This is a genomic window from Curtobacterium sp. NPDC090223 (assembly GCF_044746585.1).
Lineage (GTDB): Bacteria > Actinomycetota > Actinomycetes > Actinomycetales > Microbacteriaceae > Curtobacterium.
Genome location: NZ_JBIVCN010000008.1, coordinates 1 through 55,416, shown reverse-complemented (window position 1 = coordinate 55,416; position 55,416 = coordinate 1). Strand labels below are relative to the sequence as shown.

Genomic DNA, 55,416 nt, shown 5'->3' with positions numbered 1-55,416 from the left:
CGCGTCGTGACGGGGACCGCCCGTTCCGCGGTGGGAACGACCGGCCGCGTCGTGATGGGGATCGTCCGTCGTACAACTCGGACCGTCCGCGTCGTGATGGGGATCGTCCGTCGTACAACTCGGACCGTCCGCGTCGTGACGGGGATCGTCCGTCGTACAACTCGGATCGGCCGCGTCGTGACGGGGACCGCCCGTTCCGCGGTGGGAACGACCGTCCGCGTCGCGACGGTGACCGTCCGTCCTACAACTCAGACCGTCCGCGTCGTGATGGGGATCGTCCGTCGTACAACTCCGATCGGCCGCGTCGTGACGGGGATCGTCCGTCGTACAACTCGGACCGTCCGCGTCGTGATGGGGATCGTCCGTCGTACAACTCGGACCGGCCGCGTCGCGACGGGGACCGCCCGTTCCGCGGTGGCAACGACCGACCGCGTCGTGATGGTGATCGTCCCGAGCGCGGGTCGTTCAGCACCCGCGGCGGTGACGAGCGTCGACGCTTCGGTGACGGCAACCGGGGCCCCGGCGCCCGCTTTGGCGAGGCAGCCCGGGACGACTTCGAGGACCGCGACCCCTACGGCATCAAGTCGATCCGCCCGCGCCACGAGGACCCGGAGATCCCCGAGGAGGTGCAGGCTCGCGACCTCCACCCGCAGGCCCGCGCTGAGCTCAAGACGCTCAGCAAGGACAACGCCGACTGGGTCGCGAAGCACCTGGTCACGGCGGCGCTCCTGGTGGACGACGACCCCGAGCTCGCGAACCAGCACGCCCTGAGCGCGGCTCGTCGCGCCGGCCGCGTGGCAGTCGTCCGGGAGACCGCGGCGATCACGGCCTACCGCCTCGGTGACTTCAGCACCGCGCTGCGCGAACTCCGTACCTACCGTCGGATCTCGGGCCGCAATGACCAGCTCCCGATGATGGTGGACTGCGAGCGCGGCCTCGGCCGTCCGGAGCGTGCACTGGAGCTCGGCCGCTCGGTCGACCGAGCGGCGCTCGAGCCCGGCGTGCAGGTGGAGCTCGCGATCGCGATGTCCGGCGCACGTCTGGACCTCGGGAACCCCACAGCCGCCCTCGGTGAGCTGGAGATTCCACAGCTCGACCCGTCGACGGCCTACAGCTGGTCCCCGGCGCTCTACAGTGCTTACGCGGCCACGCTCGAGGAGCTCGGCCGCCAGGACGAGGCCGACGAGTGGTGGGCCCGTGTCGACCGTGCTGCCGAGGCCCTCGCCGAAGCAGCTGACGAAGACTCTTGGGAGACGATTGATGTGGTCGAGGAAGCGTTCGAAGTCGAAGGAGTCGACGACGAACCCGCAGACGACGAGTTCGACGAGCCCGCAGCCGACGAGCCCGGCGAGCCCGACCAGCTCGAGCCGCTCGGGGACGTCGACGAGCCCGTCGACGACGACCTCGGCGAGATCGACGACGACAACCCCCGGGACGTCGACGGCTCCGCAGCCGGCTGACACCCCGCGTTCCCCGACGGACGGCGTCGACGTGGTCCTCACCGACCTCGACGGCGTCGTCTACCGTGGTCGCAACGCCATCCCGCACGCGGTCGAGGCACTGACCCGTGCCTCGCTGACGGCGCGCGTCGGCTACATCACGAACAACGCCTCGCGTCGTCCGTCCGACGTGGCGGAGCACCTGGAGCGCTACGGCCTCGAGGTCGGCCCGGACGACGTCGTGACGAGTTCCCAGGCGGGCGTGCGGCTCCTCGCCACGCTCGTCCCCGAGGGCTCGACGATCCTGGTCATCGGCGGCATCGGCCTGACGAGCATCGTGGAGCAGGCCGGCTTCACCGTCACGTCGAGCGCCGACGACGCGCCAGCAGCGGTGATCCAGGGCTTCTCCCCGGACCTCGGCTGGCAGCAGCTCGCCGAGGCGTCCTTCGCCCTCGCGGACCCGGAGGTCCCGTGGGTCGCGACGAACATGGACTGGTCGATCCCGGTCGAGCGCGGAATCGCGCCGGGCAACGGCACGCTGGTCGCTGCCGTGCACCAGGCCGTCGGGCGGATGCCCGTCGTCGCCGGGAAGCCCGAGCGCCCGATCTTCGACGCGGCCCTGGCACGGTTCGGTGGTGAGCGTCCGCTCTTCATCGGTGACCGCCTCGACACGGACATCAAGGGCGCCAACGACGCCGGCATCCCGAGCGTCCTGGTGCTCACCGGCATCGACCAGGCCAAGCAGGTACTGGCGGCCGACGAGCGCTCGCGTCCGACCTACGTGCTGCAGGACCTCCGCGGGCTGTCCGAGCCGTACCCGGTGACGCACCGGCACGACGGCGAGGACGGTACCCGGTTCGTCAGCGTCGGGGACGCCACGGTCCGCATGCGCGCGCACGTGATCCGTGTGGAGCGTGCCGGCGACGACCCGATGAACCTGCTCCGCGCGGGTGCGACGGCGATCTGGGACTCCGGCCTGGCCATCTACGGACTCGATGTCGACCCCCAGCTCTACGGCGGCGAGTAGCGTGACGGACGTGCCGACCGACCCCCAGCAACAGCCCGACCAGGGCAGTGCCGTACAGGGCAGTGACGTCGCCCGGCGCGCCCGCGACGCCGAGGCGCTCCCGTTGGCCGACCGTGCCGACGCCTTCGCCGGCCTGCACGACGAACTCCGCACCCGTCTCGAGAGCGGCGGCACGACGAGTGCCTGACGACCCCCGGACCGAGACGAGTCCGGCCGAGGTGGCTCCGGCGCGCCTGGACGCGGTGGTCGCGTCGCGCGGACTCGCGAAGTCCCGGACCGCTGCCGCGAAGCTCATCCTGGCGGGACGGGTCAGTGTGGACGGTGCCCCGGTGGTCAAGTCCTCGACGCCGGTCGGCCCCGACAGCGAGATCGTCGTGGACGCCGGCGACGAGTGGGTCTCCCGCGCGGCGCTGAAGCTCGTCGGCGCCCTGGACTCCTTCGACATCGACCCGAGCGGCCTCGTCGCGCTGGACGTCGGCGCCAGCACGGGTGGGTTCACGCAGGTGCTCCTCGCCCGTGGCGCCCGACGGGTGATCGCGCTCGACGTCGGACACGGCCAGCTCGACCCGGTGGTGGCACTCGACGACCGCGTCGCCGTCGTCGAGGGCGTGAACGCGCGCGGGCTGACCGCCGAGGACTACCTCGCGCTCGACCCCGCCGCCGCGGACACCGCGCTCGTGGTCGGGGACCTGTCCTTCATCAGCCTCCGGATCGTCCTGCCCGCCCTGGTCGAGGCCGTCCCCGCCGACGACTTCGTGCTGCTGGTCAAGCCGCAGTTCGAGGTCGGTCGTGGCGGGGTGCGTGAGGGCATCGTGCGGGACGCCGGGCTCCGGAACGACGCCCTGATGAACGTGCTCTGGGCGGCGTGGGACCTCGGCCTCGGGACGGCCGGTCTGGTCGCCTCGCCGATCATCGGAACCCACGGCAACCACGAGTACCTCGCGCGTCTCCAGCGGGGCGCAGGGTCCAATCCGACAGAATGGATCGGACGCGCGACCGAACTGGCGGAAGGGGCTCCATGAGCGACGAACGGCACATCCTGCTCGTCTCGCACACGGGCCGGCGTGACTCGATCGACGCCGCGGTCGAGGTCTGCGACCTGCTGCACGCGGCCGGGCTGACGCCCGTGATGCCCTTCGACGAGTACGCCGACATCCGTCGTGCCGAAGCGACCGTCGGCCAGGTCGACATCCTCGGTGTCGACGTGCAGCGCGACGACCTCGAGATCGTCATCGTCCTCGGCGGCGACGGCACCATCCTGCGTGCGGCGGAGCTCGTCCGCGGTACCCGTGCCCCGATCGTCGGTGTGAACCTCGGGCACGTGGGGTTCCTGGCCGAGAGCGAGCGCGACGGTCTCGCCGAGACCGTCCAGCGTGCCCTCTCGGGCGACTACCACGTCGAGGAACGCGTGGCCCTGCAGGTCGACGTCGTCGTCGGGCAGGAGATCGTCTACTCGTCCTGGGCGCTGAACGAGGCCACCATCGAGAAAGCCTCGCGGGAACGCATGCTCGAGGTCGTCACCGAGGTGGACGGACGCCCGCTGTCGTCGTTCGGCTGCGACGGCGTCGTGATCTCGACGCCGACCGGTTCGACGGCGTACTCGTTCTCCGGCGGCGGCCCGATCGTCTGGCCGGACGTCGACGCGCTCATCATGGTGCCCCTCAGCGCCCACGCCCTCTTCTCGAAGCCGATCGTGGTCGGACCGGACTGCGTGCTCGCGGTCGAGGTGCTCCGGCGCACCAGCGGTGTCGGTGTCCTCTGGTGTGACGGCCGTCGCACGCACGACCTGCCCCCCGGCGCTCGCATCGAAGTCAGCCGGTCCCCGGAGCCCGTCCGCGTCGCGCGACTCAAGGACGCCCCCTTCACCGACCGGCTCGTGGCGAAGTTCCAGCTGCCCGTCGCGGGGTGGCGCGGCCCACAGCACGACGACGATCACGGGAGCAGCCTGTGATCGAGGAGATCTCGATCTCGGACCTCGGGGTGATCGGCGACGCGACCCTCGAGCTCGGGCCGGGCTTCACCGTCGTCACCGGAGAGACGGGCGCGGGCAAGACGATGATCGTCACCGCGCTCGGGCTCCTGCTCGGTGCGCGCGCCGATGCGGGTTCGGTGCGCCGCGGTGCCTCGAGCGCCGTGGTGGAGGGCCGCTGGGTCGTCCCGGACCACGATGCCGTCGCCGAGCGCGTCGAGGACGCCGGCGGCACGGTGGAGGACGGCGAACTCATCCTCACCCGCACCGTCTCGGCCGAGGGTCGCAGCCGCGCCACGGTCGGCGGTCGGAGTGCCCCGGTTGCCGTGCTCGGCGAACTCGCGGATCAACTCGTCACCGTGCACGGGCAGTCCGACCAGATCCGGCTGACCTCGTCCACCGCGCAACGCGCCGCACTCGACGGCTTCGGAGCCGGCGCGGTCGAGAAGGCACTGCGCCGCTACACCGCCGCGTACGACACGTGGCAGGAGCACACGGCGGAGCTCGAGACGCTCACCCGCGACCGGGACGACCGGCTCGCCGAGGCCGCTCGACTCCGAGCGGCCTCCGACGAGATCGAGGCGGCGGCGCCGCAACCCGGTGAGGACGAGGAACTCCAGGAACGTGCCGATCGACTCGGCAACCTCGAGGAACTCCGCCTCTCCGCGAGCCTCGCGCACGAGGCGATCTCCTCCGAGTCCCTCGACGGCACGGACGTCATCGGCCTCGTCGAAGCGGCTCGACGGGCGGTCGAGCGCGTCGCGGGAACGGACAGCACCCTGCAGCCCGTGCTGGAGCAGCTGACCGAGCTCGGGATCCAGGCGAGCGAGGCGTCGGCCAGCCTGTCGAGCTACCTCGGGTCCCTCGAGCCCGAGGCCGGACACGACCTCGAACTCATCAACGAGCGACGCGCGGTGCTCTCCGGCCTGGCCCGGAAGTACGGCGAGACCGTCGACGACGTCATCGCCTTCGGGCAGCGCGCCAGCGACCGACTCCTCGAACTCGACGGTGACGACGACCGCATCGTCGCGCTGCAGGACGCCGTCACCCACGACCAGGACGCACTCGAACAGGCAGCCGCCGCCCTGACCGCGGCACGCACGAAGGCCGCCGGTGACCTCGCGAAGCGCGTCACGACCGAGCTCAAGACCCTGGCGATGGCCGGCGCGACCCTCGTGGTCGAGGTCACCGACGCCGGGGAGTTCCGCCGGCACGGCCGTGACCAGGTCGCGATCCTCCTGCAGCCGCACTCCGGCACGGACCCCCGGCCGATCGGGAAGGGCGCGTCCGGTGGCGAGCTCTCCCGCGTGATGCTCGCGATCGAGGTCGTGATGGCGGGCTCGACGACGGTCCCCACGTTCGTGTTCGACGAGGTCGACGCCGGTGTCGGTGGCGCAGCGGCGATCGAGATCGGTCGACGGCTGGCCAAGCTCGCGGAGCGCACGCAGGTCATCGTCGTGACACACCTGGCGCAGGTCGCCGCGTTCGCGACGAACCACCTCAACGTCGTGAAGGACGCCAGCGGCGCGGTCACCTCGTCGAGCGTCCGTCGCCTCGAAGGGGACGACCGCCTGCAGGAGATGGCGCGCCTGCTCTCCGGCCTCGGCGACAGCGCCAGCGGCATGGAGCACGCCCGCGAGCTGCTCGAGGTCGCAGGCCAGCCCACCTGACCCAGCAGGGGCCATGGAACCGGCCATCCGCCGGGCGGACACGCGCACGGCGAACGCGGGTCGCGCCTCCCGGCAGTTCTGACGTACGATGGAATCCCGTGGCGGACACTCTCAGCGGCGGAACCAATTCTTCGAACTCGACCCCGAAGGTGACGAAGCAGATCTTCGTGACCGGCGGGGTCGTCTCGTCTCTCGGCAAGGGCCTGACGGCGGCCAGCCTCGGCAACCTGCTCACGGCGCGCGGCCTCAAGGTCGTCATGCAGAAGCTCGACCCGTACCTCAACGTGGACCCGGGCACCATGAACCCGTTCCAGCACGGCGAGGTCTTCGTGACCGACGACGGCGCCGAGACGGACCTGGACATCGGGCACTACGAGCGCTTCCTCGACATCAACCTGTCGCAGGCGGCGAACGTGACGACCGGGCAGGTGTACTCGACGGTCATCGCCAAGGAGCGTCGCGGCGAGTACCTCGGCGACACGGTGCAGGTCATCCCGCACATCACCGACGAGATCAAGCGCCGGATGCGCGAGCAGGCGTCGAACGACCCGCAGCCCGACGTCATCATCACCGAGGTCGGCGGCACGGTCGGCGACATCGAGTCCCAGCCGTTCATCGAGTCGGCCCGCCAGGTCCGGCACGAGCTCGGCCGCAACAACGTGTTCTTCGTGCACGTGTCGCTCGTGCCGTTCATGAACGCCTCGGGTGAGCAGAAGACGAAGCCGACGCAGCACTCCGTCGCCGCGCTCCGTTCGATCGGCATCCAGCCGGACGCACTCGTGCTCCGCAGCGACCGCCCGGTGTCGGACTCGAACAAGCGCAAGATCGCCCTGATGTGCGACGTCGACGAGGACGCCGTGGTGAACGCCGTGGACGTCCCCTCGATCTACGACCTGCCGACGCTCCTCAACACGCAGGGGCTCGACCGCGTGATCGTCGACGCGCTGCACCTCGAGGCGAACGAGGTCGACTGGACCTCGTGGAACCCGGTGCTCCGCGCCGTGCACGAGCCGAAGAAGGACGTCACGATCGCCCTGGTCGGCAAGTACATCGACCTGCCGGACGCGTACCTCTCGGTCACCGAGGCCCTCCGCGCCGGTGGCTTCGCCCACAACGCGAAGGTCACGCTGAAGTGGGTCGTCTCGGACGACTGCACCACTCCGGAGGGCGCTGCGAAGCAGCTCGGCGACGTGGACGGCATCTGCGTCCCGGGTGGGTTCGGCGTGCGCGGCATCGAGGGCAAGCTCGGTGCGCTCAAGTTCGCCCGCGAGAACCACATCCCGACGCTCGGCCTGTGCCTCGGCCTGCAGTGCATGGTCATCGAGTACGCCCGCCACGAGGCCGGTCTGGTCGACGCGTCGAGCTCCGAGTTCGACCCGGAGACCCCGACCCCGGTCATCGCGACGATGGCGGAGCAGGTCGACATCATCGCCGGTGGCGACCTGGGCGGCACGATGCGCCTCGGGCTGTACCCGGCGACGTTCACGGCCGGGTCGCTGGCCGAGTCGCTGTACGGCGCGCCGGAGGCATCCGAGCGCCACCGTCACCGCTACGAGGTGAACAACAAGTACCGCCAGCAGATCGCGGACGCCGGCCTGGTGTTCTCGGGCACCTCGCCCGACGGCAACCTGGTGGAGTACGTCGAGCTGGACCGTGCGCAGCACCCGTTCTACATCGGAACGCAGGCACACCCGGAGCTGCGCTCGCGCCCGAACAACGCGCACCCGCTGTTCGCGGGTCTCGTCGAGGCCGCGATCGTGCGCAACGAGGCGACTCGCCTGTTCGACCCGGAGTCGGAGTCGGAGTCGGACTCGGCCACGGTCGCGTAGCCGCGGAGTCGCGTCGTCGCGCGGAGGACGTTGAATCGCGCGGAGGAGGTCCGAACCATCGGCCCCCTCCGCGCGGTTCGACTTTCCAGCGCGGGTGGTGTGGGTATCCACGCGCTGGTTGGATGGACCGGTGACTGACGAACCCATCGCTGACGTGTCCGCCTCCTACGACGTGACGTCGTCCGACCTGGTCTACGAGGGCGCGGTCTGGAACATCCGCCGCGACACCGTTGCCTACGGCGGCGGCAGCATGGTGCGCGAGTACGTCGACCACACCGGTGCCGTCGCCGTGTACGCCGAGGACGACGAAGGCCGGGTGCTCGTCATCCAGCAGTACCGGCACCCGGTGCACCTGCGTGACTGGGAGCTGCCGGCCGGACTGCTCGACATCGACGGCGAGGACGAGTTGGTGGCCGCGCAGCGAGAGCTCGCGGAAGAGGCGGACGTCGAAGCCGAGCAGTGGGAACCGCTCGTGCGGTACAACACCTCCTCGGGCGGCAGCGACGAGTTCATCCAGATCTACCGCGCCCGGGGTGTGCGGGCGACCGCGTCGGCGTTCGAGCGGTCCGACGAAGAGGCCGACATCGTGAAGCGCTGGGTCCCGCGCGCGGAGATCGTCGCGGCGATCCTCGACGGACGGCTGCAGAACTCGGCGCTCCTCGTCGCGGCACTCGCCGTGGACGCGATCGAACGCGGCTGATCGCAGCCGTGCGGTCGAGCGCCGGTCGTCGCGCTAGCCTCGTCGGGTGATCCCGATCGCGCAGGCCACCGAGACGTACCTGCGGCACATCGCGATCGAGCGGGGACTGTCCGACCACACGCTCGCCGCGTACCGGCGGGACCTCACGACGTTCACGGACTGGATCGCATCGCAGCCGACGGTCGATTCCGCGGGTGCCGACCGGGCCGGGGGTGCCGCGGTGGTGGCCGACGTCGGGCGCCTGGCCCGCGCCGACCTCGCCGGGTTCGTGTCCCACCTGGCGACCCGGGACGCACCGCTCGCCCCACGGTCGATCGCGCGGATGCTCAGTTCCGTGCGGTCCTTCGCCGCGTTCGCCGCCGGGGAGGGCTGGCTGCCGCTCGACCCGGGCGCGTCCGTCCGACCGCCGAAGGCCCCGATGCGGCTGCCGAAGGCGATCTCGGTCGAGGACATGGAGCGGCTGCTGCAGGCCGTGGACGGCGACGACCCCGTGCAGTTGCGGGACCGGGCGCTCCTCGAACTCCTGTACGCCACCGGCGCGCGCATCTCCGAGGCCGTCGGTCTGTCGGTGGACGACGTGACGACCCTCGCGGCCGTGGACGAGGACTCCGACGAGGACACCGACGTCTCCGTGGTGCGCGTCACCGGCAAGGGCAACAAGCAGCGGATCGTGCCGCTCGGCAGCTACGCGCGGGCCGCCGTGGACGCGTACCTGGTGCGAGCGCGGCCGCTGTTCGCAGCTCGGGGGCACGCGACGCCGGCGCTGTTCCTCGGGGCCAGGGGAGCGCGGCTGTCCCGGCAGAGTGCGTGGCTCGTGATCCAGGCCGCCGCAGCTGCCGCGGACCTGACCGAGCACGTGTCACCGCACACGTTCCGGCACTCGTTCGCGACGCACCTGCTCGAGGGCGGGGCGGACGTGCGGGTCGTGCAGGAGCTGCTCGGGCACGCGAGCGTCGCGACGACGCAGATCTACACGCTGGTGACGGCGGACATGCTGCGGGACGTGTACCAGACGTCGCACCCGCGGGCGCGGCGGTAGGCGCGGCGGCCTCGCACCGTGCGGCGCCGTGCGGCCTCGCACGATGCGGCGGGGCGGGGCGGCGGTGCGGTGCGCGGCGCGGTGCGGACTGGCGCCGCGTAACGGAATCCGATCGGAACCACGGGAAGACGTGGTTCGGGGTGGATTCGGTTGTGCGGGTCCGATCGGCACCAGGGGCCGCCGGCGTCGGGGGCCGCCGGCACCAGGGGCCGCCGGCGCCGGGCCCGCGGCGGCCTCGCACGGTGCGGCGCCCTGCGGCGCCCTGCGCCGGCGCAGCCGCGTCAGAACAGGCGGGACACCGCGACGATGCCCGTCGCCAGGGCGACGACGAACGCCGACGCGGCCAGACTCCGAGCGAGCACCCGCCAGCGGCCGGTCGCACCCGGGCGCACCACGCCGATCGCGCCCGCCACGAGCGCGAGCACGCTGAACGCGCCGAACGGGTTCAGCACGAGGGACGCCCCCGCGAGCAGCACGGCGGACACCGCGAACGCGCAGAGCCGCCGGGAGGTGGCCGCCCCGTACGCCCACGTCCGGCTCTCGACCGACGGGGTCCTGACGGAGAACGAGGGCCCGGTCGGCGTCACCACGATCGGTACCACCGGCTCGGTCGGGCGAACGGGGAGCACCCGCGTCGCGTCGCTCCAGGCGTGCCCGTCCCACCAGCGGAGACGGCCGGCGTCCCGGGGATCCGGGAACCAACCGGCGGCCGGCAGCGTCACGGGAACTCCTGAGAACGGGGGATGGTGCCCTCCGACGCTACGGGGAGCGCGCTGTCCACCCCAGTCCCAGGCCGGGTGTCAGCAGGAAGGGGGACCGCTACGCGTGTGCGGGAGCGGCGTCCACCTCGTGCATCACGTCCGCGACCGCAGCGAGGAGCCGGGCGTTGAAGTCGACGCCGAGCTGGTTCGGCACCGTGACGAGCACGGTGTCGGCAGCGCGCACGGCGGCGTCCGCGGCGAGCTCCGCGACCAGGTCTTCGGGCGAGCCGATGTACGAGCGGCCGAACCGCGCGAGCCCGCCGTCGAGGTACCCGACCTGGTCCGAGCCCTCGACCTGGGCGCGGACGCCGAAGTAGTGCCGGGACTCGTCGTCGATGATCGGGATGATGCTCCGCGACACCGAGACCCGGGGCGTGCGTTCCCAGCCCGACTCCGCCCAGACCCGACGGAAGCGCTCGATCTGCTCCGCCTGGAGCTCGTCGAACGGCACGCCGGTGTCCTCGGTGAGGAGCGTCGACGACATCAGGTTCATGCCCTGCTCGGCGGTCCACTCCGCGGTGGCCCGGGTGCCGGCACCCCACCAGATGCGGTCGGAGAGGCCGTCGGACAGCGGGAAGACCGGCAGCGATCCGGCCGCACCGGTCATCTGCGGGTTCGCGTTCGCCATCGGCTCGCCGGCGATCGCACGACGGAAGACGCTGGTGTGCGCACGCGCCAGGTCGGCCCCGTTCGGGTCGGAGGCGTCCGGGACGTACCCGAACTGCTGGTAACCGGCCTGGGCGGTCTCAGGTGACCCACGCGAGACGCCGAGCTGCAGCCGGCCGCCGGAGATGAGGTCCGTTGCAGCGGCCTCCTCGGCCATGTACAGCGGGTTCTCGTAGCGCATGTCGATCACGCCGGTGCCGATCTCGATCCGGCTGGTCCTGGCCGCGATCGCCGACAGGAGCGGGAACGGCGCCGCCTGCTGCGGCGCGAAGTGGTGCACGCGGAAGTAGGCGCCGTCGACGCCGGCCTCCTCGGCCGCGACGGCGAGGTCGATCGCCTGGACGAGGGCCTCGCGGCCGCTGCGCACCTTCGATCCCGGGACGTCACGCCAGTGCCCGAAGGACAGGAACCCGATCTTGGTCATGTCCATGCGAACGCATCCGAGCGGGTGTCCATTCCGTCGGACTACGGTCGGCGTCATGGAGGACCCCCGCGCCGCGCTGACGACCGAGCGCACGCGCGCGGAGAAGCTCCTGGCGGACGTCGAGCGGAGCATGCGGGACGTCAGCGATGCCCGGGACGGTGCGAACACGGACGACGAGCACGACCCCGAGGGCGCGACCCTCGCCTGGGAACGGGGCTCGCTCGGTGCGGTGCGCGACGACGCGCGGCGACGGATCGACCAGGTCGACGCCGCGCTCGCGCGGCTCGATGCCGGCACCTACGGGACCTGCGCGGTCGGCGGCGAGCCGATCCCGGAGGCACGACTGGCCGTGGTCCCGTGGGCCGCGACGTGCGTCGCCCACGCGTGACGAGCCTCCCGTCCGTCCCGTGGTGACCCGCTGCGGACGGGAGGCCCGGTGCCGGCCTGCAGGAACGCGACAGCGGGCGGGTGGTCGCGTCGCGACGTCCACCGCGTCAGCGGCTCCTGCGCCGCTGATTCCCAGCCGCGGGCCCTAGCGTTCCGGGCATGGAGCCAGAGCCGAACGAGCGCCCCGCGATCACCGCGGACGGCGAGCGACGCGTGCGGTTCCGGTGGTTCCACGACATGCGCGCCTGGATCCACGCCCGGCCGCACGTGCACCTGTTCTGGAAGGTGCTGGTCGGCATCGTCGGTGGGCTCGTCGTCATCATCGGGCTGATCCTGGTGCCGCTGCCCGGGCCCGGGTGGCTCGTGGTGTTCATCGGGCTGACGATCCTGGCGAGCGAGTTCCACTTCTTCCACAAGATCATCACGTGGCTCAAGGCCCAGCTGCACCGCTTCTGGGACTGGGCGAAGGCGCACGGGCCGCAGTGGCTCCGGAACGCTGCCGACCGCGGCAAGGCCGACGTCGACGCGGCCCACGCGGACGCACACCGCAGCATGCGCCGCTCGGCGCGGCCGGGCCACTAGCCCCGCGCGCCCCCGCGCTCGCGCTCGGGCCCGCAGTGTGCGAGGTTCCGTACGGTGTGCGACGCGCGGAGGGTCGCACGGTGTAGGGAACCTCGCACAGTGCGGAGCCGCCGCGCGCGCCTACTCGGCGGCGGCGGGGCTCGTGCGGATCGAGCCGGTGGCCGTGCGCTCGAGGACCTCGGACGCCTGCTCCTCCACCGCGGCGGCGTCGCGCGACACGAGCTGCAGCACGAGGGCGACGACCGCGGCGATCACGATGAAGGCGCCGTACCCGGCGAGCACCGGCACCAGGCCGACGGTCGGCTCGAGCAGCCCTCCGACGACGGCCGGCACGCCGAACGCCAGGTACGAGACGACGTAGATCGTGGAGAGCAGCCCCGCACGGTGCGTCGGGGCAGCGGTGGCGAGGAGCATCCGGAGCGGCGCCTGGAAGCCCGCGCCGAACCCGACGCCCGCGATCGCACTGCCGACGACGAGCCCCGGCAGCGAGTGCGCGAAGACGAACGACACGGTGACGATGGGCCCGAGGACGAGCGCGACGAGCCCGATGAGCACGCCGACCCGGGCGGAGAGCCGCTGGATCGCCAGACCCGTCAGCGCGCCGACGCCGGTGACCACGGCGATGAGCGCCCCGGCCGCGAAGTGGTTCGTGATGCCGAAGACGGCGCCGAGGGCCGAGGGGACCAGTGACAGGAACAGGCCGCCGAGGGCCCAGCTCGCGATGAGGGACCCGGCGACGCCGCGGAACAGCCGACGCGACGAGCGCGGGACGGAGATGGTCGGGCGCAGGGAGCGCAGGGCTCCCGGCCGGCGGGTGACCTGCTCGGGGACCACGACGAGGGCGATCACCATGAGGACGAGCAGCGACCCGAACAGGACGTACACGAGCCGCTCCGGTGCCGGGCCCCACTCGACGAGGGCACCGCTCGACAGGGCGCCGGTGGCGAGGGCGATCGGCGGGATGACACCGTTCAGGACCCCGGCGAGCGACGGGTGCCGCACGAGCGAGTTGTCGATGAGGGCCGCACCGAGCGCGCCGATGAGCAGGCCGACGGACACGCCCTGCACGATGCGGTCGAGGATGAGCGCTCCGAGGCCGTCCGCGATCGAGAACAGCCCGAGCGACAGGGCCACGCCGAGGCCGCCGACCACGAGCACGGGCTTCCGGCCGACGTGGTCGGACAGCCGCCCGGCGACGAGCAGGCTGACCAGCAGCCCGGCGACGTAGATCGCGAACACCCCGGTGAGCATGAGCGGGGTGAGGTGCCACTCCGCGGCGTAGACGGGGTAGATCGGCGACGGGACGGCCGACGAGGCGACCGACACGAGCAGCATCGCCGCGAGGATCCAGAACCCGGCGACCGAGCGTGCTGACTGCATGAGCGTCCCTTCCGTTGCGGCCGAGGCCGACGCGGCCGACGCGGGCCGCTGTACGAGTGAAGTCGTACGGCATTGGTACCGCACCTCGCTGTACGACGCAAGTCGTACTGTGAGGCGAACGGTGGTAGCGTCCCGTCCATGCCCGAGCGCGTGGATGCCCCCGAACGGCTGCCCCAGCCGACGGTGGCCGAGATGGACCTCCCCGTCGTCATGGACGCCCTGTCGGACCCGATCCGCCTGGCGATCCTGCACCGGTACCTCGTCGACGCCGCCGGCGGTGTCCGCTCCTGCGGCTGGGTCGGCATCGACCGGCCGAAGTCGACGCTGACGCACCACTTCCGGGTCCTCCGCGAAGCCGGGCTCCTCGAGCAGCACCAGGAGGGCCTGACGCGGAGCAGTCGCGCCCGGATCGACGACGTGCAGGAGCGCTTCCCCGGGCTCCTCGACCTGGTCTTCGCGTGGCAGGTCCCCGCCGCCCTGATGCGGTCGGACATCGGCCTGTGAGCGCGGACACCCACGTGCTGCCGACGATCACCACCGACCCCGCGGTCACCGACGCGCTCGCCGCGGACCTGACCGCCGCCGGGTTCACCGTCGAGGGCGTCGACGCGCTCTGGGGCGCGGACGCGGCCGCGGCGCTGCACCGCGGCAACCGGACGGCAGCGATCCGAGCGGCGCGCGGCCGCCTGACCGAGGCGCTGCTCCCGCGGTACACGCTGGCCGGGATGTTCGTCCTGGGGTTCGGCATGCCCCTGAGCGACGCCGAGCGGGCGCTGCCGACCGTCGGCGTCGACGCGCTCGTCCGTGCCGGGCTCGTCCGGCTCGAGGACGCGCTCGTCGATCCCCGGGCGCTCGTGGACCAGAGCGACCCGGAGCGCATCGCCCACCTGACCGAGCCGAACGTCGTCCCGATGGTGGACCTGCGTCCGTACGCCTTCGTCGACGACGCCGGCGCCGGCAGCTGGTGGATCGTCTCGGACCTCGGTGAGCTCGCACTCGGCGCCGCGCTCGACGAGGAGCACGTCCTCGGCATCGGCGGCGCCACCACGACGCTGAGCGGCCTGCAGGTCCCCGTGCCCGTCCACCGGGTGCTCGACCTCGGCACCGGATGCGGTATCCAGGCCATGCACGCCCGCCGCTTCGCCGACGAGGTCGTCGCCACCGACATCTCCCGCCGAGCGCTCGACATCGCCCGGTTCAACGCGCAGCTCAACGGCATCGACGGCATCGACTTCCGCCTCGGCTCGCTGTTCGAGCCCGTCGCGGGGGAGCGGTTCGACCGCATCGTCTCGAACCCGCCGTTCGTCATCACGCCCCGCACCGAGGGCGTGCCGTCCTACGAGTACCGGGACGGCGGCATGGTCGGCGACGCCCTCGTCGAGACCGTCCTGCGTGGCCTGGCGGAGCACCTCGAGCCCGGCGGGACCGCGCAGCTCCTCGGCAACTGGGAGTACCACTGGGGCGTCGACGGGCTCGACCGCGTCCGCGCCTGGTTCGAGGGCACCGACCTCGACGCGTGGGTGATCGAGCGCGAGCGGCAGGACCCGAACGCCTACGCCGAGACCTGGATCCGCGACGGCGGGACGAAGCCCGGGACGGCCGCGTTCGACCAGCTGGTCGGAGCGTGGCTCGACGACTTCCTGGCACGCAGGGTCACCGGGGTCGGCTTCGGCTACGTCGTGGTCCGCAGGGCACGGACAGGAGGCCGGGCGCGGCTCCGGCGGTTCGAGCGCGTCCCCGAGACGCTCGGCTCCAACCCCGCCGGGCTCGGTGCCACGGTGGCCCGCGTGCTCGACGCCGCGGAGTGGCTCGCCGCGCACGACGACGAGGCGCTCGTCACCGCGCACCTGCGGACCGCGGGTGACGTCACCGAGGAGCGTTCCTACTGGCCGGGCAACGACGATCCCACTGTGATCACGCTCGTGCAGGGCGGTGGCTTCGGTCGCCGGGTGGACGCGGACACGGCGCTCGCCGCGTTCGTGGGCGCCTGCGACGGGGACCTGTCCGTCGCGGCGATCATCGGCGCGCTGGCGCAGATCACGGGCGTCGACGAGCGGGCCCTCGCGGCGGACCTGCTGCCGGCTGCCCGTGACCTGGTGCTCGACGGGCTGCTCACCCCCGCGTGAGCAGCCCCGTGCCCGCGTCGCTCAGGAGCGGTGGTCGCGCCAGGAGTGCTGCGGGTCGTACCCGAGGAGCTCGCGGGCCTTCTCGCTCGACAGCAGCGAGCTGACGCCGTCGATGTCGCTGCGGCGCTCGATGTCCGGCACGTACCGCTCGACGAGTTCGATCGTCGGGGTTTCCATCACGGTGTCCGGGCTCGCGATGACGAACGCCTCGAAGCCGGTGAGGTCGGCCTCGAGGGCCTTCCGGACCGCCTGCGCGCCGTCGCGCGAGTCGATGTAGGACCACAGGTTGAAGGTCTTCGCCTCAGGGGTGGCGTCCCACGGGTACGACGGGTAGTCGGTCTCGTCCATCACGTTCGAGAACCGCAGCCCGATCATCTTCAGCGTCGGGTCCCAGCGGGTGAAGTGGCGGGCCATCTCCTCCTCCACGGCCTTGCCGAGGGAGTACGAGGACTGCGGGCGGACCGGGAAGTCCTCGTCGACGGGCAGGTAGGGCGGGTGGTGCTCGCCCATGGGGATGCCCAGCAGGGTCTCGCTCGACGCCCAGACCACGTTCGTGATCTTCGCCGCGCGTGCGGCGTGGAAGACGTTGATCGACGCCGTCACGTTGTTCGTGATCAGCGCGACGTCGGGCACCTGCCCCGGAGCCGGGACCGCGGCGAGGTGCACCACCGCGTCGACGTGGTCGTACCGGTCGTCGATGCCGATGAAGGCGTTCAGCACCTGCCCGTAGTCGGCGAGGTCGATGCGCACGAACGGCACGCGTTCGGGCTTGTCGGGGGAGGGGACGCGATCCAGGAGCACCACGTCGTACCCGTGCTCGTCGAGGTCGCGCACCACCGCCCGTCCGAGTTTGCCGCTGCCGCCGGTCACCACTACGCGCGTCATCGCGCCTCCGCTCGTCGTCGAGTCTGTCGGACCGTCGGGTGATGGTCCTACGCGTTCATCCTGCCCGATGCGACCTGGGCGAGCGCGAGCCTGGCGACGAGTTCGACGTGCGCCACCATGTCGCGCGAGGGGTCGAACAGCCACTGGATCTGCATGCCGTCGGAGACCGCGAGGAGCACGCTCGTGAGCTCCTCGGCGTCGACGTCGGTGCGGAGCCGGCCGTCCTCCTGCATGGCGCGGAAGTCGGCGGCCATGTCGCGGCGGGAGTTCTCGTAGCGCTGCCGGAAGTACTCGTGCGCCGGGTGCTCCGGGTCGGTGGCGGCCGCGGCGGACAGGTTGACGAACATCTGCACGAGGCCGGGGACCTCGGTGTTGTGGCGGACGATCGCGGCGAGGAGCTCTGCCGGGTCCGCGGCGTTCCACTCGGTCGCGTTGTCGAGCTCGTCGCGTCGCCGCAGGATCTCCACCCAGAGCTCGTCCTTCGAGTCGAAGTAGTGCAGCAGCCCGGCCTGCGTCAGCCCCACCGCGTCCGCGATGTCCTTGATGCTGGTGCGGCGGAAGCCCTGTCCAGCGACGAGTTCGAGCGCGACCGTCAGGATCTCGTCGCGTTTCGCGATGCCCTTCGCGTATGAACCCCGTCGTGCCATGGCAGGACTGTACCGCCTGGCTGGATCCGACAAAACCTAGCAGTGCTTGGTTTTGGTGATACGTTTGCATGAGCCGCCGACGAAGGCGAGCGAGTCGCCGACGCCGGCGGCGCACCCGATGGAGGTTGCAGTGGCCAACGACGCCCTGACCGTTTCCGACACCCCGACCGCAGTCGCACCCACGCGCGGCCGAGGCAGTTCGCTCATGTACACGCTCGGCATGCCGATCGCGATGCTCGGCCTGTACATCGCCCTGCTCCCACCCGTGCTCGTCGCGATGGCGCTCAAGGTCGCCGAGATCGCACCCGACAACCAGGCGGGCGTGCTCGGCCTGGCACTCGGGGTCGGCGCGTTCGCCGCGATGGTCGCCAACCCGTTGGCCGGTCGCTTCAGCGACCGGACGGCCGGGAGGCTCGGCATGCGTCGTCCGTGGATCATCGGTGGCACCGTGGTCGGCTTCGCGGGCCTCGTGGTCGTCGCGACGACGTCCTCCACGCTGGTGCTGGTGCTCGCGTGGGGCGTCACGCAGATCGCGTACAACGCCACGATCGCGGCGCTCACCGCCGTCATGCCGGACCACGTCACGCGGTCCCAGCGCGGACGGGTCGCCGCGCTGCTCGGGCTCTCGCAGAACCTGGCACTCGTCGGTGGCACGTTCCTGGTGCAGCTCTTCACGACGTCGGCGACGCAGATGATCATCCCGGGGGCGATCGGGTCCGCCGTGGTCGTCCTCTACGCGCTGCTGTTCCGCGACCGGGTGCTCGAGCAGCGCCCGACCTCGCGCCTCGGCATCGGGCAGCTGTTCGGATCGTTCGTGTTCAACCCCGTGAAGCACCCCGACCTCGGTTGGGCCTGGCTCACGCGCTTCATGATGGTCGCCGCGCAGTACACCGCAGTCAGCTACCTGACCTACTTCCTCCGCGACGACATCGGGATCGCGGACGCGCACGTCGCGAACGCCGTGTTCCAGGGCACGCTCTGGAACGTCGTCGGCATCGTCCTGACCTCGCTGATCGCCGGGTGGCTGTCCGACAAGCTCGGCCGCCGCAAGCTCTTCGTCGCGATCGCCGGGATCGTCGGTGTCATCGGCCTGGTGCTCATCGCCATGGCGCCGTCGCTCGGCATGGTCCTGGTCGGCGAGTTCGTGATGGGTGCCGGCATGGGCGTCTTCTACGCCGTCGACCTCGCGCTGATCACGGACGTGCTGCCCTCGGACGAGGACAATGCGAAGGACCTCGGCGTCGTCAACATCGCGCAGGCGCTGCCCCAGTCGATCGTGCCGGCCGCAGCGCCCGGCGTGATCGCGCTGACCGGCGGCTACAGCGGCTTCTTCATCACCGGCGCCGTCGTCGGACTGCTCGGGATCGTCTCGGTCTCGCGCATCCGCGGCGTGCGCTGACCGCCCCTCCCGGCTCCGAACGAAAGGAACGACCATCGTGACCACCGTGAACGACGTGAGCACAGCCTCCAGTCCGTCCCCGGTCGACGACCGCATCGGCGCGCTCGTCGACCAGCTGACCACCGCGGAGAAGGTGCAGCTGCTCACCGGGCGTGACTTCTGGACCACCTGGCCGATCGAGAAGATCGGCCTGCGCCGGATGCTGATGTCGGACGGGCCCTCCGGGGTCCGTGGCGAGGTCTGGGACGAGCGTGACCCGTCGCTCAACCTGCCGTCCGCGACCGCGCTGAGCGCATCGTGGGACCGCGCGATCGCGAAGCGCTACGGCGCGGCCGCAGCCGTCGAGGCCCGTCGCAAGGGCGTCGACGTCGTCCTCGGCCCGACCATCAACCTGCACCGGTCGCCGCTCGGCGGCCGGCACTTCGAGGCGTTCAGCGAGGACCCGGTGCTCACCGGTGACCTGGCGGCGTCGTACGTCGAGGGTGTGCAGGAGAACGGTGTCGCCGCGACGCCGAAGCACTACATCGCGAACGACTACGAGACCGACCGCTTCACTGCGTCGACCGAGGTCTCCGACCGTGCCCTGCGGGAGCTGTACCTGCTCGCGTTCGAGAAGGCCGTCACCGAGGCGCACGCCTGGGCGGTCATGTCCTCCTACAACTCGGTCAACGGCGTCACCGCGTCCGAGAACGAGCTGCTCGAGACGCCGCTGAACTCCGAGTGGGGCTTCGATGGCATCGTCGTGTCCGACTGGACGGGCGTCCGCTCGGTCGACTCCGCGAAGGCGTCGCAGGACGTCGCGATGCCCGGGCCGAACCCGTGGTGGAGCGAGGGGCCGCTGCTCGCCGCGGTCGAGTCCGGCGCGGTCCCGATCGAAGCCGTCGACCGGAAGGTCCGCCGCATCCTGACCCTCGCCGCTCGGGTCGGCGCCCTCTCCGGGTTCAACCCCGTCGCTGCCGAGCCCGTGCTCGTCGAGGACGGCATCGCGTTCGTCCGCGAGGCCGAGGCCGAGGGCACCGTGCTCGTCCGCAACACCGGCGTGCTGCCGCTGGCGCCGACCGCGCCGCGGACGATCGCGGTGATCGGCCACAACGCCGACCAGGCGCGCACGCAGGGCGGTGGCTCGGCGACGGTCGTCCCGTCGCAGGTCGTCTCGCCGCTCGACGGCATCCGCGCCGCGTTCCCCGATGCCACCGTGGACTACGCCATCGGTGCCGTCGTGCAGGAGGGCATCGCGGAGTTCCCGCTGTCCACCATCACGAACCCGGGGACCGGTGAGCCGGGTGCCCGTGTCGCGTTCGTCCAGGACGGGGCCGAGGTCTTCGTAGAGGACCGTCGGGCCACCGCGCTGTTCTGGTTCGGCGGCGACGCCCCGACGCGCACGGCGGACCGGCTCGACATCACCACGACGTACACCGCCCCCACCTCGGGCACGATCCGGATCGGCGTCGGCGCGTCCGGCCGGTCGCGGATGTGGATCGACGGCTCGCTCGTGCTCGACGAGGACGTGGCGGTCGAGGGCGACCAGCTCGGCGCGGCGTTCCTCAACCCGCCGGCGCGTTCGGTGCCGGTCACGGTGACCGAGGGCCAGCAGCTCGCGATCCGGATCGAGCACGACATCGTGCAGGACGAGACGCTCGGCGGGGTGCTCGCGTACCAGTTCGGCACCGAGCCCTCGGACGAGGACCCGTCCGTCCTGATCGAGGCGGCCGTCGCCGCTGCTCGGGACGCCGACGTCGCCGTCGTCGTGGTCGGGACGAACTCGAAGGTGGAGTCCGAGGGCTACGACCGCTCGTCGCTGGCGCTCCCCGGGCACCAGGACGAGCTCGTCGCGGCCGTCGCCGCCGCGAACAAGGACACGATCGTCGTCGTGAACGCCGGGTCGCCGGTGGAGATGCCGTGGCGGGACGACGTCGCCGCGGTGCTCCTCACCTGGTTCGGCGGGCAGGAGTACGGCAACGCGCTCGCCGACGTGCTCACCGGTGCCCGCGAGCCCGGCGGCCGGCTCCCCACGACCTGGCCGGTCGCGATGGCGGACGTGCCCGTGCTCGACGTCACCCCGGTCGACGGCAAGGTGTCGTACGACGAGGGCGTGCACATCGGCTACCGCGCCTGGCTCCGTGCCGGGGTCACGCCGGCGTACCCGTTCGGACACGGCCTCGGCTACACGACCTGGACGATCGACGGGGTCGCGGGCTCGCTCGTGGTCCGCGAGGGCGACGCGGTGATCGTGACCGCGACCGTCGCCAACACCGGTGCGCGTGCCGGCAAGCAGGTCGTGCAGGTCTACGCGTCGCGTGCGACCTCCGCCGTGGACCGCCCGGTGCGCTGGCTCGTGGGCTTCGCGCCCGTGCGGCTCGGCGCCGGGGAGTCCACCGAGGTGTCGATCGAGGTGCCGGCGCGGGCGTTCGCGCACTGGGACGGTGCCTGGGCGTACGAGCCCGGGACGTTCACGCTGCACGTCGGCGCCTCGGTCGTCGATGCGGCCGGGACGGTCGACGTCGAACTCAGCTGAGGCGGATTGATCCGGTTTCCGCGCGCCTGACGCATCCATTCAGTAACATTGATCATGCGTCAGGCGGCTGGTTACCGTCGACGCACGCACCGACGAAGGATCACCGTGAGCGCGACACGGCCTCCTGATCCGGCCGATGGAGCCCCGGTGGTCCTGGTGCGTGACGATGCGCCCCCGCGTTCGCGCGGGGGCGCATCCCTATTTCGACCTCGGAATATCTGCTGACGATAAGTCACGATTTCCTGGAAGCGCGGACATCGCGTTGTGACAAACAACGCGCGAGGTGGAACGATGGGTGCACCATCCCGTACGGATCAGGGACGAGATGGTCATCCGGCGAGGTGCCCCGGGACTCACCACACCGCGGGCCCCGCCGGATGCCCTGGTCGGCGGGCTACTCGCCGAGGTGCGGGGCGACCTGCTCGGCGATCACCGTCAGGATCCGCTCGTGCGACGCCGCGTCGCCGTTCGCCGGCAGGGTGATCACGAGCTCGTCCGTGGCCGCGACGGCCGGGTCCGCGCGGAGCGCGTCCACGATGGCGGCCGGTTCACCGGAGACGACCTTGCTGAAGCGGAACGGCGGGGTGCCGGAGCGCGGGCGGCCCTCGTCGTCCATGCCCGAGGCGTAGCCGGTGAGGAACTCCTCGTGCACGGCCCGGTCGTGGTCGTCGAGGAGCGGGACGACGATGCGGCCGACGGCGACCTTCGGTGTGCGATCCGGGTGGCGTTCCGCGAACCGCTCCCGGTACGCGGCGATCTGTGCTGCCTGGGCCACCGCGAAGGGCTCGCCGGTGTCCTCGGTGTTCAGCGTCGAGCAGTGCAGCAGCAGCCCCTTCTCCGCGGTGCGCACCGCGGTTCCCATGCTGCCGCCGCCCCACCAGACGCGGTCCCGGAGTGCCGGGCTGAGCGGCTGCAGGGTCAGGTCGGCGCCGGCGGGGATGCTCTCGTACCCCTTGCCCGCCGTCCCGAGGGGCTCGCCGTCGAGGACCTCGAGCAGTCGGGCCGCGCGGGCCTCGGCCTCGTCGCGGAAGCTGCGCTCCACGCTGCCGAACACCGGGTCCAGGATCGGCCCGTAGCCGGCGATGCCCGTGCTGATGCCGAGCTGCACCCGGCCGCCGCTGAGGAGGTCGACCGTGCTGGCGTCCTCGGCGAGCCGCACCGGGTCCTCGTAGCGCATCCCGAGGACCGCGGTGCCGAACTCGATCGTGCTGGTGCGCTGGGCCGCGGCGGCGAAGAACGTCATCGGGCTGGTGAGGAACGGTTCGAAGTGCCGGCCGCGCACCCACCCGGTGCCGTAGCCGAGTCGCTCGGCGGTCTCGAAGAGGCGGAGGCCGTCCTCGAGCGCGGCGGCAGCGCCGGCGGGACCGCCGTGGTTCGGGACGAAGGAGAGGAAGCCGAGTTCGCGCACGCGCCGAGTCTATGCGCCCGCATGCAAAGACGTGGTGGTTCCCGCCTGTGGACGGTGGCGGTCTGTCCACGGATGCCCGGCCTCCCGACCGTTGCTCGTCACCATGCTGGGAGGATGGGTCCATGACCGACGTCACCACCCAGCCACCACTCGTCGCCGCGCTGCCGGCGGCCCCCGGCGGTGTCGTCGACCCCGATGCCGTCTACCAGGCCTTCGCCGACTGGGCCGAAGCCGGCGGCCGGCCGCTCTACCCGGCGCAGGACGAAGCGGTCATCGAACTCGTCTCCGGCGCGAACGTGGTCCTCAGCACCCCGACGGGGACGGGCAAGTCCCTGGTCGCTGCCGGTGCCCACTTCGCGGCGCTCGCCGAGGGCAAGCGGAGCTGGTACACGGCACCGATCAAGGCGCTCGTCTCCGAGAAGTTCTTCCAGCTCGTGGACCTCTTCGGCGCGCAGAACGTCGGCATGGTGACAGGGGACTCCAGCGTCAACGCCGACGCTCCGATCGTGTGCTGCACGGCGGAGATCCTCGCGAACCTGGCCCTGCGGCAGGGGGCGGACGCCGACGTCGACGTGGTCGTGATGGACGAGTTCCACTTCTACGGCGACGCCGACCGCGGGTGGGCCTGGCAGGTGCCGCTGCTCGTGCTCGAGCGCGCGCAGTTCCTGCTGATGTCGGCCACCCTCGGGGACGTCACGACCATCGCCGACGACCTCTCCCGGCGCACCGGCCGGCCGACCGCCCGGGTCACGGGGGTCTCACGACCCGTGCCGCTCGAGTACGAGTACGTGATGACCCCCGTGCAGGAGACCGTCGAGCGGCTGCTGGACGAGGGCAAGGCGCCGATCTACATCGTGCACTTCGCCCAGGCCGCCGCACTCGAACGGGCCCAGGCGCTCATGTCCGCGAAGGTCGCCTCCCGCGAGCGCCGTGACCAGATCGCCGAGGCCATCGCCGGGTTCCGCTTCAGCGCGGGGTTCGGCCAGACGCTGTCGCGGCTCATCCGGGCGGGCATCGGTGTGCACCACGCGGGCATGCTGCCGAAGTACCGGCGCCTGGTCGAACAGCTCGCGCAGCGCGGGCTGCTGCCGGTGATCTGCGGGACGGACACGCTCGGCGTCGGCATCAACGTGCCGATCCGGTCGGTGCTGCTCACCGGCCTGACGAAGTTCGACGGCACCAGGATGCGGCAGCTCTCGGCGCGCGAGTTCCACCAGATCGCGGGCCGCGCGGGCCGGGCCGGGTACGACACCGAGGGCGACGTCGTCGCGGAAGCCCCCGAGCACGACATCGAGAACGCGCGGGCCGTGGCCAAGGCCGGCGACGACCCGAAGAAGAAGAACAAGATCAAGCGCAAGAAGGCGCCGGACGGCTTCGTGTCGTGGGGACAGGCGTCGTTCGACCGCCTGATCCAGGCCGAACCCGAGCCGATGGTGTCGCGGATGCGGATCACGCACGCCATGGTGCTGGCCGTCGTCGGGCGCGGCGGGGACGCCTTCGCGGACGTCCGCTCGCTGGTGTTCGACAACCACGAGCCCCGTGCCCGCCAGCTCGCGATGGCCCGACGGGCGCTGACGATCGCCAGGACGCTGATCAACGCCGGTGTCATCGAGAAGGTCGGCGGCACCTACCGGCTGACGGTGGACCTGCAGGCGAACTTCGCCCTCAACCAGCCGCTGTCGCCGTTCGCGCTCGCCGCCTTCGAGCTGCTCGACCCCTCGTCGCCCACGTATGCCCTCGACATGGTGTCCATCGTCGAGGCGACGCTCGACGACCCGCGCGCCATCCTGTCGCAGCAGCAGTTCAAGGAGCGCGGCGAAGCGGTCGCGCGGATGAAGCAAGAGGGCATCGAGTACGAGGAACGCATGGAGCTCCTCGAAGAGGTCACCTGGCCGAAGCCCCTGGACGAACTGCTGACCGCCGCCTACGAGACGTACGCGGCCGAGCAGCCGTGGGTGCTCGACTTCACGCTGTCGCCGAAGGCCGTCGTCCGGGACATGTACGAGCGAGCGATGACGTTCGGCGACTTCGTGCGGTTCTACCAGCTCACCCGCTCCGAGGGGCTCGTGCTGCGGTACCTGTCCGACGCCTACCGGACGATGCGGCAGACCATCACCGAGGACCAGCGCACGCCCGAGCTCGACGACCTGATCGAGTGGCTCGGCGAGCTCGTCCGGCAGGTCGACTCGTCCCTGGTCGACGAATGGGAGGCACTGGTCAACGGCTCGGTGGAAGCGGCCGCTGCCGAGCACGACGAGATCGCTCCGCCGCAGCCCGCGCGACTCACCGGCAACGTGCGAGCGTTCCGGGTGCTCGTGCGGAACGCCCTGTTCCAGCGGGTGCTGCTCGCCGCGCGCGACGACGTCGACGGGCTGGCGGCACTCGACAGCGCCGCCGGGTTCGACGCGGAAGCGTGGGACGCCGTGCTCGAGGAGTACTACGAGTCACACGACGACCTCGGGACGGATGCTGAAGCGCGGTCGATGCAGTACCTGGTGCTGTCCGAGCAGGGCCGGACGTGGCGTGCTCGACAGATCTTCGCCGACCCGTCCGGGGACAAGGACTTCGGGTTCTCGGCGACGATCGACCTCGACGCCTCGGACGAAGCCGGAGAGGCCGTCGTGCGGGTCACCGAGATCGGGCGGTTCGACGGGTGGGCCGAGGTCGACGTCGACTGAACGCGGGAACACGCGGGCATGTGTCCGGGTACGTTCGGTGTGACCCCACGGAAGGAACCACCATGCGCATCGGATCGAGCATCGCCCTGATCGTCATCGGCGCCATCGTCGCCTTCGCCCTGAACATCCAGCTCGCCGGCGTTGATCTCCGGCTGATCGGGTACATCCTGATGGCCGCCGGCGTCGTGCTGCTCATCATCAGCCTCGCCGTCGCGTTCGGCGGACGTCGGACGACCACGACCACCCGTTCCGGCGTGGATCCCGCCTCGGGCGAACAGATCACCCGGCAGGACCGGCGCGACGGCTCGTACTGAACCGTCCGCCCCGGCCCGCCGGCGGTGCTCGGCATCAGCCGATGAGCCTCCGCGCGACCAGACTCTCCGCGGCGGCCGTGATCGCCTCCTTCGGGTCGCGCGGCGTCCAGCCCAGGACCATCCGGGCGCGCTCGTTCGAGGTGCGCTTGGCGTAGCCGAGGTCTGGGACGAACGCCCGGAACTCCGGACGGAACGCCGCAGCCGCGCGGACGGCGGCGTTCGGCATCGAGCGCTTGGGGGCCTTCGCCGCGTCCTCGCCGAGGTGGTCGCGGAGGGTCGTGGCGATCTCGGACATCTCGAGCGCGGGACCGTTCGACAGCAGGAACCGATTGCCCGCAGCGTCCGGGACGTCGATCGCGCTGACGTGCGCGGCAGCGACGTCGCGCACGTCGACGATCGGGATGAACAGGTGCGGGGTCGCCGGCATCGAGCCGTTCAGCATCGACTGCAGGATGTGGTTCGCACCCGAGACGACGCTGCCCATCGCGGGGCCCATCACCGCGACGGGCAACATCGTGACGAGTTCCAGACCGGTGCCGTCGACGAAGTCCCACGCCGCCCGCTCGGCGAGCGTCTTGCTCTTGCCGTAGGCATCGACGCCCGGGCCGTCGAGCACCGTCCAGTCCGCCTCGGTGAACACGTGGTCGGTGTGCGGGTGGCCCCAGCTGACCGCGTGGAACGCCGACGTGAGAACCACACGGCGCACACCGGCGTCCCGCGCGGCGCGGAGCACGCGGGTCGTTCCATCGACCGCGGGGCGGATCACCGTCGCCTCGTCCTCGACGTGTCCGGGCATCACCGGGGACGCCACGTGCAGGACGGTGTCGACGCCGGCCGTGGCCGCGGCCCAGCCGTCGTCGGCGGTGAGGTCGGCCGCGACGAACTCGAGGCGGTCGCCGGCCGTCATGCCGGCGTCGGTCAGGACGGCGCGGACCGCAACTTCCTTGTCGAGGGAACGGATCGTCGTGCGGACGTCGTACCCGGCGTCGAGGAGCTGCAGGATGCAGTGGCCGGCGATGAAGCCGGATCCACCGGTGACGAGGACGCGAGTGCCGGTGCTGGGGTTCGTGGACATGTGTCCCACCCTCGCGCGGCGCGGACGGTCGATCCAGACCGCTCCGCTCCTGGTAGCGGGGCGACCAGGCAGCGACGACGGCATCCGGCCTAGCGTGGGAGCCATGACCGACGCGACCAACCCCCTCGGCGAGTTCCTGCGCGCCAGGCGCGAGCTCGTGACCCCGGAGCAGGCCGGCATCCCGGTGGTCGGGGTTCGCCGGGTCGCCGGGCTCCGTCGCGAGGAGGTCGCGATGCTGTCGGGGATCAGCAGCGAGTACTACCTGCGGCTCGAGCAGGGGCGCTACCGGAACCCGTCGGTGCAGGTGCTCGAGGCGATCGCCCGGGTGCTGCAGCTCGACGACGAGACCACCGCGTACCTGCTGGGGCTCGTCGTGGAGCAGCCCCGTGTCGCACGCCGCCGCCGTCCCGCGCGGGAGACGGTCCCCCCGAGCCTCCGCGCGTTCGTCGACGGCCTCGGCATGCCCGCGTTCATCGAGGGGCGCTACCTCGACGTGCTCGCCGCCAACCGTTTGGCCGCCGCCCTCTCACCCCGGCTGGTCGTCGGGGCGAACCGGCTCCGCGACGTGTTCCTCGACGCGGAGGAGCGGGCGCTGTTCGTCGACTGGGAGGTCGCGACCGAGGGGCTCGTCGCGTCGTTCCGGCAGTCCGTCGGGTCGTCGATCGACGACCCGCGGTGCGTGGAGCTCGTCGGGCAGCTCTCGATCGCGAGTCCGCGGTTCCAGCGGCTCTGGGGTCGGCACGACATCGGTGGGCGGCGTGGGGCGGTGATGCGGTTCGACCACCCCGTGGTGGGTGCGCTGCGGCTGTACCGTGAGAAGCTCGTCGTCGCGGAGGCGCAGCACCTCACCGTGGCGATCTACCACGCCGAGGCGGGCACGAGCAATGCCGAGAAGCTCGCGCTGCTCGCGTCGACGGCTGCTCCGGCCGCTCCCGTCGTTCCGGCCGCTCCCTTCGTTCCGGCCACTCCCGTCGTTCTGGGCCCGAACGACTAGCGACCCGCGGTCCCGCCGGCACGACGGGCGTCCTCCACGTGCACCGCGGCGACGACGACGGCCGCCAGCAACGGGACCAGTGCGAATACTGCCTGCCAGTGCTGCCACCGTGGCGATCCCCAGTAGAGGAGCCCGGTCGTGACGCCGAGGAACGCCGCGGTGACGAGCAGCATCGTCACAGTCGGTGCCCACATGCCCCGGCGCAGGCGTGGGCCGACGCAGAACGTCCAGACGGTCACCACGAGGCTCGCGAACGCGATCGCCGCGGGCACCGCCCACGGGAGCGAGTAGTCCGGCCAGCCGGCGGCTGCACGGAGTGTGGCGAGGCGGTCGTCAGGGAGGACGACGCCCGCTGATGCGGCGCGGATCGGCGCGATGACCGCGATCGTGAACAGGAGGACCACCGATGTCAGCGCGATGGTCCCGGCGGCCATCCGCAGGTGGAAGAACCACCGGAGTCCGCGCGGGTCGAGGCCTTCCTCGACCCGCGCGGCCGATCGTTCCGCACGACGGATCAACGGACTCGAGAACACGGCGCGACGATCAGCGACGGACGAGGGCGTCGACGGAGCGCTGGTAGACCGCGAGCACCTCGCGCATGACGTCGTTCGTGGCGGCGGTGTGGAGCTCGACGAGGCCACCATCGCGGATCTCCGGCCGGAACCAGTCGAGGTCGCCCGCACGGATGAGCTTCTGCCCGATCCCGGTTCGGGGCACCCCGAACTCGAACTCCGTCCAACGACCCTGCTGCCACGCTCGGCCGACACTCCAGCTCGCCGGGTCGGGCGCAGGGGGGATCGACGCCCCCGCGGCGATCCGGGCATCGACGACGTCGCGCGCGTAGGAGCTCGGACCGTCGCCGTGCTCGAACGTCCAGGTCGGGCCGATGCCCATCCACGAGATGAGGAGACCGAGCGCGAACGACTCGGTGGTCAGCGCGAGCGAGACTCGCTGATCGGTCGGCAGCTCGGTCGAGAGCAGCTGCGGTCCAGCCGCGATCACCGCCCGGTCGCGGGACAGCCAGCACGACCACTTGCTCGTGACGCCGCCGCTCCGCGCCTCCGCGCCGAGGGCGATCACCGTGTCCGCCCGGACGTCGAGGTACTCCTGCGCTGCCGCGCTCGGGGCGCCCGCGTCCGTGATTAGCTCAGCGGTCCGCAACTCCTCGAATGCGCCTGCCGAGGGCCGGACGCGGAAGAAGCGACCCTTCCGTGCCTTCCACAGGGCTTCCCAACCGTCCTGGGAGATGCGGACACCGCCGGTCGGGTACGGCTGCTCCGCAGCGACCCGTGCGAGCGACTCGCGGGGCAGCCCCTGGCGCTCAGCGGCCGACTGGTCGATCGCGACCTCCGTCATGCTGGCTCCTTCACTTCCATGCCGCCGGCGATCATGTCGAACTGGTCCTCGACGACGAACCGGTCGCGGATCGACGCGCTCATCGTCAGGTCGATCGCGTGTTGCCCGGTCGCGATGACGTACCGCGTCACCGAGACGCACACACCATCGGTCTCGTACAGCGACTCGACGACGCGTCCTTCGCCCGACGGGAGGAACCACGGTTGGTCCGCGACCACGTGGGACCAGGTGGGCAGTGCGAGTGCCTCGCTGACCGCGCGGGCACCGAGGACGTGGATCGGCTCGGCGCTCGGTCGGACCGAGAGGACCCCGTTCGGTCGGAAGAGCCGGGAGTCGTCCTCCGGCGCCGCGATCGCCAGGACCTGCCCGCGCGCGTCGACCTCGTGCCAGGCATCGGGGACGAGGAGGTCGACGAGCGGCGTGCCCACCCTGCGCCATCCTGGAACCGTCATCCCGACCTGTCCTCCTGTTTCGTCAGCCGTCGCGCTGCTGCTTGCCGTCGGGCTGCTGTCCGCTGTCGCGCTCACCAGTGGAACACCTTGTCCAGGAAGTGCTCGGCACCCTGGCCCATCTTCTCGCCGATGTTGCTCCCGATCAGACCCCCGGCGAGTCCGCCGACGAGGCCGCCCACCACCGTACCGGCACCGGGGAAGAGCATCGTGCCGATCGCGGCACCCATCTCCGCGCCGGCGATGCCCCCGGCGATCCCACCGGCAGCCGACACCCCGCCGGTCACCACGGCGTGCTCGGCAGCCTTCGCGTTCCGGTGCCCCTCGGTCCACTCAGGGTGCTTCGTCGCACTCTCGTTGTACGACTCGGCGTACGCGCCGCCGATCGTCGCGACGGTACCCACGACGCCGAGCGCCTTACCGCCGTACCGCATCGCCTTCGAGACCCCCTCGAGGTCGCTCGCGCCGGCGACGTGCCGCGCGGGCGTGGGCTCGTCGGGGACCGATCCGGGGAGCCGCTGTCCACGTCCGACGCCGCCCTGAGCGTTCGCTGCGGCGCTGGCGGCGATGTGCGTCCCACCCGCTGTGGCGATCCCGCGCATCTGGAGCTCGCCGATGAGCGCGTCCTTCAGGTCGTCGTAGTTCGACATCAGCCCACCCGCGACACCGAGTGCGCCGCCGGGCCCCCATGTCTTGTTGAGGGCTGCCGCCGCGTCGCCGAGCTCGTGCTGCGTGTACCGCGCGAGCGACCGCAGCGCCGCGGCGCAGTCGCCGTCGGCCGCCACGACGTCCGCGTTGAAGCCGCTGATCCGGTCGAGCAGGCCGGTGGCCGTCCGGCTGTTGCCGCTGAGGTCGGCGTCGGGATCGGCTGCTGCCGTCGAGGCCGCGTCGTTCGCCGTCCCGATGTCCTGCACGAGCGACGCGCGCCGGGTCGCGAGGGTCGCCAGGGTCTGCGCGTACGTCTGGAGCGCGCTCCGAGCGCTCGCTGCGTCCTGTGCGATGACCTCCGTCGCCTGGCGCGGGCCGTGCATGGCGTCGTGCACGTGCATGGACTCCGTGGTCTCGTACACGCCAGGTGCCTGCAGGCGGTCCCAGGTGGAGTCGAGGGTGTCCATCGCGCTCGACAACGCCGCGCCGATGCCGTCGAAGGACGACGCTGCCGCTTCGATCGCCGCAGCGTCCGGCAGCGTCGCGATCCCGGCGGTCGAGACGGTCGGTACGGCGGTCACTGCGGTTTCCTCGCCCAGGTTGACGCCATGTGCTCGTCCCCCTGTTCGTACGCGTCGATCGCTTCCGAAACAGCCGTGATGTTCGTGTTCACGCGGGCGCGGGTCGCGGCGATCTCCGCCTCGAACAGTTCGGAACCCAGCGAGAGGAGCGCAGCCTGCGTGTTCGGTCCGGCGGCGCCGTGCGCCTGCTCGATGCTCTGCGCGGCGGCTTGCATCGCCTTCCGCATCCCGTCCTGGGCGTCGGCCGACGCCTGCACCAGCACGTCCCGCGCCACCCCGGGAGCGATGCGCCATCCATCCATCGAGTTCCGTCCCCTCGTCCGAACTCAGCGATTGCTTCGTGCAACATGCTGGCCCGGATCACGGACATCCGCAAACGCAGCGGTCGGAACCGACCCGGCAGGTCAGAACAGGGTGGCGGGCGGCGTCGCCTCGGGCAGCGGCGCTGGCTCGGTCACCTCGACGCCGGGCCAGCCCGGGCCGTGGGGGACCTCGGTGTGGTTCTGGTACGCGGTCGCAGCACCGCGGGCGCGGACGTCAGCGGCTTCGTTCATCTCGTGGCCGACGTGGCCGCGGACCCACTCGAAGGTGACCTTGCGGCCCTGCAGTTCCTCGTCGAGCTCCTTGATGATCTCGACGTTCATCACTGGCTTGCCGTCGGCCTTCCGCCAGCCCTTCCGCTTCCACCCCGCGAGCCATTCGGTGCAGGCCTTGATGGCGTACTGGCTGTCGCAGAGGATGTGCAGCGGCTCGCCGGTGTCCTTCGTGGCACGGAGCAGCTGCAGCACGGCGGTGAGCTCCCCCTGGTTGTTCGTGGCGTTCGGCCAACCGCCCGCCGCCCAACGGTCGTCGTCGACGTACCAGGCCCAGCCGGCGGGGCCGGGGTTGCCGAGGGCGGAGCCGTCTGCTGCTGCGACGATCGTCACGTGGTGCCTCCTTCAGGTGCGGCGAGTGCCCGACAACGGTAGCGGAGTCGGCGGAGTGACCCCGCGTCCGAGCGCACAGTGGTGCGTCTGGGGCCTCGGTGCGAAGGTGCGCAGGCGCCGCGGCCTACCGTCACGGCCATGAGCAACGACATCGCGGGACCCGGGTCCTCGGACGACCGAGACCGGAACGACGCACTGCGCGACGCAGCGCACGGCGACGACGTGTCCGGCGCGAGCGCGCGGCAGCAGCGGGCAGCGGACACGTCCTACAGCCCGTCGAGCGAGCGGGAGAGCGTCGCGTCGCAGACCGAGCAGCGCGACGACGATGACCTGCGCGCGGACGGCATCGACCCGTCGAAGATCACTGCCGCGCCGGGGACGGGCGGCGCCGACGATGCGGGCGACGTCGAACCCGCGCCGGAGGACCTCAACCTGCCGTGGCAGTCCGAGGACGACCGCCGGGGCTAGGACACCGAGTCGGGGTGCGACCCGGTCCGCTGGCCGGACTCGAGTCCGGCGATGGCGGTGAGGTCGTCCGTGGTCAGCTCGAACTCGTCGACGTCGATGTTCGACGCGATCCGTGACGGCGTGACCGACTTCGGCAGGACCACGACGCCCTGTTGCACGTTCCACCGCACGAGCACCTGCGCCACGCTGACCCCGTGGGCGTCCGCGATCCCCGTGAGCACCGGTTCGTCCACGAGCCGCCCACGCCCGAGCGGCGACCAGGCTTCCGTCACGATGCCGTGCCGGTCGTGGAAGTCGATGAGCTCGCGCTGGGGGAGCCACGGGTGCCGTTCGACCTGGTTCACCGCGGGGACCTGCCCCGTCTCGGCGATGATCCGCTCGAGGTGCGGCACCTGGAAGTTCGAGACCCCGACACTGCGTGCCCGGCCGGACTCCTGCAGCTCGACCAGGGTGCGCCAGGTCTCGACGTAGCGGTCGTTCGCCGCCGCCGGCCAGTGGATCAGGTAGAGGTCCACGGCGTCGAGCCCGAGTCGGCCGAGGCTGGAGTCGAACGCCCGCAGGGTCGCGTCGCGCCCGTGGTTGCTGTTCCACACCTTCGTGGTCACGAAGACGTCGTCCCGGTCGAGTCCGGAGGCCCGGATCGCCTTCCCGACGCCGGTCTCGTTGCCGTACATCTCGGCGGTGTCGACGTGGCGGTAGCCGACGTCGAGCGCGGTCCCGACGGCCGTCTCGGCTTCGGCGTCGTCGACCTTGTACACGCCGAACCCGACGGCGGGGACGGAACGACCGTCGCGGAGGGGGATGGAGGTGACCATGCACACCATCCTGCCGGTCGTGGCGGCGGCGAGCCGGGCCTCCAGTCCGATCTGTGGAAACCGCACCTGCGCTCCCCGCCCTGTGAAGGGCACGTTCTGTCCCATCGCGGGCGCGATGGAAAGTCGAATCGCGCGTAGGTGGGCGGAAGTTCCGACCCCCTACGCGCGAAACGACCACCCCCGCGCGGGGCGACCACCTACGCGTGGAAGGACCACCTGCGCGCGGAACGACCACCTACGCGCGAAACGACTACCTACGCGCGGAACGACTTCCTGCGCGCGGAAGGACCACCTGCGCGCGGAACGGACCCGCTACGTGGGGATGTTCACCGGCTCGGTGTCGGGGATGGGGCTCGCGTCGCGACCGCGCAGGTCGGGGAGCCAGCGCTTCGCGACCAGCGGGAGCAGCACGCCGACGAAGGCGGCGGCCGCGCCGACGGCCATGCCGCCCGTCGCACCGTGCATGTCGATGAGGAAGCCGGCCACCGCGGAGCCGAGCGCCGCACCGATGAGCTGCCCCGTACCCATCCAGCCGTAGGCCTCTGCCGTGTCGGAGAACTTCACCGTGGCGGAGACCGACCCGAACATCACCGCGAGGGCCGGCGCGATCCCGCCACCCGCGATGAGCAGGGCGAAGGACAGCCACCAGAAGCCGGTGCCGAACGTCGCGAGGCCCAGGCCGATGAAGACGATGAGCATCCGCGTCCACAGGGTGCTCGGGGAGATCGGGCGGTGGCCGAAGGCGAGGCCGCCGACCAGCGAACCGATCGCGAAGATCGCCAGGACGATGCCGGCGTTCGGGCTGCCCTCGCCGAAGGCGCTGGTGACGCCGGCCTCCACCGCGGCGCACGCACCGATCAGCAGCATGCCGGTGAGGGTCGCGACGACCACGGACGGACGCCGCAGCACGACACCGAACGCGCGCTTGGAGCGGGGGATGCGGACGCGGCCGAGCTCGGGGGAGGCGATGAACCAGACGCCGCCGATGACCAGGAACGCCATCGCCAGGACGATCGCCTCGACCGTGCCGATCTGCGTCGCGACGAACGTCGTGATCACCGGGCCGGCGACCCAGATGAGCTCTTGTGCGCTGGCGTCGAGGGAGAAGAGGGGTGTCAGCTGCGTCGACGTCACCATCTTCGGGTAGATGGTGCGGACCGCCGGCTGGACGGGCGGGACCGCCAGGCCGCCGAGGAACCCGACCACCACGTACGCCCACAGGGGCATCGTCGCGAACGCGATCACGCCCATGCTCACGAGCGCGATCAGGCTGGTCAGGACCAGGACGGGACGCATCCCCCAGCTGCCCATCCAGCGGCTGGTGAGCGGGCCGGCGATGGCCTGCCCGACGCTGGTGGTGGCGAGCACGAGACCCGCCGAACCGTAGGAGTGGAAGACGTGCTCGACGTGCAGCAGGTACGCCAGCGAGAGCATCCCGAAGGGGAACCTCGCGGTGAGCTGCGCCGCGATCACACGACCCACGCCGGGGGTCTTCAGGAGGTTGCCGTACGCGCTCACGCTCCGAGTGTACGGAAGACCCGCGACACGCCGAACGCCGAATCACACACCCTGTGGATCGAGCTCTCCACGGGTGTGGAGGGATGTCGGTGGTGGGGTGCAGAGTGGCGGAAAACCGGGCCTCTCGGAGGCCGATCGGGAGTGTTCACAGTGTGGACAGCGTTGTGGAGAACTACAGGGCTGTAACACTTCCTCTTGTGGTCGCTTCCGGTGTCGGCCACTAGATGTAGTATCGACAGGCCGGATCACACTCGCCCATCGCGAGGGCCGGAAGGCTTCAGCAGCAGCACGAAACGCACCACCAACAGCACCACCTGACCAAGGGGAGAACATGGCCGTCACCGTCTACACCAAGCCGTCCTGTGTCCAGTGCACCGCGACGTACCGGGCGCTCGACAACAAGGGGATCCAGTACGAGGTCCACGACGTCTCCACCGACGAAGCCGCGCTCGAGCACGTCAAGAGCCTCGGCTACCTGCAGGCCCCCGTCGTCGTGACGGACGACGACCACTGGTCGGGCTTCCGCCCCGACAAGATCGCGACGCTCAGCGCCGAACTCGCGTAGTCGCGTCCCGTCCGTCGGGTGGTGACCCGAACTCGATCAGGAGGCTCGACTCACCACCCACGGACACCTCCGGTCCGTCAGTCCGCACCTCGGCGAAGGAGCGCACCATGAGCCGACTCGTCTACTTCTCGAGCGTGTCCGGGTACACCGCACGTTTCGTCGAGAAGCTCGGTCGCGACGCGGACCGGATCCCGCTCTACCCGAGCGAACCGTTCCTGCACGCGGACGAACCGTACGTCCTCGTCCTGCCCACCTACGGGGGCGGGAACGGCGAGGGAGCGGTCCCCAAGCAGGTCATCAAGTTCCTCAACGACGAACGCAACCGGTCACTGATCCGGGGCGTCATCGTGGGCGGGAACACGAACTTCGGTGAGGCCTACGGCCTCGCGGGTGACGTGGTCGCACAGAAGTGCCACGTGCCCGTGCTCTACCGCTTCGAACTCTTCGGAACGCCTGACGATGTGTCGGCGGTCAACTCAGGATTGGATGCATTTTGGACGCAGCAGTTGCAGACGTCGATCTGACGTCGCCGACGACGGGGATGGACTACCACTCCCTCAACGCGATGCTCAACCTCTACGACGCGGACGGCAACATCCAGTTCGACAAGGACCGTGAAGCCGCCAAGCAGTTCTTCCTGCAGCACGTCAACCAGAACACCGTCTTCTTCCACAACCTGAAGGAGCGGCTCGACTACCTGGTGGAGAACGAGTACTACGAGCAGGCGACCATCGACCTGTACTCGCTCGACTTCATCCAGCGTCTCAACGACCTGGCGTACTCGAAGAAGTTCCGGTTCCAGACCTTCCTCGGCGCGTTCAAGTACTACACCTCGTACACGCTCAAGACGTTCGACGGCAAGCGGTACCTCGAGCGCTTCGAGGACCGCGTCGTGATGACCGCCCTCGGCCTTGCCCAGGGCAACGAGCAACTCGCGATCGACCTGGTCGAAGAGATCATCGCCGGCCGCTTCCAGCCCGCTACCCCGACCTTCCTCAACACCGCGAAGGCACAGCGCGGCGAACTCGTCTCCTGCTTCCTCCTGCGCATCGAGGACAACATGGAGTCGATCTCGCGCGGGATCAACTCCTCGCTGCAGCTCTCGAAGCGCGGCGGCGGCGTGGCCCTGCTGCTCTCCAACATCCGTGAGGCCGGCGCCCCGATCAAGCAGATCGAGAACCAGTCCTCGGGCATCATCCCCGTGATGAAGCTGCTGGAAGACTCCTTCTCGTACGCCAACCAGCTCGGTGCCCGTCAGGGTGCCGGTGCCGTGTACCTGTCGGCGCACCACCCGGACATCATGCGGTTCCTCGACACCAAGCGCGAGAACGCCGACGAGAAGATCCGCATCAAGACGCTGTCCCTCGGCGTCGTCGTGCCGGACATCACGTTCGAGCTCGCGAAGAACAACGAGGACATGTACCTCTTCTCGCCGTACGACGTCGAGAAGGTCTACGGTGTCCCGTTCGGTGACGTCCCGATCTCCGAGAACTACCGCGCCATGGTCGACGACTCGCGCATCAAGAAGACGAAGATCAAGGCGCGCGACTTCTTCCAGACCATCGCGGAGATCCAGTTCGAGTCGGGCTACCCGTACATCGTGTTCGAGGACACGGTGAACAAGGCCAACCCGATCAAGGGCCGGATCAACATGTCCAACCTGTGCTCGGAGATCCTGCAGGTCAACACCCCGACCACCTTCAACGAGGACCTCTCGTACAAGGAGATCGGCAAGGACATCTCCTGCAACCTCGGCTCGCTGAACATCGCGCTCACCATGGACTCGCCGGACTTCGGCAAGACCATCGAGACGGCGATCCGCGGCCTGACCTCGGTCTCGCAGATGTCGCACATCAACTCGGTGCGTTCCGTCGAGGACGGCAACGACAAGTCGCACGCCATCGGCCTCGGCCAGATGAACCTGCACGGTTACCTGGCTCGTGAGCACGTGTACTACGGCTCCGAAGAGGGCATCGACTTCACGAACATCTACTTCTACACGGTGCTGTTCCACGCCCTGCGTGCTTCGAACAAGATCGCCATCGAGACGGGGGAGACCTTCGACGGCTTCCGCGACTCGAAGTACGCGTCGGGTGAGTTCTTCGACAAGTACACCGACGCCGCATGGGAGCCGGCGACCACTCGTGTCGCAGCGCTCTTCGCCGACTCCGACATCGCCATCCCGACGCAGGCCGACTGGGCCGAGCTGAAGGCGTCGATCCAGGAGCACGGCATCTACAACCAGAACCTGCAGGCCGTCCCGCCGACCGGTTCGATCTCGTACATCAACCACTCCACCTCGTCGATCCACCCGATCGCGTCGAAGATCGAGATCCGCAAGGAAGGCAAGCTCGGTCGCGTCTACTACCCGGCGCCGTTCATGACGAACGAGAACCTGGACTACTACCAGGACGCGTACGAGATCGGCCCGGAGAAGATCATCGACACGTACGCCGCGGCGACGCAGCACGTGGACCAGGGCCTGTCCCTGACGCTGTTCTTCAAGGACACCGCCACCACGCGCGACATCAACAAGGCGCAGATCTACGCATGGCGCAAGGGCATCAAGACGATCTACTACATCCGTCTGCGCCAGCTCGCCCTCGAGGGCACCGAGGTCGAGGGCTGCGTTTCGTGCATGCTGTGACGCCTCCGGCGTCGTGCATGCTGCGTCGTCTCAGCCGCTGACGCGACCACCCACCGGACTGGAGGCTCGTGGCGAGCCCGCCCCGAGCCTCCAGTCCGACTCCCGTTCCGATCCATCACTTCCGGAAGAACGCAATGACTCTCACCGACCCGGTCCACGCCACGGGCAAGGCCATCCCGCTGATCCGTGCGGTCAGCGCCATCAACTGGAACCGCATCCCGGACGAGAAGGACGTCGAGGTCTGGAACCGCCTCGTCAACAACTTCTGGCTCCCCGAGAAGGTGCCGCTGTCGAACGACGTGCAGTCGTGGAACACGCTCACCCCCGAAGAACAGCAGCTCACCATGCGCGTGTTCACGGGTCTGACGCTCCTCGACACGATCCAGGGCACCGTCGGCGCCATCAGCCTGATCCCCGACGCGATCACCCCGCACGAGGAAGCCGTCTACACGAACATCGCGTTCATGGAGTCGGTGCACGCCAAGAGCTACTCGTCGATCTTCTCGACCTTGGCGTCGACGCCCGAGATCGACGATGCCTTCCGCTGGTCGACCGAGAACGCGAACCTGCAGAAGAAGGCGCAGATCGTCCTCGACTACTACACCGGTGACGACCCCCTGAAGCGCAAGGTCGCGTCGACGCTGCTCGAGTCGTTCCTGTTCTACTCCGGCTTCTACCTGCCGATGTACTGGTCCTCGCGCGCGAAGCTCACCAACACCGCTGACCTGATCCGCCTGATCATCCGCGACGAAGCCGTCCACGGGTACTACATCGGGTACAAGTTCCAGAAGGGGCTCGAGGGCGCCTCGGAAGAGCGCAAGCAGGAGATCAAGGACTACACGTTCAGCCTGCTGTTCGAGCTGTACGAGAACGAGGTGCAGTACACGCAGGACCTCTACGACCAGGTCGGGCTGACCGAGGACGTCAAGAAGTTCCTGCACTACAACGCCAACAAGGCGCTGATGAACCTGGGCTACGAGCCGATGTTCCCCAAGGAGACGACGGACGTGAACCCGGCGATCCTGTCGGCGCTGTCGCCCAACGCGGACGAGAACCACGACTTCTTCTCGGGGTCGGGCTCGTCGTACGTCATCGGCAAGGCGGAGAGCACTGAGGACGAGGACTGGGACTTCTGATCCTGGTCTGATCCATGGGGACGCCCCGCTGGCTTCGGCCGGCGGGGCGTTCTTCGTTCCGTCGCACCGACGCGGAGGTGGCCGGATAGCGTCCCTTGATCGAGATTCACCTCGGACGGCCTATGTGAGACGCCACGACTGCACGAAGGGCAGTGTTGTGAGCAGCTCCGCTCAGTGTCGCCCTTCAAGCTTCTCTCCCTGTCGTCCCGCGTCACGAAGCGGACCGGTTCTCGAGGTGCGGAAGATCGTCGGTGCGGGCATGGGGTGGTGGGTGCATACTGGTGGTGTCTTCGGACCCGGCAGTGGGGCTTGCCGGACCCAACCTCGACACTCGTCGACAACAGTCCCTATCTCAGCTGGTTGCGCTTCTGTGCGCCTGAGGTAGGGAGATGTCATGGTCGAGTCGAGCACTGCCGGTGTTGTCGTGGTCGGTGTGCAGTCCGGGCAGGGGCACGACGTCGTCGGTGTCGCGGCTGCCGTCGCTGAACGCTTCAGCGCCCGCCTGGTGTGTGTGGTCGTCGATCCGGCGCTGCTGTCAGCGGGGGTGCGTGCGGACGGGTCGGAGATCATCGAACCGATCGACCCGGACACGGCGGACAGCGACCCGCAGCAGCTCCCCGACGAAGACATGCGGGTCATCAGAGATCTTGCTGCGGCGCGATCGGTCGACGTGGACTTCGTCTCCCGCGTCGGGGACCCGAGTCACGCACTCGCTGCGGTGGCTGAGGAACGTGACGCGGTGATGATCGTCGTCGGATCCCAGGCTGGCCGACGCCGGATAGCGGAACTGCTCACCGGGTCCGTCGCCGCGCACCTGACGCATCAGCAGCACCGGCCGATACTGGTCGTCCCGCACGACCCGGTCGGCGCCACCGTCCTCCTCCCGTCGGAAGCCCCGTGACGGGCATGCTGACGCTCCTGCGGCATGGGGAGAGCACCGCGAACGAAGCCGGCACCTTCACCGGGCTCCTCGACGTCCCGCTCACGCACCGCGGCGAACGGCAAGCATCCGCAGCCGGACAGCTCCTCCGGTCGAACCACATCACGCCGGACGTCGTGGTCACCTCCACATTGCGCCGTGCCGTCCGCACCGCCGAACTGGTCTGCGACGCCCTCGGGACACAGCTGCCCACGGAAGCGGTGTGGCAGCTCAACGAACGCAACTACGGTGCCCTGACCGGGATGACGAAGACCGACGCCCGTCGGATGCTCGGTGACGACGAGTACGTGCGGCTCCGCAGGTCCCGTACCGGCACACCGCCACCGATGTCGCTGCACCTGTGGGAGGAACTGCGGTCGAGCTCCGCGCTGCGCGGCCTGCCCGACGGCGCCCTCCGACGCACCGAGGCACTCTCGGACGTCATCAAGCGGGTCCGCCCCGTCTTGCACGACCGGCTCCTGCCGATGGTGCGGTCAGGGCGGAGCGTCCTCGTCGTCGCGCACGGGAACTCGCTCCGCGCACTCTGCGCATGCATCGACGACCTCACCGACCCGGAGCTCGAGCAGCTCAACCTGCCGACCGGGCAACCCGTGCAGTACCACCTCGCCCCGACGGGTGCTCTCGTCCCGCGGGGTGGGGCGTTCCTGGATCCGGTAGCAGCACAGCACGCCGCGGCGCTGGTCGCGGCAGAAGGCGGAACATGACCACCCGAACGGACACCCCGATGCCCGACGACCAGCTCCCTCCCGACCCGGACGTCGACGTCTCCGACCCGGCAACGACCATGCGGCCGGTGCATCTGCGGTGGCGGTACGTCGGCCTCGTCGCCGTCGGTGGGGCCGGCGGTACTGCCCTCCGCGACGTCATCAGTAGCGTGCTCCCTGCCGATGGCGGGGTGAGTTGGTCGATCTTCTGGATCAACATCACCGGGGCGCTGGCCCTCGGTGTGCTGTTGGAAGCGCTCGCGCACCGTGGGCCCGATGCCGGTCGCCGGAGGGTGCTGCGGCTGCTCCTCGGGACAGGGGTCCTCGGCGGGTTCACCACCTACAGCACCCTCGCCGAGTCCACCGCCGCCCTGTTCCTCGACGGCCACGGCCTCGCTGGCACCGGCTACGCGCTCCTCACTGTCCTATCCGGCGCGATCGCGACCGCCTGCGGTCTCGTCGTCGCCGGCTGGTTCCGTCCCCGAACGGAGGAAGCATGAACGCCGCCCTCATCGTCGTCGTCGCCCTCGGTGGCGGTGCCGGCGCTGCCGGTCGGTTCCTCCTCGACGGGCTGATCAACACCGGCCGGGAGTTCCGGCTCCCCGTCGGCACGCTGACGATCAACATCACCGGGTCGCTGCTGCTGGGGATCATCGTCGGCGCCGCCACGCACCTCGGCGCGGTGCCGGTCGCGGTCCTCGGCACCGGGGTGATGGGCGGCTACACCACGTTCAGCACCGCCAGCTTCGAAACCGTCCGCCTCGCCCGCAGCGGACGGATCACCGCCGCCGCGATCAACGGTCTCGGAATGCTCGTCGTCTCCGTCGCCGCCGCGACCGCCGGCATCCTCCTCGGCGGCACCCTGTGACCACCCCACTCACTGACCACACACCCGCTCCAGCACCGGAGGTACCCATGCTGTTCGACGTCACGATCGAGATTCCCCGCGGCAGCGGCAACAAGTACGAGGTCGACCACACCACCGGCCGGATCCGGCTCGACCGGGCGGTGTTCACCAGCATGGTGTTCCCCCAGGACTACGGCTCCATCGACAACACCCTCGGCGATGACGGCGACCCCCTCGACGCCCTGGTGCTCCTGCCCCGTCCCACGTTCCCCGGCGTCGTCATCACGGTCCGGCCGGTCGGGATGCTGCGCATGGTCGACGAGAACGGCGGCGACGACAAGATCCTCACCGTTCCCGCTGGCGACGACCGCTTCGCGCAGCTGCGGGACATCACCGATGTGCCGGAACACACGCTGGCGGAGATCGAGCACTTCTTCGCCCACTACAAGGAGATCGAGCACGGCAAGCACGTCACCACCAACGGGTGGGCCGACCGTGCTGCTGCCGAAGCCGTCATCCGCACCGCACAGAACGCCCACACCCGACACCCGTGACCCACGGGTCCACAGACTGCCGCGGGGAGGCACTGGCGCAGAGTGATCGCCAGCAGGTCGTCCCTCCGCCTCCCCGCGGCTTCCCCTTCCAACCACAGACCAGCTCGACGCATGACCCGAACCGAACCGAAGGAGCGTCACCATGAACGACTACATCAGCGGCATCCACCACCACGGAGCCCATCAGGGTGAGTACGTCACCCACCACGACCACCCCGTCACCATCGACGCCGTCCACGGCGCCCGCATCCTCGACTCCCGCGGCTACCCGACCGTCCGCGTGTCCCTCGAGCTCGACGACGGCCGCACCGTCACCGGGGACGCCCCCGCGGGCGCATCCACCGGCGCCCACGAAGCCGTCGAGCTCCGCGACGGCGGTTCCGCGTTCGGCGGCCGCGACGTCACCCAGGCGCTCCACCTGATCGACACCGACATCTCAGGGCTCCTCACCGGCCGGTCGTGGTCGGCGATCGGGCAGGTCGACGCCGCCCTTGCCGAACTCGACGGCACCACCGGGTACCGCCGGCTCGGCGCGAACAGCGTTGTCGCCACCTCAATCGCCGCATCCAGGGCCCTCGCCCATGCCGCGGACCTCCCGCTCTGGCAGTGGATCGCTGAGATCACCGGCTCGACGCCGCGGATGCCGGTCCCGCACTTCAACGTCCTCAACGGCGGCGCGCACGCAGCGAACGAGCTGGACTTCCAGGAGTTCATGATCGCTCCCGTCAACGCAGGCTCGATGGCAGACGCCGTCCGAATCGGCGCAGACGTGTACCACGCTCTCGCGGCGCTGGTTCGGGACCGGTTCGGCAGCCTCGGCCTCGGCGACGAGGGCGGTTTCGCACCGTCGATCGCTGCGCCCGAGGAAGCGCTCGACCTGCTCGTCGACGCGATCCGGCCGCGAACGAGTTCTCCCAGGGCGACGGCTCCTACCGGGTGCTCAACGACAGCCTCGACCGGGACGGGCTGGTCGACTACTACCGGCACCTCATCGACACGTATCCGATCCGGAGCATCGAAGACGGGTTCGCGGAAGACGACCATGAGGGGTTCCGCCGCATGCAAGCGGCGCTCGGCGACCGGATCCAGATCGTCGGCGACGACCTCTACGTCACCGACCCACAGCGGATCCGCGACGGCGGCGAGCAGCAGCTGACGAACGCGGCACTGATCAAGCCGAACCAGATCGGGACCGTCTCCCAGACCCTCGGCGCGATCGCCACCGCCAAGAGCATCGGGATGGCCAGCATGGTCTCCCACCGTTCTGGGGAGACCACGGACACGTTCATCGCGGACCTCGTTGTCGGGACCGGCACCGGGCAGATCAAGTCCGGCGCACCCGGCCGCGGGGAACGCGTCGCGAAGTACAACCGGCTCACCGAGATCGCCGAGCAGCACCCGGAGCTGCCCTACGGACTGATCTGACCACCGGTACTCGAGCTGCGAGCAGTGTCCAGGAACGCCGTCACAGCGGGCCCCGGGCGGCCTGACCAGATCGCTCGCAGCGGCCGGATCAGTGGCGGGCCGAGCAGTAGCGCCCGGACGAGGGCACCGTCTTCGAGGTCAGTGTCGACGGTGCGGAGACTCATCACCGCGGGCGCGATGCCCGCTCGAGCGTTGGCGCGGATGATGCCAGTCGTTTCCAGCACTGCAGCCGGCGGGACCAGGGTCAGACCCGCGTCGTCGAGCCACGCTTCGACCGTGGAGCGGGTGCCGGACCCTTCCTCACGGAGCAGCAGGGGCGTCTCCGCGAGGTCATCCGAGGTGATGGCCGAAGCGCTTGCCCAAGGATGGTGCGGGGCGACGACGACCACGAGTTCGTCCTCATCGACCACCAACGATGAGAGGCCAATCGGCGCAGCAGGAGTCTCCGTGAACCCGACGTCGGCAGCGCCGGAACGGACGAGGTCGGTCACGTCGGCGGAGTTCCCCGCGATCAAACGCACCGACGCATCCGGCGTGGCAGCACGGTGGGTGAGCAGCCATCCGGGCAGCAGGAGTTCGGCGATCGTCTGCGACGCTGCGATCACGAGGGATCCCGCCGGTTCCCGCAGCGCGGCGACGCCTGCTTCAAGCCGCCGGGAGGCCTCCAACACCGGGACGGCGAGACCGAGCACCACCCGGCCGGCGTCGGTCAGCGCGGTCCCGGATGCCGTCCGGTGCGCCAGCGGCTGACCGGTCGCCTGCTCCGCCGCACGCAAGCGCGCAGACACCGCCTGCTGTGTCACCCCCAACACCTCGGCCGCGCGGGTCAACGACCCGGTCTCCGCGACGCGGACGAGGACCTCGAGGGTGTCGAGGTCCAGGATCCGGTCCGTCAACCGCCGCAGTGCCACAAGCAACCATTGTGCCCTGCCAACGAGTCCGCCGTTCCCGAACCACGGGGCACACGCGCACGATGGGTGCATGTCCGCTCACCTCGCCCACGCACCCGCAGCCTCTGAGCACGGTGTGCGCGACCGGCGGCTGTTCCGGGAGCTGGAGCGGCCCGGCCTGATCGTGTCGAACCTGACCCCGAACTGGTTCGCGTCGATCATGGGGACCGGGATCGTCGCCGTCGCGGCCGCGTCGTTACCGCTGCAGTTCCCCGGTCTGCGCACGGCGGCGACGGTCGTCTGGGCGATCGCGGCGGTCCTGCTCGTCGCCCTCACCATCGCGACGGTCCTGCACTGGGTCCGCTACCGGAGCACCGCAGCGAAGCACCACCTCAACCCGGTGATTTCCCACTTCTACGGCGCACCGCCCATGGCGTTCCTCACCGTCGGCGCCGGCACGATCCTCCTCGGCAAGGACTGGATCGGCCTCCCCGCCGCCGTCACCGTCGACTGGGTCCTCTGGACCATCGGCACCATCGGCGGCCTGCTCACCGCGGTCCTGGTGCCGTACCTGGCGTTCACCCGCCACGAGAACACGCCCGAATCCGCGTTCGGCGGCTGGCTGATGCCGATCGTCCCGCCGATGGTGTCCGCCTCGACCGGTGCGCTCCTCCTGCCGTATGCCCCCGACGGGCAGGCACGGGAGACCCTGCTGTGGTCCTGCTACGGCTTCTTCGGCCTCAGCCTCATCACGTCCCTGGTCGTCATTACGCTGATCTGGAACCGTCTCGCGCAACACAAGGTCGGTGCCGCCGGTATGGTGCCGACCCTGTGGATCGTCCTCGGACCGGTCGGACAGTCCATCACCGCGGTAAACCTCCTCGCATCGAACGCCCCCGCCGTCGTCGACGCGTCGACCGCCCACGCACTGCTGGTCGTGGCGCTGGTGTACGGGTTCGCGATGCTCGGCTTCGCGCTGCTGTGGACCGTCATCGCCCTCGCCATCACCATCCGCACCGCCCGCGAACACCTGCCGTTCAGCCTGACCTGGTGGTCATTCACGTTCCCCGTCGGCACCTGCGTCACCGGCCTGAACGGCCTGGCCCTGCACTCCGGACTCACCGTCGTCGCCGTCCTCGCAGTCGTCTACTACGTGGGCCTCGTCGCCGCGTGGATCACCGTTGCCGTCCGCACCTTCCACGGCTCCGTCATCCGCGGCACACTCCTCGCACCACCACAGCCGGCATGAGCACCCCCGACGAACTCGCGGACGAGGTCGCGGACGTTCGATCCCTGAACGCCCTCGCCGAGGCATGGCGCACCGCACCCGACGGTTCACGGCGGTTCGTCCCGAACTTCGACCCGAGATCCGGCGGCACATCCAGCCGCGTCCTGGTCCTCATGCAGTCGCCCGGCCCCCAGACGATCGCCGCAGCGCACACGGCGATCTGCAGCGAGGACAACCCGGGCCCGACCGCGGCCGCGTTCCGCGCAGCCCGCATCGAGTCCGGACTCGCACGCAACGACTACCTCCGCTGGAACCTCATCCCGTGGGAGATTCTCGGCCGCGTCCGACCTGTGGACATCGACGAGGGGCGACACGCCCTCGAAACTCTGCTCAAGGTGCTCCCCGTGCTCGATGCCATCGTCACGTACGGTACCGCCGCCCTCGACGGAGTCATGCGGCACCTCACCCTGGACGAGCACCCCCGACTCGTACCCGTCATCGCGGCACCACACCCCTCTCCGGCCAACGGCCGCCATCGCGCGGAACAACAACGACGTTCCGTCCGAGCGCTCCGGCTCGCGGCGCTGACTCACCGGCTGTAGCAAATACGAACGACTCCGCTACAACTGCCCGTGCCGACGGTTCGGCAGCGTGTGAGGCGGCGTGTCTTGTAACGGAACCCAATCCCGGAATCTACGTGCCGCCACTACCCCTCCTGGTCGAGTTTCGCTACGTTCTCTCCATGGGTCACCTCCTCGGGTACGCGCGCGTGTCCACCACCGACCAGGACGCGTCGCTACAGATCGACGCGCTGGGCGCCGCCGGCTGCTACCGCGTGTTCGTCGACACCATGTCCGGGTCGCTGCAACACCGGCCCGAGCTCGACAAGCTCCTCGACCAGCTCCGCCCCGGCGACACTCTCGTCGTCTGGCGACTCGACCGGCTCGGTCGATCCATCCGGCACCTCATCGACCAGCTGCACGCACTCGCCGAACGCGGCATCGGGTTCCGGTCGCTGCAGGAGACCATTGACACCACCTCACCCGGTGGCCGGCTTGTGTTCCACGTCTTCGCTGCGCTGGCGGAGTTCGAACGGGACCTCATCAAGGAACGCACCAACGCCGGCCTCGCCGCCGCCCGAGCCCGCGGCAGAACCGGCGGCCGACCATCTCGGCTCTCCGCGGACCAGGTGCGCACCGCACGCCGGCTCTACGAACAGCAGGACATGACCGTCGCGCAGATCGGCGATGTCCTCGGCGTCAGCCGCACCACCATCTACCGGACGCTCGCGAAGCACGCCGAACCCGTCGCCCGCCGACGCGCAAAGCCCTCACCGACGATGTAGCCGGTCATGGACGCGAGCGAGCGGTGGCGAATCCTTCGACTGCACGTCGAGGACGCAATCCCGCTTGCCACTCTGGCCCGCAGCACGGGCGTCACCGAGCGCACCCTGCAACGCTGGCTCGCCCGCTACCGGACAGGCGGATACGCCGCCCTCGCCGACGACGCTCGCGCCGACCATGGCGTCCGACGCACAGCACCGGAACTCGTCCGCCTGGTCGAAGGGCTTGCGCTCACCAAGCCGCGGCCGTCGATCGCCACCATTCACCGTCAGGTTGGCGTCCACTGCGCTGAACGGGGACTGCCGTCGCCGTCGTACTCCGCCGTGCGGTCGATCGTGAACGGGCTCGATCCCGGAATGGTGACGCTCGCACTCGAGGGGCCAGCGTCATACCGTGACAAACACGAGCTGCTGCTCCGACGTCGCGCGGACCGCCCGAACGCGATCTGGCAGGCGGACCACACGATGCTTGACCTGCTCATCGTCGGGCCCGACGGCAAGCCCGCACGGCCGTGGTTGACGGTGATCCTCGACGACTACTCCCGCGCGATCTGCGGGTACATGGTGTTCCTCGGTGCCCCGTCAGCGGCGAACACCGCGCTCGCGCTGCGCCAAGCGATCTGGCACAAGCCGGAACCGGACTGGCCCGTCTGCGGGATCCCGGACGTGCTCTACACGGACCACGGGTCCGACTTCACCAGCCATCGTCTCGGCGACACCGCCGCTGTGCTGCACCTCCGCATCATCCACTCGCAGGTCGCCCGGCCCCAGGGGCGCGGGAAGATCGAGCGGTTCTTCGGCACGATCAACACCGAACTGCTCCCAACGCTCCCCGGCCATTTCGCAGCCGGATCCTCGGCGCCGACGCCGGCGCTGGATCTCGGCGGCGTCGACAGTGCCATCAGCACGTTCATCCGCAGCTACAACGCCCGCACCCACCGCGAGCTCCGGACGAGCCCACTGCACGCGTGGATTGCAGACGGGTGGCTGCCACGGCTCCCGAAGTCCCTTGAACAGCTCGACGGGTTCCTGCTCACCGTCCCCACGACGCGGGTCGTGCAGCGCGATGGCATCCACTTCGAGGGCCTCCGCTACACCGCGGCCACTCTCGCGCCGTTCGTCGGTAGCACCGTGAGTGTCCGGTACGACCCACGCGACGTCACCGAGATCCGCGTCTTCCACCGCGACGTGTTCCTCTGCACCGCGATCAGCACCGAGCACCAGACCGAGACGATCAGCCTCAAGCAGATCCAAGCCGCCAGGAACGCTCACCGCCGGGCTTTACGCGGGCAGATCCACGAACGCATCGCGATCGTCAGTCCCAAACTCGACGACACCACCACACCGGCAGCCGTCGAGACGGATCGGCCGCGACTGAAGACCTACGAGGAGGACCGGTCATGACGAGCCAGTTCATCGTCACCAAGGAGCACCGCCGGTTCGCAGAGTTTGCCGACGCGGTCCGGAAGCAGAACACCATCGGCGTCTGCTTCGGGCCCGCCGGCGTCGGCAAGACCCTCTCAGCGCGCCGCTACGCGCACTGGGACAGCATCGGCCCGTTCATCGCCAGGTGGGCCGCACGCAGTGAAGACGACACCAAGATCTATGCCGCGGCCCACCGCGCCCGGACCGTCTTCTACACGCCCGAGGTCTCCGCGACGATGCGCGCCCTGCAAGAGGACCTCCGGCACGACATGATCCGCACCGAACGCTGCATCGAGGAACACCTCGTCCTCCACGGCGGCCACGTCGACCACGCGCACGGCCCCAACCCGTCACTGCTCGAGCTGATCATCATCGATGAGTCCGAACGCCTCACCGGCAACGCCATCGAGTGGCTCCGCGACCAGTACGACCGAACAGGCATCGCGATGATCCTGATCGGCATGCCCGGCATCGAGAAGCAGTTCACTCACTACCCACAGCTCTACAGCCGACTCGGGTTCGCCCACCAGTACCGCCCCCTCGGCCACGACGAGCTGCTGTTCGTCCTCGAACGTCAATGGCGCAAGCTCGGCAAGACCCTCGACCCCGACGACTTCACTGACGCGCAAGCCATCGCCGCCGTCGAACGCATCACCCGCGGCAACTTCCGTCTCCTCGAACGTCTCCTCCCACAGATTCAACGTGTCCTGAAGATCAACGAGCTCGACGTCATCACCAACGACGTCGTCGAAGCCGCCCGCAGCACCCTCGTCATCGGCACCACCTAACCCGACACGGAACGCAGCGAAAACCGCGACACAGAGCGAAGCTGCTCACAGGGCAGTGTGGCTGGAGCGGCTCGTTGTACGACCGGCTATCGGACGGTTTGAGGCTAGTCGGCGTGCTTCTGGTCGTCCTCGATCTCCGCTGCGGCCCTCTGGACCGCCGCCGCCCGTTCAGCGACGTGATCCCGAAGTGGTGACGTCGAATCGGGGTCGACACCGAGCTCGAGAAGCCGCTCCCGTGCCGACTCGTCGCCGTGCAGGTAGTCAGCCAGCAGGCCGTTGATTGTAGCTACCAATCCGAGACTTGGCTTCGCGAGTTCGGCTGCTAGGCCTGGCGAGATAGCGTGCTCACGAATGAACCGAGAGCGTTGGGACCGCGCATCTGTGCCAAGTCGGAGGTCCCGACGGGCCTGCTCGGCGATTCGGGCTTCGAACGCCTCGAGTTCGCTGAGCGGTCGGGGTGTGTCCCGCTGATCGACGAGGTTTCGGAGCAGCCCACGCATCTCTTTGACGGCGCTCTCCATGTCGAAGGGGCGTTCGGTTTCTACCGCCACGGCCGGGGTAGGGACTGCGTCAAGTTCCTTAGCGATGTCTGGCCATTCGCGGCGGGCTGCCGACTCGATGATCGGCCAGGTAGTGGCGACGTCGCGTGCTTCATGAATCGACTTGATCAGCCTGACGAACCCGTCCTCGTTCAGATCAACAGCGTTGAACCCATTCAGTGGCGACGGCAGGTCTTCCTTACTCAGCCCCACCGCGACCGGAACGACACGTGATCGCGGTGCCTGGTTGCCGAGCGCGCCCGCTTCAAAGCTCAGCCACGGCTTGTCGAGGTTGTCCGGAGTGACACAAATGATTCCGAACGTGGCCTCTCGGAGCTTGTCACTGATCTCCTGGAACCACTGCACACCGGACGCGATGTCTTTGTCGGACATGAACGTCGGCAGCCCTTGAATCACGTACTCAAGGTGGCTCGCGAACACATGTGCAACCGCCTTGCTGCGCTCGCCCGACCAGCTGATGAAGACCGTCATAGGTGAAGGCTAGATGACGTCGTCGCTGCTCCACGTCGAATCTCATACACCGTCATTCCGACTCAGGAACGAGCTGAGGTGCCCTGCAGCTGATTCCGGACTGAAGGACCGCGCGGATAGTGTGACTGCATGATCCGGTTGCAGGACGTCACGTACCTGGTGCAGGACCTGGATGACGCGGTCCGGTTCTTCTCGGCGGGCCTCGGCTTCACGGTCCGCCAAGACGAGACCTACGAAGGCGGTTGGCGTCGAGTCGTGGTCGGGCCGCCAGAGGGCGGCACCGGGTTTGTTCTGGTGTTGGCTGCTGCAGACGTGGTCGGTCAGCAGGCCGGAGGTGACGTCGCCTTCTTCCTCGAAACCGACGACTTTGCGGCAGCCCACGAGCGGCTCGTGGCCGCTGGAGTTCGGTTCCGCGAGCTGCCCCGCCGGGAGCCGTACGGCACTGTCGCGGTCTTCGAGGACCCCGCCGGCATGCCATGGGACCTCATCCAGCCACCGGCCAGCGTTCGGTAGCCGACCGGCTATCGGACAGCCTTCCAGCGGAAATCGCTGTTCTCGGTTCAGCCCTTCCGACGCATCGGACGAGTCAGCTCGCACATCACACATGCGAGGATCGATCACGTGCCCGCCAACCGACTCCTCGAACTCGATCCGCTTCCGCTCGCGTTGACGACTCACCCGGAAACCGCCGGAGCCGCTCGACGTCTTGTGGGTGCCCACGACAGTGTCCAGGGGTTGTTCGCCACGCTGCAGGCCGCGCGCCAGCAGAAGATCCTTCGCGGGGTTTCGGTGCGGCGGCTAGAACACGGAGAAGTAGACCTGCTTCGGGCGGCCATCGTTTTCGCGGGCGCGGGGCTCGACGCCGTTCTAAAACAGCTAGTCCGGGATGCCCTGACCGCTCTCCTGGAGTCGCACCCTGCAACAAAGACATCGCTCAATCGGTTCGTCGCCGAGATGGTGCGAGGAGAGCCCAAGAGGGCACAGCGGATCCTCGGAGCGCCGAGCGCGGACACTGCTCTACGCGTCGAATACGTAGACTCGATAACGAAGGGCAGCCTGCAGACGGAGAAGGACCTGCGCGCGGTGCGGAACGCGCTCGGCATCGCACCCTCAGGTGCCTTTACAGACGCGAATCTCGCAACCTTTGCCGACTTCTTCATCGCGCGGAACGAGATCGTCCACGAGCTCGATCTCCAGGCGTCCGGTCCGGGGATCCCAACCAGACGAGCACGCAAGATGAGCCCGGTGCGCGACCTCGCGAACGAGGCGATCAGCATCACCGCCCAGTTCGTTGTCGCCACGGACGCTCTTCTGTGACATTCCTCTAAAGGGCATCCTTCCTCAAGCGCCGTCTCGAGAGCGGATCGGCCTCCGGACACGTCATCCGACGGGAACTCGCCCTATTGGTTCTCCCATCGCAGGGGCGACACGAACCGTGGCCCTTCCGTTGCCGGCGGTGTGGAAGCAGTCGATTAGGGGTGCGCGTGGCGCTGTTCAACCGCTCACTTGATCTTGCGTAGGACTTCGAGAGCTGCAGACACGGCGGCAGGGCCGGAGTCTACGAGCCACTCCGAGGGCTTCACTCCGGCCAGCCGCGCCAGCAACACCATGAACACGGAGATGCTGCCGGCGAAAGAAACGGCCAGTCCGGCGACGGTGAACCACACAGCCGTCTGATTCTGATCGCCCGGCTGTGAGGCAAGAACGCCGGCCTCCGCGATTGATGCGAAAAGGACAACTGCTGTCGTCACGACAAGGGCCACGAAGGGTTTGCCTCCGGCCGACTCCCAGAAGGCTGCTCGCTTCTGTGCTCGAGCCATGGCAATTCCTAGAGCAGCGAGCTCCCGATCGCGCTGGACCTCGATGAACTTGCGCTCTTCGAGCTCATTGGGCAACTCCTTGAGCGTTTCCTGGGCCAGCTTCACCGCTTCAACGCGCCGCCGGGGACCGCGCTGGGTCACAACTATGTAGGTCGCCCGCACGAGAGCCACGACGGCGCCGAGTCCAAGCGATCCAAATAAGCCGCGTAGCAGCAGGTCCCCAAGGTCGATCACGTTCGCGATCGTAACGGCTAGTCGAACCAATCCCGAGCTTCCGGGTGGGGGCCCGGAGCCGCAAGTGGCCGAGGGAGCCGGCGAACCGGCACTGTCGGCCCTGCGGGCCCGTTGTTTCGCCGTGAAGCCTTCGGCGGCGTACGGACGTCCAGGCTCCGCGCAAGCGGCAAGCCGCCAACTCCTCTCTCCCGTCCTAGCGGCGACAAGTCGCCTTCCCAGCAAAACAACGAGAGGGAGAGGAAGAGAGTATGCGCGACCAGATTGAGACGCTGACCCGGGTTGTCAGCAAGGCCGACGACGCCGCCGCGCCTCCAAGCAGCACGCGACGACGCTCACCGCCATCCATGGGGACGGCGCAGCTCCTCCGGCGTCCGATCATCGATCGATAACGGGACAACGTGCTTGGGTGAACGCGTGACAACAGCCGTGAGGGGTTCCACGCTCGTCGACGTGGTGCTGCGGGATGTGCCCAGCGTCGTGAGGGCTGCCGTGGCGCGGATTCCGCGCGCATCCGTCTCCGAGCTCGACGACGAGGGGGCGACAATCACGCAACGCTCGGGCGTCTTGATTCCTCGCGTCGAGGTCATCTCGCTCGCGTTCCGCCGGACACCGCATGGGGACTCTGAGGTCGTGATCGTCAGGGCTCGGCGGGGTGGCCTGTCCGCGCCCGACCCGGTTCTGTCGGAGTTCGAGCGGTCCCTTTTGAGTTCGATTCGCGCGGCGGCGAAGGAGGCCTCGCCGTGAGCTTGTCCGTCCTCCGGTCGCAGAACGGTCACAGCCGCTTGCGGCGGTCTCGGTAGAACCCAGGGCGAGGACAACCGGCAACATCAGCAGAGCCCACAACCAACCATTTGCACCTGCTGCAGACTCGCGCGAAGGCTATGCAGGCTGCCGGAACGAGCGTCGTCCGAAAGCCGATCCTCGACCGGCCCCTACCTCCCGCGCTTCCGCTTGATCCAAGTGCCGAGTCCTTGCGCGAACACGACGACCCCACATACGACGAGCACACCGACCAGCACCGGCGTCGGAATCATGTTCAGAGGCCCCTGGTTCACGCGATCGTCCGGAGCCGTGACCACCGGTCCGACGACGACGCCCATGATGACGAAAACAGCCCCGAGCCCCATCTCGGCGACTGGATGAGGCGAATCGAAGAACTTCGCCATCCGATGCTTTTCCTATCCTCGAACTTCGCGCCGGTGCGAGCGCACGACTGATCGAACCATGCTGTCCCGGTAGCCGATCGGCTAGCGGGACAGCGGAAGCGATGTGCGCCTGACTACGCTCTGAGCATGAGCACGCGGGGGATCGTCTTCTTCGATATCGATGGCACGTTGGTCCCGTCCATGTCGAGCAGCAGCTTCCTCGCCAAGCGCTTCGGACATGCCCTTGCGCTCGACGCCGCCGAGCAGCGGTACGCCGAGGGCGAGCTGACAAACGAGGAAGTCAGCGTCATCGACGCAGAGGGATGGCGGGGAACTCCGACGCGAACCGTTGCCGCATGGCTCGAGGAGCTTCCGCTGATGGCCGGTGTCGACGCTGTGGTTGGCTGGTGTGTCGAGCACGGTGTCGAGCCGGTGCTCGCGTCTCTCGCTTGGCAACCCGTTGCAGAAGCGATCGCGAAACGTCACGGGTTCACCGCGAACGGCGGTCCGCGCATTTACGTCGTTGGGACCGACTACGGCGGCACAGTGGCGGAACACTTCAACGAGCACGACAAGCGGGATCGCGCCCTCCAACTCGCGGCGGCGCGCGGTGTCCCGATCGAGCACTGCTGCGCCATCGGAGACAGTCGGTCTGACATACCCCTATTCGACGCCCTGCCCGCATCGCTCGCTCTGAACGCCGGCGCGATGGCTCGGGCTGCGGCATCCGCTGCCGTTGATACAGAGGACCTGCGCGACATCATCCCCTGGCTCGAGACGTGGAAGGCCGCCCTGCACTGACCTCGGGCGCTGTCCGGCGCGAACGACCGGTAGCCGACCGGGAATGAGATGACGCGAACCAGGTGCCGCAAGCCGATCCTCGCGTCATGACCGCTCTCCTCATCGGGTACGCCCGCGTCTCGACTTACGAACAAGACCTCACCGCTCAACGCATCGCGCTTGAACGGCTCGGCGTCCTCCCGCTCAATATCCACACCGATCACGGCTTGACCGGCACGAACCGTTCGCGGCCCGGTCTTCGCGAAGCGCTCGCGTCCTGCCGTGACGGCGACACGCTGGTGATCGCGAAGCTGGACCGATTGGCCAGGAGCCTCCGTGATGCGAAGGACATCGTCGACGAGCTCACCGCCAAGAACGTCAAGCTCAACATCGGTGGTTCCGTCCACGACCCGAACGATCCCGTTGGTCGGCTGCTGTTCAACGTCCTCGCGATGGTGGCCGAGTTCGAATCAGACCTGATTCGAGCTCGGACGCGCGAAGGGATGCAGGTCGCCAAGGCAAAGGGGCACCTTCGCGGTCGCCAACCCAAACTCAGTGCCGCACAGCAACGACATCTCCTCGAGGTGCACGAAGCCGGCACGCACTCGGTCGCGGAACTAGCCGAACTGTTCGGCATCGGACGGAACCACGACGCTTGACATCTCCACCACCGACTCTTCGCCCCCAAGGGGGGGACGGCTCAAAGCTACGCCGATGGCATAGTTCGGCGTCCGATTGCCGATCGCAGAGCGGGCGGCGCTGATAGCGTCCCCGCATGGTGCAGGCCGAGGATGGTTCCGCTCGATTGAAGCTTGTCGATCTGCTCGCCATCCCGAAACCAAGCACCATCCACCCGACCGCGGTCCGACGCCAGCACCTACGACTCAATAACTCCACCCGGTGGGATCACATCGAGCTCGACACCCCGGATGGTGACACCATCCCATGCATCCTCATCACGCCCCACAAGTACTCCGGCGTCGACGTTATCGCCGTTCACCAACACGCAGGAATGTTCGCGCTCGGCAAGAGCGAGCCCGCCGGCCTCGCCGGTGACCCGAGCCTCGCCTACGGCCTGGCACTCGCGCATGCAGGAGCGCGAGTGGTCCTTCCTGATCTCCTCGGCTTCGAGGAGCGGCAACGTCAATGGTCCGACGACCCCGGAGCGGACGAACGTCTCGACGCGCTCTTCCGAGTGGCAAACGGCAGCAGCTTGCAGGCCAAGCACACCCGCGACATT

59 protein-coding genes and 2 pseudogenes are annotated in these 55,416 nt (G+C 69.5%); 41 read left to right on the top strand and 20 right to left on the bottom strand.

Translation table 11 applies throughout. The annotated features are described in order from the left end of the window. Positions 1-626: 626 nt before the first annotated feature. The 9 genes from ACIPJY_RS17795 (at position 627) to ACIPJY_RS17755 (ending at position 9,673) form a co-directional block, all read left to right on the top strand. Positions 627-1,460: a hypothetical protein gene (locus ACIPJY_RS17795; RefSeq protein WP_400467411.1), complete on the top strand. Its 834-nt coding sequence runs from the start codon at positions 627-629 to the stop codon at positions 1,458-1,460. 31 nt (positions 1,461-1,491) lie between these two features. Then, positions 1,492-2,466: an HAD-IIA family hydrolase gene (locus ACIPJY_RS17790; protein ID WP_400467413.1), complete on the top strand. Its 975-nt coding sequence runs from the start codon at positions 1,492-1,494 to the stop codon at positions 2,464-2,466. A gap of 10 nt (positions 2,467-2,476) precedes the next feature. Next, entirely contained in the window at positions 2,477-2,653 is a 177-nt protein-coding gene (locus tag ACIPJY_RS17785) for a hypothetical protein (RefSeq protein ID WP_400467415.1), read from the top strand. After that, a complete protein-coding gene (locus ACIPJY_RS17780) occupies positions 2,646-3,488 on the top strand; it encodes a TlyA family RNA methyltransferase (RefSeq protein WP_400467417.1) in 843 nt (280 codons plus the stop codon). Before ACIPJY_RS17785 ends, ACIPJY_RS17780 begins: the two co-directional genes overlap by 8 nt. After that, entirely contained in the window at positions 3,485-4,417 is a 933-nt protein-coding gene (locus tag ACIPJY_RS17775; RefSeq protein WP_400467419.1) for an NAD kinase, read from the top strand. The genes ACIPJY_RS17780 and ACIPJY_RS17775 overlap by 4 nt, the downstream gene beginning before the upstream one ends. Further along, positions 4,414-6,105, top strand: a complete 1,692-nt coding sequence (recN, locus tag ACIPJY_RS17770; RefSeq protein WP_400467421.1) for a DNA repair protein RecN — start codon at positions 4,414-4,416, stop codon at positions 6,103-6,105. Before ACIPJY_RS17775 ends, recN begins: the two co-directional genes overlap by 4 nt. 98 nt (positions 6,106-6,203) lie before the next feature. Beyond that, positions 6,204-7,934, top strand: a complete 1,731-nt coding sequence (locus ACIPJY_RS17765; protein WP_400467423.1) for a CTP synthase — start codon at positions 6,204-6,206, stop codon at positions 7,932-7,934. A 130-nt stretch (positions 7,935-8,064) separates the two neighbouring features. Next, the gene (locus ACIPJY_RS17760) at positions 8,065-8,634 is read left to right on the top strand and encodes an NUDIX domain-containing protein (RefSeq protein ID WP_400467425.1); all 570 of its coding nucleotides are present in this window, start codon (positions 8,065-8,067) and stop codon (positions 8,632-8,634) included. Positions 8,635-8,683: 49 nt separating this feature from the next. After that, entirely contained in the window at positions 8,684-9,673 is a 990-nt protein-coding gene (locus ACIPJY_RS17755; protein ID WP_400467505.1) for a site-specific tyrosine recombinase XerD, read from the top strand. A gap of 281 nt (positions 9,674-9,954) precedes the next feature. Here ACIPJY_RS17755 and ACIPJY_RS17750 read toward each other — a convergent pair whose 3' ends face one another. Together ACIPJY_RS17750 and ACIPJY_RS17745 are read right to left on the bottom strand one after the other, a co-directional pair. After that, complete coding sequence (locus tag ACIPJY_RS17750; protein ID WP_400467427.1) at positions 9,955-10,395, bottom strand: DUF2510 domain-containing protein; 441 nt, start codon at positions 10,393-10,395, stop codon at positions 9,955-9,957. Positions 10,396-10,492: 97 nt separating this feature from the next. After that, a complete protein-coding gene (locus ACIPJY_RS17745; protein ID WP_400467429.1) occupies positions 10,493-11,530 on the bottom strand; it encodes an LLM class flavin-dependent oxidoreductase in 1,038 nt (345 codons plus the stop codon). Positions 11,531-11,579: 49 nt separating this feature from the next. On the opposite strand from ACIPJY_RS17745, the gene ACIPJY_RS17740 reads away from it, so the two are divergent. Both ACIPJY_RS17740 and ACIPJY_RS17735 read left to right on the top strand, forming a co-directional pair. Then, the gene (locus ACIPJY_RS17740) at positions 11,580-11,912 is read left to right on the top strand and encodes a TraR/DksA family transcriptional regulator (RefSeq protein ID WP_400467431.1); all 333 of its coding nucleotides are present in this window, start codon (positions 11,580-11,582) and stop codon (positions 11,910-11,912) included. 158 nt (positions 11,913-12,070) lie between these two features. Further along, on the top strand, positions 12,071-12,493 hold the full coding sequence (locus tag ACIPJY_RS17735) for a TIGR02611 family protein (RefSeq protein WP_400467433.1): 423 nt from the start codon (positions 12,071-12,073) through the stop codon (positions 12,491-12,493). Between the two features lie 120 nt (positions 12,494-12,613). Here the strand turns inward: ACIPJY_RS17735 and ACIPJY_RS17730 are convergent, their stop codons facing one another. Further along, complete coding sequence (locus ACIPJY_RS17730) at positions 12,614-13,873, bottom strand: MFS transporter (RefSeq protein ID WP_400467435.1); 1,260 nt, start codon at positions 13,871-13,873, stop codon at positions 12,614-12,616. A 138-nt stretch (positions 13,874-14,011) separates the two neighbouring features. Here ACIPJY_RS17730 and ACIPJY_RS17725 point away from each other — a divergent pair, with 138 nt between their 5' ends. Together ACIPJY_RS17725 and ACIPJY_RS17720 are read left to right on the top strand one after the other, a co-directional pair. After that, entirely contained in the window at positions 14,012-14,377 is a 366-nt protein-coding gene (locus ACIPJY_RS17725; protein WP_400467436.1) for an ArsR/SmtB family transcription factor, read from the top strand. After that, positions 14,374-15,999, top strand: coding sequence for a methyltransferase (locus tag ACIPJY_RS17720; RefSeq protein WP_400467438.1), 1,626 nt, complete (start codon positions 14,374-14,376; stop codon positions 15,997-15,999). The genes ACIPJY_RS17725 and ACIPJY_RS17720 overlap by 4 nt, the downstream gene beginning before the upstream one ends. 21 nt (positions 16,000-16,020) lie before the next feature. On the opposite strand, the gene ACIPJY_RS17715 is transcribed toward ACIPJY_RS17720, so the two are convergent. Both ACIPJY_RS17715 and ACIPJY_RS17710 read right to left on the bottom strand, forming a co-directional pair. Then, entirely contained in the window at positions 16,021-16,884 is an 864-nt protein-coding gene (locus ACIPJY_RS17715; protein WP_400467440.1) for an NAD-dependent epimerase/dehydratase family protein, read from the bottom strand. A 47-nt stretch (positions 16,885-16,931) separates the two neighbouring features. Continuing rightward, the gene (locus tag ACIPJY_RS17710; protein ID WP_400467442.1) at positions 16,932-17,531 is read right to left on the bottom strand and encodes a TetR/AcrR family transcriptional regulator; all 600 of its coding nucleotides are present in this window, start codon (positions 17,529-17,531) and stop codon (positions 16,932-16,934) included. Positions 17,532-17,661: 130 nt separating this feature from the next. Between ACIPJY_RS17710 and ACIPJY_RS17705 the strand changes: the two genes are divergently transcribed. After that, entirely contained in the window at positions 17,662-18,930 is a 1,269-nt protein-coding gene (locus ACIPJY_RS17705; protein WP_400467444.1) for an MFS transporter, read from the top strand. Between the two features lie 37 nt (positions 18,931-18,967). Further along, positions 18,968-21,445 carry a beta-glucosidase gene (locus ACIPJY_RS17700; RefSeq protein WP_400467446.1) on the top strand — a complete coding sequence of 826 codons (2,478 nt, stop codon included), beginning with the start codon at positions 18,968-18,970 and terminating at the stop codon, positions 21,443-21,445. 394 nt (positions 21,446-21,839) lie between these two features. On the opposite strand, the gene ACIPJY_RS17695 is transcribed toward ACIPJY_RS17700, so the two are convergent. After that, positions 21,840-22,853, bottom strand: coding sequence for an LLM class flavin-dependent oxidoreductase (locus ACIPJY_RS17695; protein WP_400467448.1), 1,014 nt, complete (start codon positions 22,851-22,853; stop codon positions 21,840-21,842). 122 nt (positions 22,854-22,975) lie between these two features. Between ACIPJY_RS17695 and ACIPJY_RS17690 the strand changes: the two genes are divergently transcribed. Both ACIPJY_RS17690 and ACIPJY_RS17685 read left to right on the top strand, forming a co-directional pair. Next, positions 22,976-25,531: a DEAD/DEAH box helicase gene (locus ACIPJY_RS17690; RefSeq protein WP_400467450.1), complete on the top strand. Its 2,556-nt coding sequence runs from the start codon at positions 22,976-22,978 to the stop codon at positions 25,529-25,531. A gap of 62 nt (positions 25,532-25,593) precedes the next feature. Then, positions 25,594-25,845, top strand: a complete 252-nt coding sequence (locus ACIPJY_RS17685) for a DUF6458 family protein (protein WP_400467452.1) — start codon at positions 25,594-25,596, stop codon at positions 25,843-25,845. A 34-nt stretch (positions 25,846-25,879) separates the two neighbouring features. On the opposite strand, the gene ACIPJY_RS17680 is transcribed toward ACIPJY_RS17685, so the two are convergent. Then, a complete protein-coding gene (locus tag ACIPJY_RS17680; protein WP_400467454.1) occupies positions 25,880-26,920 on the bottom strand; it encodes an SDR family oxidoreductase in 1,041 nt (346 codons plus the stop codon). Positions 26,921-27,023: 103 nt separating this feature from the next. Here ACIPJY_RS17680 and ACIPJY_RS17675 point away from each other — a divergent pair, with 103 nt between their 5' ends. Next, on the top strand, positions 27,024-27,914 hold the full coding sequence (locus ACIPJY_RS17675) for a helix-turn-helix domain-containing protein (RefSeq protein WP_400467456.1): 891 nt from the start codon (positions 27,024-27,026) through the stop codon (positions 27,912-27,914). Here ACIPJY_RS17675 and ACIPJY_RS17670 read toward each other — a convergent pair. The 6 genes from ACIPJY_RS17670 to ACIPJY_RS17645 form a co-directional block, all read right to left on the bottom strand. Continuing rightward, on the bottom strand, positions 27,911-28,447 hold the full coding sequence (locus ACIPJY_RS17670; protein ID WP_400468247.1) for a hypothetical protein: 537 nt from the start codon (positions 28,445-28,447) through the stop codon (positions 27,911-27,913). The genes ACIPJY_RS17675 and ACIPJY_RS17670 overlap by 4 nt on opposite strands. A 10-nt stretch (positions 28,448-28,457) precedes the next feature. After that, a complete protein-coding gene (locus tag ACIPJY_RS17665; protein WP_400467460.1) occupies positions 28,458-29,270 on the bottom strand; it encodes a hypothetical protein in 813 nt (270 codons plus the stop codon). Beyond that, positions 29,267-29,722, bottom strand: a complete 456-nt coding sequence (locus ACIPJY_RS17660) for a hypothetical protein (protein ID WP_400467462.1) — start codon at positions 29,720-29,722, stop codon at positions 29,267-29,269. Before ACIPJY_RS17660 ends, ACIPJY_RS17665 begins: the two co-directional genes overlap by 4 nt. A 71-nt stretch (positions 29,723-29,793) precedes the next feature. After that, positions 29,794-30,948: a hypothetical protein gene (locus tag ACIPJY_RS17655; RefSeq protein WP_400467464.1), complete on the bottom strand. Its 1,155-nt coding sequence runs from the start codon at positions 30,946-30,948 to the stop codon at positions 29,794-29,796. After that, on the bottom strand, positions 30,945-31,250 hold the full coding sequence (locus ACIPJY_RS17650; RefSeq protein ID WP_400467466.1) for a DUF6507 family protein: 306 nt from the start codon (positions 31,248-31,250) through the stop codon (positions 30,945-30,947). The genes ACIPJY_RS17655 and ACIPJY_RS17650 overlap by 4 nt, the downstream gene beginning before the upstream one ends. Positions 31,251-31,352: 102 nt before the next feature. Continuing rightward, on the bottom strand, positions 31,353-31,874 hold the full coding sequence (locus ACIPJY_RS17645; protein WP_400467468.1) for a ribonuclease H: 522 nt from the start codon (positions 31,872-31,874) through the stop codon (positions 31,353-31,355). Between the two features lie 138 nt (positions 31,875-32,012). Here ACIPJY_RS17645 and ACIPJY_RS17640 point away from each other — a divergent pair, with 138 nt between their 5' ends. Next, complete coding sequence (locus ACIPJY_RS17640; protein WP_400467470.1) at positions 32,013-32,342, top strand: hypothetical protein; 330 nt, start codon at positions 32,013-32,015, stop codon at positions 32,340-32,342. Here ACIPJY_RS17640 and ACIPJY_RS17635 read toward each other — a convergent pair. Both ACIPJY_RS17635 and ACIPJY_RS17630 read right to left on the bottom strand, forming a co-directional pair. Next, positions 32,339-33,157, bottom strand: a complete 819-nt coding sequence (locus ACIPJY_RS17635; RefSeq protein WP_400467472.1) for an aldo/keto reductase — start codon at positions 33,155-33,157, stop codon at positions 32,339-32,341. The two genes, ACIPJY_RS17640 and ACIPJY_RS17635, sit on opposite strands and share 4 nt — an antisense overlap. Positions 33,158-33,469: 312 nt before the next feature. After that, positions 33,470-34,675 carry an MFS transporter gene (locus tag ACIPJY_RS17630; protein ID WP_400467474.1) on the bottom strand — a complete coding sequence of 402 codons (1,206 nt, stop codon included), beginning with the start codon at positions 34,673-34,675 and terminating at the stop codon, positions 33,470-33,472. Positions 34,676-35,006: 331 nt separating this feature from the next. Between ACIPJY_RS17630 and nrdH the strand changes: the two genes are divergently transcribed. The 11 genes and pseudogenes from nrdH (at position 35,007) to ACIPJY_RS17575 (ending at position 43,493) form a co-directional block, all read left to right on the top strand. Continuing rightward, entirely contained in the window at positions 35,007-35,240 is a 234-nt protein-coding gene (gene nrdH / locus ACIPJY_RS17625; protein ID WP_022904483.1) for a glutaredoxin-like protein NrdH, read from the top strand. 107 nt (positions 35,241-35,347) lie between these two features. Continuing rightward, positions 35,348-35,764 (top strand): class Ib ribonucleoside-diphosphate reductase assembly flavoprotein NrdI, encoded by a 417-nt coding sequence (nrdI, locus tag ACIPJY_RS17620; protein WP_400467476.1) that lies wholly within the window; start codon positions 35,348-35,350, stop codon positions 35,762-35,764. Positions 35,765-35,781: 17 nt separating this feature from the next. Beyond that, positions 35,782-37,887 carry a class 1b ribonucleoside-diphosphate reductase subunit alpha gene (gene nrdE, locus ACIPJY_RS17615; protein WP_400467478.1) on the top strand — a complete coding sequence of 702 codons (2,106 nt, stop codon included), beginning with the start codon at positions 35,782-35,784 and terminating at the stop codon, positions 37,885-37,887. Between the two features lie 134 nt (positions 37,888-38,021). Next, positions 38,022-39,023, top strand: coding sequence for a class 1b ribonucleoside-diphosphate reductase subunit beta (gene nrdF / locus ACIPJY_RS17610; RefSeq protein ID WP_400467480.1), 1,002 nt, complete (start codon positions 38,022-38,024; stop codon positions 39,021-39,023). Positions 39,024-39,417: 394 nt separating this feature from the next. Beyond that, on the top strand, positions 39,418-39,924 hold the full coding sequence (locus ACIPJY_RS17605; RefSeq protein WP_076693227.1) for a universal stress protein: 507 nt from the start codon (positions 39,418-39,420) through the stop codon (positions 39,922-39,924). A gap of 5 nt (positions 39,925-39,929) precedes the next feature. Beyond that, a complete protein-coding gene (locus ACIPJY_RS17600) occupies positions 39,930-40,667 on the top strand; it encodes a 2,3-diphosphoglycerate-dependent phosphoglycerate mutase (RefSeq protein WP_063718739.1) in 738 nt (245 codons plus the stop codon). After that, positions 40,664-41,167, top strand: a complete 504-nt coding sequence (locus ACIPJY_RS17595; protein ID WP_002854165.1) for a CrcB family protein — start codon at positions 40,664-40,666, stop codon at positions 41,165-41,167. Before ACIPJY_RS17600 ends, ACIPJY_RS17595 begins: the two co-directional genes overlap by 4 nt. Then, positions 41,164-41,535 (top strand): CrcB family protein, encoded by a 372-nt coding sequence (locus ACIPJY_RS17590; RefSeq protein WP_002854166.1) that lies wholly within the window; start codon positions 41,164-41,166, stop codon positions 41,533-41,535. The genes ACIPJY_RS17595 and ACIPJY_RS17590 overlap by 4 nt, the downstream gene beginning before the upstream one ends. 47 nt (positions 41,536-41,582) lie before the next feature. Next, positions 41,583-42,068, top strand: coding sequence for an inorganic diphosphatase (locus ACIPJY_RS17585; protein WP_002854167.1), 486 nt, complete (start codon positions 41,583-41,585; stop codon positions 42,066-42,068). Positions 42,069-42,210: 142 nt separating this feature from the next. Beyond that, a pseudogene (locus tag ACIPJY_RS17580) lies at positions 42,211-42,906 on the top strand (phosphopyruvate hydratase); the annotation flags it as partial. A 98-nt stretch (positions 42,907-43,004) separates the two neighbouring features. Beyond that, on the top strand, positions 43,005-43,493 hold the full coding sequence (locus ACIPJY_RS17575) for a hypothetical protein (protein ID WP_400467483.1): 489 nt from the start codon (positions 43,005-43,007) through the stop codon (positions 43,491-43,493). Here ACIPJY_RS17575 and ACIPJY_RS17570 read toward each other — a convergent pair. Then, the gene (locus ACIPJY_RS17570) at positions 43,478-44,404 is read right to left on the bottom strand and encodes a LysR family transcriptional regulator (protein ID WP_002854169.1); all 927 of its coding nucleotides are present in this window, start codon (positions 44,402-44,404) and stop codon (positions 43,478-43,480) included. The genes ACIPJY_RS17575 and ACIPJY_RS17570 overlap by 16 nt on opposite strands. Before the next feature lie 70 nt (positions 44,405-44,474). On the opposite strand from ACIPJY_RS17570, the gene ACIPJY_RS17565 reads away from it, so the two are divergent. The 5 genes from ACIPJY_RS17565 (at position 44,475) to ACIPJY_RS17545 (ending at position 49,166) form a co-directional block, all read left to right on the top strand. Next, on the top strand, positions 44,475-45,632 hold the full coding sequence (locus ACIPJY_RS17565) for a TDT family transporter (RefSeq protein WP_126890094.1): 1,158 nt from the start codon (positions 44,475-44,477) through the stop codon (positions 45,630-45,632). Beyond that, on the top strand, positions 45,629-46,213 hold the full coding sequence (locus ACIPJY_RS17560; protein ID WP_058749365.1) for a uracil-DNA glycosylase family protein: 585 nt from the start codon (positions 45,629-45,631) through the stop codon (positions 46,211-46,213). The genes ACIPJY_RS17565 and ACIPJY_RS17560 overlap by 4 nt, the downstream gene beginning before the upstream one ends. 140 nt (positions 46,214-46,353) lie before the next feature. Further along, complete coding sequence (locus ACIPJY_RS17555; protein ID WP_002857200.1) at positions 46,354-46,956, top strand: recombinase family protein; 603 nt, start codon at positions 46,354-46,356, stop codon at positions 46,954-46,956. Between the two features lie 6 nt (positions 46,957-46,962). Next, a complete protein-coding gene (locus ACIPJY_RS17550; protein WP_126890095.1) occupies positions 46,963-48,357 on the top strand; it encodes a Mu transposase C-terminal domain-containing protein in 1,395 nt (464 codons plus the stop codon). Next, complete coding sequence (locus ACIPJY_RS17545) at positions 48,354-49,166, top strand: AAA family ATPase (RefSeq protein ID WP_002857202.1); 813 nt, start codon at positions 48,354-48,356, stop codon at positions 49,164-49,166. Before ACIPJY_RS17550 ends, ACIPJY_RS17545 begins: the two co-directional genes overlap by 4 nt. A 104-nt stretch (positions 49,167-49,270) precedes the next feature. Here the strand turns inward: ACIPJY_RS17545 and ACIPJY_RS17540 are convergent, their stop codons facing one another. Next, positions 49,271-50,197, bottom strand: coding sequence for a toll/interleukin-1 receptor domain-containing protein (locus tag ACIPJY_RS17540; RefSeq protein ID WP_400467487.1), 927 nt, complete (start codon positions 50,195-50,197; stop codon positions 49,271-49,273). A 129-nt stretch (positions 50,198-50,326) separates the two neighbouring features. Here ACIPJY_RS17540 and ACIPJY_RS17535 point away from each other — a divergent pair, with 129 nt between their 5' ends. Continuing rightward, the gene (locus ACIPJY_RS17535) at positions 50,327-50,710 is read left to right on the top strand and encodes a VOC family protein (protein WP_400467489.1); all 384 of its coding nucleotides are present in this window, start codon (positions 50,327-50,329) and stop codon (positions 50,708-50,710) included. Positions 50,711-50,818: 108 nt separating this feature from the next. Next, positions 50,819-51,514, top strand: coding sequence for a hypothetical protein (locus ACIPJY_RS17530; RefSeq protein WP_400467491.1), 696 nt, complete (start codon positions 50,819-50,821; stop codon positions 51,512-51,514). 185 nt (positions 51,515-51,699) lie between these two features. Here ACIPJY_RS17530 and ACIPJY_RS17525 read toward each other — a convergent pair whose 3' ends face one another. Together ACIPJY_RS17525 and ACIPJY_RS17520 are read right to left on the bottom strand one after the other, a co-directional pair. After that, the gene (locus ACIPJY_RS17525) at positions 51,700-52,251 is read right to left on the bottom strand and encodes a hypothetical protein (RefSeq protein ID WP_400467493.1); all 552 of its coding nucleotides are present in this window, start codon (positions 52,249-52,251) and stop codon (positions 51,700-51,702) included. 282 nt (positions 52,252-52,533) lie between these two features. Then, positions 52,534-52,611, bottom strand: a pseudogene (locus ACIPJY_RS17520) (hypothetical protein); the annotation flags it as partial. 54 nt (positions 52,612-52,665) lie between these two features. On the opposite strand from ACIPJY_RS17520, the gene ACIPJY_RS17515 reads away from it, so the two are divergent. Further along, positions 52,666-52,995, top strand: a complete 330-nt coding sequence (locus tag ACIPJY_RS17515; protein WP_400467495.1) for a hypothetical protein — start codon at positions 52,666-52,668, stop codon at positions 52,993-52,995. A 188-nt stretch (positions 52,996-53,183) separates the two neighbouring features. Here the strand turns inward: ACIPJY_RS17515 and ACIPJY_RS17510 are convergent, their stop codons facing one another. After that, positions 53,184-53,417, bottom strand: coding sequence for a hypothetical protein (locus tag ACIPJY_RS17510; RefSeq protein ID WP_400467497.1), 234 nt, complete (start codon positions 53,415-53,417; stop codon positions 53,184-53,186). 126 nt (positions 53,418-53,543) lie between these two features. Here ACIPJY_RS17510 and ACIPJY_RS17505 point away from each other — a divergent pair, with 126 nt between their 5' ends. The 3 genes from ACIPJY_RS17505 to ACIPJY_RS17495 form a co-directional block, all read left to right on the top strand. After that, the gene (locus tag ACIPJY_RS17505) at positions 53,544-54,197 is read left to right on the top strand and encodes an HAD family hydrolase (protein WP_400467499.1); all 654 of its coding nucleotides are present in this window, start codon (positions 53,544-53,546) and stop codon (positions 54,195-54,197) included. Between the two features lie 86 nt (positions 54,198-54,283). After that, a complete protein-coding gene (locus ACIPJY_RS17500; RefSeq protein ID WP_400467501.1) occupies positions 54,284-54,835 on the top strand; it encodes a recombinase family protein in 552 nt (183 codons plus the stop codon). A 116-nt stretch (positions 54,836-54,951) separates the two neighbouring features. Then, positions 54,952-55,416, top strand: a 465-nt coding sequence (locus ACIPJY_RS17495) for a hypothetical protein (RefSeq protein WP_400468244.1), incomplete at its 3' end; no start/stop codon positions are given.

What these genes read in the sequence shown, in the direction of transcription:
- ACIPJY_RS17775 (WP_400467419.1), top strand. Translation starts at nt 3,485, where the DNA reads ATGAGCGACGAACGGCACATCCTGCTCGTCTCGCACACGGGCCGGCGT.
- ACIPJY_RS17745 (WP_400467429.1), bottom strand. Translation starts at nt 11,530, where the DNA reads ATGGACATGACCAAGATCGGGTTCCTGTCCTTCGGGCACTGGCGTGAC.
- ACIPJY_RS17740 (WP_400467431.1), top strand. Translation starts at nt 11,580, where the DNA reads ATGGAGGACCCCCGCGCCGCGCTGACGACCGAGCGCACGCGCGCGGAG.
- ACIPJY_RS17735 (WP_400467433.1), top strand. Translation starts at nt 12,071, where the DNA reads ATGGAGCCAGAGCCGAACGAGCGCCCCGCGATCACCGCGGACGGCGAG.
- ACIPJY_RS17730 (WP_400467435.1), bottom strand. Translation starts at nt 13,873, where the DNA reads ATGCAGTCAGCACGCTCGGTCGCCGGGTTCTGGATCCTCGCGGCGATG.
- ACIPJY_RS17725 (WP_400467436.1), top strand. Translation starts at nt 14,012, where the DNA reads ATGCCCGAGCGCGTGGATGCCCCCGAACGGCTGCCCCAGCCGACGGTG.
- ACIPJY_RS17715 (WP_400467440.1), bottom strand. Translation starts at nt 16,884, where the DNA reads ATGACGCGCGTAGTGGTGACCGGCGGCAGCGGCAAACTCGGACGGGCG.
- ACIPJY_RS17710 (WP_400467442.1), bottom strand. Translation starts at nt 17,531, where the DNA reads ATGGCACGACGGGGTTCATACGCGAAGGGCATCGCGAAACGCGACGAG.
- ACIPJY_RS17690 (WP_400467450.1), top strand. Translation starts at nt 22,976, where the DNA reads ATGACCGACGTCACCACCCAGCCACCACTCGTCGCCGCGCTGCCGGCG.
- ACIPJY_RS17685 (WP_400467452.1), top strand. Translation starts at nt 25,594, where the DNA reads ATGCGCATCGGATCGAGCATCGCCCTGATCGTCATCGGCGCCATCGTC.
- ACIPJY_RS17680 (WP_400467454.1), bottom strand. Translation starts at nt 26,920, where the DNA reads ATGTCCACGAACCCCAGCACCGGCACTCGCGTCCTCGTCACCGGTGGA.
- ACIPJY_RS17675 (WP_400467456.1), top strand. Translation starts at nt 27,024, where the DNA reads ATGACCGACGCGACCAACCCCCTCGGCGAGTTCCTGCGCGCCAGGCGC.
- ACIPJY_RS17665 (WP_400467460.1), bottom strand. Translation starts at nt 29,270, where the DNA reads ATGACGGAGGTCGCGATCGACCAGTCGGCCGCTGAGCGCCAGGGGCTG.
- ACIPJY_RS17660 (WP_400467462.1), bottom strand. Translation starts at nt 29,722, where the DNA reads ATGACGGTTCCAGGATGGCGCAGGGTGGGCACGCCGCTCGTCGACCTC.
- ACIPJY_RS17650 (WP_400467466.1), bottom strand. Translation starts at nt 31,250, where the DNA reads ATGGATGGATGGCGCATCGCTCCCGGGGTGGCGCGGGACGTGCTGGTG.
- ACIPJY_RS17640 (WP_400467470.1), top strand. Translation starts at nt 32,013, where the DNA reads ATGAGCAACGACATCGCGGGACCCGGGTCCTCGGACGACCGAGACCGG.
- ACIPJY_RS17635 (WP_400467472.1), bottom strand. Translation starts at nt 33,157, where the DNA reads ATGGTCACCTCCATCCCCCTCCGCGACGGTCGTTCCGTCCCCGCCGTC.
- nrdH (WP_022904483.1), top strand. Translation starts at nt 35,007, where the DNA reads ATGGCCGTCACCGTCTACACCAAGCCGTCCTGTGTCCAGTGCACCGCG.
- nrdI (WP_400467476.1), top strand. Translation starts at nt 35,348, where the DNA reads ATGAGCCGACTCGTCTACTTCTCGAGCGTGTCCGGGTACACCGCACGT.
- nrdE (WP_400467478.1), top strand. Translation starts at nt 35,782, where the DNA reads ATGGACTACCACTCCCTCAACGCGATGCTCAACCTCTACGACGCGGAC.
- nrdF (WP_400467480.1), top strand. Translation starts at nt 38,022, where the DNA reads ATGACTCTCACCGACCCGGTCCACGCCACGGGCAAGGCCATCCCGCTG.
- ACIPJY_RS17605 (WP_076693227.1), top strand. Translation starts at nt 39,418, where the DNA reads ATGGTCGAGTCGAGCACTGCCGGTGTTGTCGTGGTCGGTGTGCAGTCC.
- ACIPJY_RS17600 (WP_063718739.1), top strand. Translation starts at nt 39,930, where the DNA reads ATGCTGACGCTCCTGCGGCATGGGGAGAGCACCGCGAACGAAGCCGGC.
- ACIPJY_RS17595 (WP_002854165.1), top strand. Translation starts at nt 40,664, where the DNA reads ATGACCACCCGAACGGACACCCCGATGCCCGACGACCAGCTCCCTCCC.
- ACIPJY_RS17590 (WP_002854166.1), top strand. Translation starts at nt 41,164, where the DNA reads ATGAACGCCGCCCTCATCGTCGTCGTCGCCCTCGGTGGCGGTGCCGGC.
- ACIPJY_RS17585 (WP_002854167.1), top strand. Translation starts at nt 41,583, where the DNA reads ATGCTGTTCGACGTCACGATCGAGATTCCCCGCGGCAGCGGCAACAAG.
- ACIPJY_RS17565 (WP_126890094.1), top strand. Translation starts at nt 44,475, where the DNA reads ATGTCCGCTCACCTCGCCCACGCACCCGCAGCCTCTGAGCACGGTGTG.
- ACIPJY_RS17560 (WP_058749365.1), top strand. Translation starts at nt 45,629, where the DNA reads ATGAGCACCCCCGACGAACTCGCGGACGAGGTCGCGGACGTTCGATCC.
- ACIPJY_RS17555 (WP_002857200.1), top strand. Translation starts at nt 46,354, where the DNA reads ATGGGTCACCTCCTCGGGTACGCGCGCGTGTCCACCACCGACCAGGAC.
- ACIPJY_RS17550 (WP_126890095.1), top strand. Translation starts at nt 46,963, where the DNA reads ATGGACGCGAGCGAGCGGTGGCGAATCCTTCGACTGCACGTCGAGGAC.
- ACIPJY_RS17545 (WP_002857202.1), top strand. Translation starts at nt 48,354, where the DNA reads ATGACGAGCCAGTTCATCGTCACCAAGGAGCACCGCCGGTTCGCAGAG.
- ACIPJY_RS17540 (WP_400467487.1), bottom strand. Translation starts at nt 50,197, where the DNA reads ATGACGGTCTTCATCAGCTGGTCGGGCGAGCGCAGCAAGGCGGTTGCA.
- ACIPJY_RS17535 (WP_400467489.1), top strand. Translation starts at nt 50,327, where the DNA reads ATGATCCGGTTGCAGGACGTCACGTACCTGGTGCAGGACCTGGATGAC.
- ACIPJY_RS17510 (WP_400467497.1), bottom strand. Translation starts at nt 53,417, where the DNA reads ATGGCGAAGTTCTTCGATTCGCCTCATCCAGTCGCCGAGATGGGGCTC.
- ACIPJY_RS17505 (WP_400467499.1), top strand. Translation starts at nt 53,544, where the DNA reads ATGAGCACGCGGGGGATCGTCTTCTTCGATATCGATGGCACGTTGGTC.
- ACIPJY_RS17500 (WP_400467501.1), top strand. Translation starts at nt 54,284, where the DNA reads ATGACCGCTCTCCTCATCGGGTACGCCCGCGTCTCGACTTACGAACAA.